This is a genomic window from Micromonospora humidisoli (genome assembly GCF_016900955.1).
GTDB lineage: Bacteria > Actinomycetota > Actinomycetes > Mycobacteriales > Micromonosporaceae > Micromonospora > Micromonospora wenchangensis.
Genome location: NZ_JAFEUO010000001.1, coordinates 922,111 through 979,092 on the forward strand (window position 1 = coordinate 922,111; position 56,982 = coordinate 979,092).

52 protein-coding genes (1 of these 52 only partly in view) are annotated in these 56,982 nt (G+C 73.7%); 34 read left to right on the forward strand and 18 right to left on the reverse strand.

The annotated features are described in order from the left end of the window. Positions 1-13 precede the first annotated feature (13 nt). The 6 genes from nrdR (at position 14) to JQN84_RS04080 (ending at position 7,378) form a co-directional block, all read left to right on the forward strand. The gene (gene nrdR, locus JQN84_RS04055) at positions 14-502 is read left to right on the forward strand and encodes a transcriptional regulator NrdR (protein WP_204957009.1); all 489 of its coding nucleotides are present in this window, start codon (positions 14-16) and stop codon (positions 500-502) included. Positions 503-582: 80 nt separating this feature from the next. Next, a complete protein-coding gene (locus tag JQN84_RS04060) occupies positions 583-3,471 on the forward strand; it encodes a vitamin B12-dependent ribonucleotide reductase (protein ID WP_204957010.1) in 2,889 nt (962 codons plus the stop codon). 195 nt (positions 3,472-3,666) lie between these two features. Further along, positions 3,667-4,602 carry a DUF2332 domain-containing protein gene (locus JQN84_RS04065; RefSeq protein WP_204957011.1) on the forward strand — a complete coding sequence of 312 codons (936 nt, stop codon included), beginning with the start codon at positions 3,667-3,669 and terminating at the stop codon, positions 4,600-4,602. Between the two features lie 141 nt (positions 4,603-4,743). Then, entirely contained in the window at positions 4,744-6,240 is a 1,497-nt protein-coding gene (locus tag JQN84_RS04070) for an alpha/beta fold hydrolase (RefSeq protein ID WP_204957012.1), read from the forward strand. A 71-nt stretch (positions 6,241-6,311) separates the two neighbouring features. Then, the gene (locus JQN84_RS04075; RefSeq protein ID WP_204957013.1) at positions 6,312-6,554 is read left to right on the forward strand and encodes a DUF5522 domain-containing protein; all 243 of its coding nucleotides are present in this window, start codon (positions 6,312-6,314) and stop codon (positions 6,552-6,554) included. Positions 6,555-6,610: 56 nt separating this feature from the next. Continuing rightward, the gene (locus JQN84_RS04080; RefSeq protein ID WP_239484651.1) at positions 6,611-7,378 is read left to right on the forward strand and encodes a hypothetical protein; all 768 of its coding nucleotides are present in this window, start codon (positions 6,611-6,613) and stop codon (positions 7,376-7,378) included. A gap of 39 nt (positions 7,379-7,417) precedes the next feature. On the opposite strand, the gene JQN84_RS04085 is transcribed toward JQN84_RS04080, so the two are convergent. Beyond that, positions 7,418-8,104 (reverse strand): iron-dependent transcriptional repressor DtxR, encoded by a 687-nt coding sequence (locus tag JQN84_RS04085; protein WP_204957014.1) that lies wholly within the window; start codon positions 8,102-8,104, stop codon positions 7,418-7,420. 97 nt (positions 8,105-8,201) lie between these two features. On the opposite strand from JQN84_RS04085, the gene JQN84_RS04090 reads away from it, so the two are divergent. Genes JQN84_RS04090 through JQN84_RS04100 form a run of 3 tightly spaced genes read left to right on the forward strand, consistent with a single transcriptional unit; the run spans position 8,202 to position 12,856 of the window. Next, a complete protein-coding gene (locus tag JQN84_RS04090; protein ID WP_204957015.1) occupies positions 8,202-9,059 on the forward strand; it encodes a sulfurtransferase in 858 nt (285 codons plus the stop codon). A gap of 48 nt (positions 9,060-9,107) precedes the next feature. Beyond that, positions 9,108-10,289: an acetoin utilization protein AcuC gene (locus JQN84_RS04095; RefSeq protein WP_204957016.1), complete on the forward strand. Its 1,182-nt coding sequence runs from the start codon at positions 9,108-9,110 to the stop codon at positions 10,287-10,289. Between the two features lie 23 nt (positions 10,290-10,312). Next, positions 10,313-12,856, forward strand: a complete 2,544-nt coding sequence (locus JQN84_RS04100) for a bifunctional acetate--CoA ligase family protein/GNAT family N-acetyltransferase (protein WP_204957017.1) — start codon at positions 10,313-10,315, stop codon at positions 12,854-12,856. 84 nt (positions 12,857-12,940) lie between these two features. Here the strand turns inward: JQN84_RS04100 and sigB are convergent, their stop codons facing one another. After that, positions 12,941-13,957, reverse strand: coding sequence for an RNA polymerase sigma factor SigB (sigB, locus tag JQN84_RS04105; RefSeq protein ID WP_372445892.1), 1,017 nt, complete (start codon positions 13,955-13,957; stop codon positions 12,941-12,943). A gap of 221 nt (positions 13,958-14,178) precedes the next feature. Here sigB and JQN84_RS04110 point away from each other — a divergent pair, with 221 nt between their 5' ends. Then, positions 14,179-14,967 carry a sporulation protein gene (locus JQN84_RS04110; RefSeq protein WP_204957330.1) on the forward strand — a complete coding sequence of 263 codons (789 nt, stop codon included), beginning with the start codon at positions 14,179-14,181 and terminating at the stop codon, positions 14,965-14,967. A gap of 181 nt (positions 14,968-15,148) precedes the next feature. Here the strand turns inward: JQN84_RS04110 and dtd are convergent, their stop codons facing one another. Beyond that, positions 15,149-15,571, reverse strand: a complete 423-nt coding sequence (gene dtd, locus JQN84_RS04115; RefSeq protein ID WP_204957018.1) for a D-aminoacyl-tRNA deacylase — start codon at positions 15,569-15,571, stop codon at positions 15,149-15,151. Continuing rightward, positions 15,571-17,055, reverse strand: a complete 1,485-nt coding sequence (locus JQN84_RS04120) for a DUF7782 domain-containing protein (RefSeq protein ID WP_204957019.1) — start codon at positions 17,053-17,055, stop codon at positions 15,571-15,573. The genes dtd and JQN84_RS04120 overlap by 1 nt, the downstream gene beginning before the upstream one ends. A 190-nt stretch (positions 17,056-17,245) precedes the next feature. Between JQN84_RS04120 and JQN84_RS04125 the strand changes: the two genes are divergently transcribed. The 3 genes from JQN84_RS04125 to JQN84_RS04135 all read left to right on the forward strand — a co-directional run bounded on the left by JQN84_RS04125 (position 17,246) and on the right by JQN84_RS04135 (position 20,445). Continuing rightward, positions 17,246-18,466 carry a S8 family peptidase gene (locus JQN84_RS04125; protein WP_204957020.1) on the forward strand — a complete coding sequence of 407 codons (1,221 nt, stop codon included), beginning with the start codon at positions 17,246-17,248 and terminating at the stop codon, positions 18,464-18,466. 147 nt (positions 18,467-18,613) lie between these two features. Further along, positions 18,614-19,189 carry an HhH-GPD-type base excision DNA repair protein gene (locus JQN84_RS04130; RefSeq protein ID WP_204957021.1) on the forward strand — a complete coding sequence of 192 codons (576 nt, stop codon included), beginning with the start codon at positions 18,614-18,616 and terminating at the stop codon, positions 19,187-19,189. Positions 19,190-19,245: 56 nt separating this feature from the next. Then, the gene (locus JQN84_RS04135; protein ID WP_204957022.1) at positions 19,246-20,445 is read left to right on the forward strand and encodes a low temperature requirement protein A; all 1,200 of its coding nucleotides are present in this window, start codon (positions 19,246-19,248) and stop codon (positions 20,443-20,445) included. Between the two features lie 10 nt (positions 20,446-20,455). Here JQN84_RS04135 and JQN84_RS04140 read toward each other — a convergent pair whose 3' ends face one another. Further along, the gene (locus JQN84_RS04140; protein ID WP_204957023.1) at positions 20,456-20,767 is read right to left on the reverse strand and encodes a YlcI/YnfO family protein; all 312 of its coding nucleotides are present in this window, start codon (positions 20,765-20,767) and stop codon (positions 20,456-20,458) included. A 14-nt stretch (positions 20,768-20,781) separates the two neighbouring features. Continuing rightward, on the reverse strand, positions 20,782-21,069 hold the full coding sequence (locus JQN84_RS04145; protein WP_281899565.1) for a hypothetical protein: 288 nt from the start codon (positions 21,067-21,069) through the stop codon (positions 20,782-20,784). Between the two features lie 103 nt (positions 21,070-21,172). Between JQN84_RS04145 and JQN84_RS04150 the strand changes: the two genes are divergently transcribed. After that, positions 21,173-21,532, forward strand: a complete 360-nt coding sequence (locus JQN84_RS04150; protein WP_204957025.1) for a DUF3099 domain-containing protein — start codon at positions 21,173-21,175, stop codon at positions 21,530-21,532. A gap of 33 nt (positions 21,533-21,565) precedes the next feature. On the opposite strand, the gene JQN84_RS04155 is transcribed toward JQN84_RS04150, so the two are convergent. Next, positions 21,566-22,474, reverse strand: coding sequence for a carbohydrate kinase family protein (locus JQN84_RS04155; protein WP_204957026.1), 909 nt, complete (start codon positions 22,472-22,474; stop codon positions 21,566-21,568). Further along, complete coding sequence (locus JQN84_RS04160) at positions 22,471-23,397, reverse strand: pseudouridine-5'-phosphate glycosidase (protein ID WP_204957027.1); 927 nt, start codon at positions 23,395-23,397, stop codon at positions 22,471-22,473. The genes JQN84_RS04155 and JQN84_RS04160 overlap by 4 nt, the downstream gene beginning before the upstream one ends. An 84-nt stretch (positions 23,398-23,481) precedes the next feature. On the opposite strand from JQN84_RS04160, the gene JQN84_RS04165 reads away from it, so the two are divergent. From JQN84_RS04165 to JQN84_RS04175, 3 genes are all read left to right on the forward strand, one after another. Continuing rightward, positions 23,482-23,706 (forward strand): DUF3039 domain-containing protein, encoded by a 225-nt coding sequence (locus JQN84_RS04165; protein ID WP_176739083.1) that lies wholly within the window; start codon positions 23,482-23,484, stop codon positions 23,704-23,706. 41 nt (positions 23,707-23,747) lie between these two features. Beyond that, entirely contained in the window at positions 23,748-24,398 is a 651-nt protein-coding gene (locus JQN84_RS04170) for a trimeric intracellular cation channel family protein (protein WP_088646451.1), read from the forward strand. 164 nt (positions 24,399-24,562) lie between these two features. Further along, entirely contained in the window at positions 24,563-26,296 is a 1,734-nt protein-coding gene (locus JQN84_RS04175; protein ID WP_204957028.1) for a DEAD/DEAH box helicase, read from the forward strand. Between the two features lie 443 nt (positions 26,297-26,739). Here the strand turns inward: JQN84_RS04175 and JQN84_RS04180 are convergent, their stop codons facing one another. After that, on the reverse strand, positions 26,740-26,973 hold the full coding sequence (locus tag JQN84_RS04180; RefSeq protein WP_088646450.1) for a DUF7455 domain-containing protein: 234 nt from the start codon (positions 26,971-26,973) through the stop codon (positions 26,740-26,742). A gap of 248 nt (positions 26,974-27,221) precedes the next feature. Then, positions 27,222-28,829 carry an RNA polymerase sigma factor gene (locus JQN84_RS04185; RefSeq protein WP_204957029.1) on the reverse strand — a complete coding sequence of 536 codons (1,608 nt, stop codon included), beginning with the start codon at positions 28,827-28,829 and terminating at the stop codon, positions 27,222-27,224. Positions 28,830-29,267: 438 nt separating this feature from the next. Here JQN84_RS04185 and JQN84_RS04190 point away from each other — a divergent pair, with 438 nt between their 5' ends. Beyond that, entirely contained in the window at positions 29,268-30,080 is an 813-nt protein-coding gene (locus tag JQN84_RS04190; RefSeq protein WP_204957030.1) for an inositol monophosphatase family protein, read from the forward strand. Between the two features lie 92 nt (positions 30,081-30,172). On the opposite strand, the gene JQN84_RS04195 is transcribed toward JQN84_RS04190, so the two are convergent. Continuing rightward, on the reverse strand, positions 30,173-30,688 hold the full coding sequence (locus tag JQN84_RS04195; protein ID WP_204957331.1) for a LytR C-terminal domain-containing protein: 516 nt from the start codon (positions 30,686-30,688) through the stop codon (positions 30,173-30,175). Positions 30,689-31,121: 433 nt separating this feature from the next. Between JQN84_RS04195 and JQN84_RS04200 the strand changes: the two genes are divergently transcribed. Both JQN84_RS04200 and JQN84_RS04205 read left to right on the forward strand, forming a co-directional pair. Further along, positions 31,122-31,418 carry a DUF4193 domain-containing protein gene (locus JQN84_RS04200; RefSeq protein ID WP_067315205.1) on the forward strand — a complete coding sequence of 99 codons (297 nt, stop codon included), beginning with the start codon at positions 31,122-31,124 and terminating at the stop codon, positions 31,416-31,418. A 135-nt stretch (positions 31,419-31,553) separates the two neighbouring features. Next, positions 31,554-32,483 (forward strand): hypothetical protein, encoded by a 930-nt coding sequence (locus tag JQN84_RS04205; RefSeq protein WP_239484654.1) that lies wholly within the window; start codon positions 31,554-31,556, stop codon positions 32,481-32,483. A 63-nt stretch (positions 32,484-32,546) separates the two neighbouring features. Here JQN84_RS04205 and JQN84_RS04210 read toward each other — a convergent pair whose 3' ends face one another. Next, positions 32,547-33,044 carry a DUF3093 domain-containing protein gene (locus JQN84_RS04210; RefSeq protein ID WP_204957031.1) on the reverse strand — a complete coding sequence of 166 codons (498 nt, stop codon included), beginning with the start codon at positions 33,042-33,044 and terminating at the stop codon, positions 32,547-32,549. A gap of 42 nt (positions 33,045-33,086) precedes the next feature. On the opposite strand from JQN84_RS04210, the gene dut reads away from it, so the two are divergent. The 4 genes from dut to JQN84_RS04230 all read left to right on the forward strand — a co-directional run bounded on the left by dut (position 33,087) and on the right by JQN84_RS04230 (position 35,738). Next, positions 33,087-33,659, forward strand: a complete 573-nt coding sequence (dut, locus tag JQN84_RS04215) for a dUTP diphosphatase (RefSeq protein ID WP_372445893.1) — start codon at positions 33,087-33,089, stop codon at positions 33,657-33,659. A 25-nt stretch (positions 33,660-33,684) separates the two neighbouring features. Beyond that, on the forward strand, positions 33,685-34,338 hold the full coding sequence (locus tag JQN84_RS04220) for a DUF3710 domain-containing protein (protein WP_204957032.1): 654 nt from the start codon (positions 33,685-33,687) through the stop codon (positions 34,336-34,338). 339 nt (positions 34,339-34,677) lie between these two features. Beyond that, the gene (locus tag JQN84_RS04225; RefSeq protein ID WP_088646422.1) at positions 34,678-35,058 is read left to right on the forward strand and encodes an OB-fold nucleic acid binding domain-containing protein; all 381 of its coding nucleotides are present in this window, start codon (positions 34,678-34,680) and stop codon (positions 35,056-35,058) included. Continuing rightward, complete coding sequence (locus tag JQN84_RS04230; RefSeq protein ID WP_204957033.1) at positions 35,055-35,738, forward strand: DUF3159 domain-containing protein; 684 nt, start codon at positions 35,055-35,057, stop codon at positions 35,736-35,738. Before JQN84_RS04225 ends, JQN84_RS04230 begins: the two co-directional genes overlap by 4 nt. 103 nt (positions 35,739-35,841) lie before the next feature. Here JQN84_RS04230 and JQN84_RS04235 read toward each other — a convergent pair whose 3' ends face one another. Next, positions 35,842-36,531, reverse strand: coding sequence for a potassium channel family protein (locus tag JQN84_RS04235; protein WP_145918516.1), 690 nt, complete (start codon positions 36,529-36,531; stop codon positions 35,842-35,844). 3 nt (positions 36,532-36,534) lie between these two features. Continuing rightward, complete coding sequence (locus JQN84_RS04240) at positions 36,535-37,200, reverse strand: potassium channel family protein (RefSeq protein ID WP_088646419.1); 666 nt, start codon at positions 37,198-37,200, stop codon at positions 36,535-36,537. Positions 37,201-37,361: 161 nt separating this feature from the next. On the opposite strand from JQN84_RS04240, the gene JQN84_RS04245 reads away from it, so the two are divergent. From JQN84_RS04245 to dxs, 4 genes are all read left to right on the forward strand, one after another. Beyond that, on the forward strand, positions 37,362-39,428 hold the full coding sequence (locus JQN84_RS04245) for an APC family permease (protein ID WP_204957034.1): 2,067 nt from the start codon (positions 37,362-37,364) through the stop codon (positions 39,426-39,428). Between the two features lie 134 nt (positions 39,429-39,562). Beyond that, on the forward strand, positions 39,563-40,846 hold the full coding sequence (locus tag JQN84_RS04250; RefSeq protein ID WP_204957333.1) for a class I SAM-dependent RNA methyltransferase: 1,284 nt from the start codon (positions 39,563-39,565) through the stop codon (positions 40,844-40,846). Positions 40,847-40,859: 13 nt separating this feature from the next. Then, positions 40,860-42,050, forward strand: a complete 1,191-nt coding sequence (locus JQN84_RS04255; protein WP_204957035.1) for an anhydro-N-acetylmuramic acid kinase — start codon at positions 40,860-40,862, stop codon at positions 42,048-42,050. Between the two features lie 70 nt (positions 42,051-42,120). Next, positions 42,121-44,076, forward strand: coding sequence for a 1-deoxy-D-xylulose-5-phosphate synthase (gene dxs / locus JQN84_RS04260; RefSeq protein ID WP_204957036.1), 1,956 nt, complete (start codon positions 42,121-42,123; stop codon positions 44,074-44,076). A gap of 220 nt (positions 44,077-44,296) precedes the next feature. Here dxs and JQN84_RS04265 read toward each other — a convergent pair whose 3' ends face one another. Then, a complete protein-coding gene (locus JQN84_RS04265; RefSeq protein WP_204957037.1) occupies positions 44,297-45,493 on the reverse strand; it encodes a hypothetical protein in 1,197 nt (398 codons plus the stop codon). Between the two features lie 341 nt (positions 45,494-45,834). Here JQN84_RS04265 and JQN84_RS04270 point away from each other — a divergent pair, with 341 nt between their 5' ends. Beyond that, positions 45,835-47,712 (forward strand): DUF6311 domain-containing protein, encoded by a 1,878-nt coding sequence (locus tag JQN84_RS04270; protein ID WP_372445911.1) that lies wholly within the window; start codon positions 45,835-45,837, stop codon positions 47,710-47,712. A gap of 84 nt (positions 47,713-47,796) precedes the next feature. Here the strand turns inward: JQN84_RS04270 and JQN84_RS04275 are convergent, their stop codons facing one another. Beyond that, complete coding sequence (locus tag JQN84_RS04275) at positions 47,797-49,698, reverse strand: DUF6311 domain-containing protein (RefSeq protein ID WP_204957038.1); 1,902 nt, start codon at positions 49,696-49,698, stop codon at positions 47,797-47,799. Between the two features lie 109 nt (positions 49,699-49,807). Between JQN84_RS04275 and JQN84_RS04280 the strand changes: the two genes are divergently transcribed. The 5 genes from JQN84_RS04280 (at position 49,808) to JQN84_RS04300 (ending at position 54,810) form a co-directional block, all read left to right on the forward strand. Further along, entirely contained in the window at positions 49,808-51,100 is a 1,293-nt protein-coding gene (locus JQN84_RS04280; protein ID WP_204957039.1) for an outer membrane protein assembly factor BamB family protein, read from the forward strand. Then, positions 51,097-52,368, forward strand: a complete 1,272-nt coding sequence (locus JQN84_RS04285; protein WP_204957040.1) for an outer membrane protein assembly factor BamB family protein — start codon at positions 51,097-51,099, stop codon at positions 52,366-52,368. Before JQN84_RS04280 ends, JQN84_RS04285 begins: the two co-directional genes overlap by 4 nt. A gap of 79 nt (positions 52,369-52,447) precedes the next feature. Continuing rightward, entirely contained in the window at positions 52,448-53,110 is a 663-nt protein-coding gene (locus JQN84_RS04290) for a response regulator transcription factor (RefSeq protein WP_204957041.1), read from the forward strand. After that, positions 53,107-54,258, forward strand: coding sequence for a sensor histidine kinase (locus tag JQN84_RS04295; RefSeq protein ID WP_281899532.1), 1,152 nt, complete (start codon positions 53,107-53,109; stop codon positions 54,256-54,258). Before JQN84_RS04290 ends, JQN84_RS04295 begins: the two co-directional genes overlap by 4 nt. Before the next feature lie 165 nt (positions 54,259-54,423). Beyond that, positions 54,424-54,810, forward strand: coding sequence for a VOC family protein (locus tag JQN84_RS04300; protein ID WP_204957042.1), 387 nt, complete (start codon positions 54,424-54,426; stop codon positions 54,808-54,810). 107 nt (positions 54,811-54,917) lie between these two features. Here the strand turns inward: JQN84_RS04300 and JQN84_RS04305 are convergent, their stop codons facing one another. Together JQN84_RS04305 and JQN84_RS04310 are read right to left on the reverse strand one after the other, a co-directional pair. Beyond that, on the reverse strand, positions 54,918-55,649 hold the full coding sequence (locus tag JQN84_RS04305) for a hypothetical protein (protein ID WP_204957043.1): 732 nt from the start codon (positions 55,647-55,649) through the stop codon (positions 54,918-54,920). 144 nt (positions 55,650-55,793) lie between these two features. After that, on the reverse strand, positions 55,794-56,982 hold the 3' portion of the coding sequence (locus JQN84_RS04310) for a hypothetical protein (protein WP_204957044.1). 95 nt of this gene lie beyond the right edge of the window; only the last 1,189 of its 1,284 coding nucleotides appear in the window; its start codon lies beyond the right edge, outside the window; the stop codon is at positions 55,794-55,796.

Genomic DNA, 56,982 nt, shown 5'->3' on the forward strand with positions numbered 1-56,982 from the left:
AGGAGGTCAGGCGATGCGGTGCCCGTACTGCCGGCACGCCGACTCCCGGGTGGTCGACTCGCGCGAGGCCGACGACGGTCAGCTGATCCGTCGCCGGCGCTCCTGCCCGGAATGCGGCAAACGGTTCACCACGGTCGAGGAGGCCGTGCTCGCGGTGGTCAAGCGCAGTGGCGTGACCGAGCCGTTCAGCCGGACCAAGATCATCGGTGGGGTGCGCAAGGCGTGCCAGGGGCGGCCGGTCGACGAGGACTCCATCGCCCTGTTGGCCCAGAAGGTCGAGGAGACCGTCCGGGCCAAGGGTGCGGCCGAACTGCCGAGCCACGACGTGGGACTGGCGATCCTGGGCCCACTGCGCGACCTGGACGAGGTGGCCTACCTGCGCTTCGCCAGCGTCTACCGCTCGTTCGACTCGCTCGCCGACTTCGAACGGGAGATCGAGACGCTGCGGGCCGCCGCACAGGCCCGCGCCGACGCGGCCGGGGCCGCCGGCCGTACCGACTGAGTCTTTTCCGACAGCAACGACGTGGATTCTGACAGAGACGACGCGTGGCGGGTGGCCGCGCAGACGAGGGGGCCGATGAGATGGCGGGGGACGGCGTGACAACAAGCCGGTCGCGGGCGGCGAAGAACGGCGCGGTGACGGGGCTCAAGGTGCAGCGGGTCTGGACGACCGAGGGCGTGCACCCGTACGACGAGATGACGTGGGAACGCCGCGACATCGTCATGACCAACTGGCGGGACGGCTCGATCAACTTCGAGCAGCGCGGGGTGGAGTTCCCCGAGTCGTGGAGCGTCAACGCGGCCAACATCGTCACCACCAAGTACTTCCGGGGCGCGGTGGGGACCCCGCAGCGCGAGTGGTCGCTCAGGCAGCTCATCGACCGGGTGGTCAGCACCTACCGGGCCGCCGGTGAACAGAACGGCTACTTCGCCACCCCCGGCGACGCCGAGATCTTCGCGCACGAGCTGACCTGGATGCTGCTGCACCAGGTGTTCAGCTTCAACTCGCCGGTCTGGTTCAACGTCGGCACCCCGTCGCCGCAGCAGGTCAGCGCCTGCTTCATCCTTTCGGTCGACGACTCGATGGACTCCATCCTGGACTGGTACAAGGAGGAGGGGCGGATCTTCCAGGGCGGCTCCGGCGCCGGGGTCAACCTCTCCCGCATCCGGTCCTCGAAGGAACTGCTCTCCTCCGGCGGCACCGCCTCCGGCCCGGTCAGCTTCATGCGCGGCGCGGACGCCTCCGCCGGCACCATCAAGTCCGGCGGTGCCACCCGGCGCGCGGCCAAGATGGTCATCCTCGACGTGGACCACCCGGACATCGAGGAGTTCGTGGCGACCAAGGCGCGCGAGGAGGACAAGATCCGCGCGCTGCGGGACGCCGGCTTCGACATGGACCTGGGCGGCGCCGACATCGTCAGCGTCCAGTACCAGAACGCCAACAACTCCGTCCGGGTCTCCGACGAGTTCATGACGGCGGTGGAGAACAACGGCGGCTTCGACCTGCGCGGCCGGCTCGACGGGCAGACCATCGAGACGATCGACGCCAAGAAGCTGTTCCGCACCATCTCCCAGGCCGCCTGGGAGTGCGCCGACCCCGGCCTGCAGTACGACGACACCATCAACGACTGGCACACCTGCCCGGAGACCGGCCGGATCACCGCGTCGAACCCGTGCTCGGAGTACCTGCACCTGGACAACTCCTCGTGCAACCTGGCCTCGCTCAACCTGATGAAGTTCCTCAAGGCCGACGGCGGCTTCGAGGTGGAGAAGTTCGTCAGGTCGGTCGAGTTCGTCATCACCGCGATGGACATCTCGATCTGCTTCGCCGACTTCCCGACCGAGAAGATCGGCGAGACCACCCGCGCCTACCGGCAGCTCGGCATCGGCTACGCCAACCTCGGCGCGCTGCTGATGGCCTCCGGCCTGCCGTACGATTCGGAGCAGGGCCGGTCGGTGGCCGCGGCGATCACCTCGCTGATGACCGGCACGGCGTACCGCCGGTCGGCCGAGCTTGCCGGCATCGTCGGCGCGTACGACGGCTACGCCCGTAACGCCGAGCCGCACAAGCGGGTGATGCGCAAGCACGCCGCCGCCAACGACGCCATCAAGCCGGCCGGCACGGTGGCCACCGCGATCCAGCGCGAGGCCACCCGGCAGTGGACCGAGGGCAACAAGGTCGGCGACCGCAACGGCTGGCGCAACTCGCAGGCCAGCGTGCTCGCCCCGACCGGCACCATCGGCCTGATGATGGACTGCGACACCACGGGGGTCGAGCCCGACCTGGCGCTGGTGAAGTTCAAGAAGCTGGTCGGCGGCGGTTCGATGCAGATCGTCAACCAGACCGTGCCGCGTGCCCTGCGTAGCCTCGGCTACCCGGAGGAGCAGGTCGAGGCGATCGTCGAGCACATCGCCGACCACGGGCACGTGGTGGACGCCCCCGGCCTCAAGCCGGAGCACTACCCGGTCTTCGACTGCGCGATGGGTGAGCGGTCGATCGCCCCGATGGGGCACGTGCGGATGATGGCGGCCGTCCAGCCGTTCATCTCCGGGGCCATCTCCAAGACGGTCAACATGCCGGAGCAGGCCACCGTCGCCGACGTCGAGAAGATCTACTTCGAGGGCTGGAAGCTCGGCCTGAAGGCGCTGGCGATCTACCGGGACAACTGCAAGGTCGGCCAGCCGCTGTCGGTGGCCAAGCCCAACAAGGGCGCGGCCGAGACCGTTGCCCCGGCCGCCGAGGTCGAGAAGGCCGTGGAGAAGGTCGTCGAGTACCGCCCGGTGCGCAAGCGGCTGCCGAAGAAGCGCCCCTCGCAGACCGTTTCCTTCTCGGTCGGCGGCGCGGAGGGTTACCTCACCGCCTCGTCCTACCCGGACGACGGCCTCGGCGAGGTCTTCCTCAAGATGTCCAAGCAGGGCTCCACCCTGGCCGGGGTGATGGACGCCTTCTCGGTGGCGATCTCCATCGGCCTGCAGTACGGCGTCCCGCTGGAGACGTACGTCAGCAAGTTCACCAACATGCGCTTCGAGCCGGCCGGCATGACCGACGACCCGGACGTGCGGATGGCCGCCTCGGTGATGGACTACATCTTCCGTCGCCTGGCGCTGGACTTCCTGCCCTACGAGCGCCGTGCCGAGCTGGGCATCTTCACCGCCAAGGAGCGGGCCGCGCAGCTGCGGGCCGAGGCCGACGCGGAGGCCGCCGGCACCGACCTGACGGCGATGGCGTCCTCCGCCCCGGTCGAGGCGGTCGAGCCGAAGACCGGTCCGGTGGCCCAGCCGGCGCAGGAGTTGGCCGGGGTGGCCACCGTCAAGCCGGCGCCCGCCGTGGGTTCCTCCACCGAGCTGCTGGAGGCCGTGATCGGCAAGGCCGCCGACGCGCCGCTCTGCTTCACCTGCGGTACGAAGATGCGCCCCGCCGGCAGTTGCTACGTCTGCGAGGGCTGCGGCTCCACCAGCGGTTGCAGCTGACGTACGCGTCAACGGAGGGCCGGCACCCGACGGGTGCCGGCCCTCCCGCGTTTCGTCCCCATCATCGACCCCGGTGGGCGAGGTGGCGGCAACGGTCCTACCCGGACACCACCACCTCGCGCCCGTTACGCGGATCACGCCCACGGCGGCGCACCGGGGACCCCGCCGGGCGGGCGCGGAGGGAATGATCGGGGCATGACCACCGCCGACCGGTACGTCGAGTTCGCCACCCGGGAGGCGCACGGGGTCTCCCCGGCCTACGAACGGCTGGCCCACGCGGTCGCCCGCGACGACGAACTGCTCGCCCTGCTGGACACCCTGCCCCCGGCCAAACGGCAGCCGCAACTGCTCCTCGGCGTGGTCCGCTGGCTCGGTGGCCCGGTCGACGACCCGGCCGCCTTCCGAGCCCACACCGTGGCGCACTGGCCCGCCGTGCGGGCCGCGATGCTCACCCGGGCGGTGCAGACCAACGAGGCCGGCCGCTGCGCGGCGCTGCTGCCGGTGCTGGCCGCGTTGCCGCAGCCGCTGGCGCTGCTGGAGGTCGGCGCGTCCGCCGGTCTCTGCCTCTTTCCCGACCGGTACGCCTACCGCTACGGCGACCACCTGCTCGGGGCGGGGGAGCCGGTCCTCGACTGCACGCTGACCGGGACCGGGCCGCCGACCACCCGCCCCGAGGTGGTGTGGCGGGCCGGCCTCGACCTGAACCCGCTCGACGTCACCGACCCGGCCGACGTGGCCTGGCTCGACGCGCTGATCTGGCCGGAGCACACCCACCGCCGGGCCCGGTTGCGGGCGGCAGCGGCGGTGGCCGCCGCTGACCCGCCGGAGCTGGTCCGCGGTGACCTGGTGGACGACCTGCCGGCGTTGGCCGCGCGGGCACCGGCCGGCGCGACACTGGTGGTCCTGCACACCTCCGTGCTCTACCAGGTGCCGCCGGCCTCTCGGGCGGCCTTCGTCGCGCTGGTCCGCGCCCTGCCCGGCCACTGGGTGTCCGCCGAGGCGGCCGACGTGCTCGCCCTCGACGGGCTGCCGTCCCCGCCCGACGGGACGTTGTACAACGTGCTCGCCCTCGACGGGACACCGCTGGCCTGGATGCGCTCGCACGGCCAGTCGGCGCACTGGTTCGGCTGAACCTGGGGTGACCGGTCAGCGGGGCGACCGGCCCGATCCGGCGGGACGTGACCCGGGCCATGACGGTTCGTGAGCGTCACGGGACAGCGGATGAGATCGATCATCACTAGGCTGGGGTGCCGACTACCCGGGCGAGGTGTCATGGCGAAGCCGTCACTGCCCCGTCCCGCCGTGCTCAGCCGTGCCACCAGGTCGGTCCGTTGGCTCGTCGCCGGCATCGCACCGTTCGGCTGGGGTCTGCTGGTCGGCTGGTGGACCCCGCGTGGTCCCGGCACCACCGCCGAGGCCCTGACGTCGATCCTGGTCAGCCTCGCGGTCGGCGGGCTCGCCGGCTGGGCGGGCCGGTCCCGGGCGGCGATGCTCGCGGCTCCGGTGTTCTTCGCCCTCGCCGTCGAGCTGGTCCGCTGGCCGCTACGGGGGCCGACCGTGGACGCCCCGCACCTGACCGGCTTCGGTATCGGTGCGCTGCTGCTGGGCCGGGGCGTACACGGGCTGCTGTCCCTGCTGCCGCTGCTGGTCGGCGCGGCCTACGGTGCGGGTCTGGCCCGGCGGGCCGCCCCGACGACGGGCCGCCGTCCGGTGTGGACCTGGTTGGGGCGGATCGGGGTGGGGTTGCTCGCCGCGCTGGTCGCGCTGGTGACGGTCGGGGTGGCGCTGCCGGCGGTCACGGCTGCCGTACCGGGTGGGATAGCCGAGCTGACCACGGTACGCGGTGGCGGCGACCGGGAGCTGGGGGTGCTGCTGCGCGGGGCCGACCGGCGCGCCCCGGTGCTGCTCTTCCTGCCCGGTGGGCCGGGCAGTTCCGAGGTGGGGGCGGTCCGTCGGCACCTCGCCGGGCTGGAGCGGCAGTTCGTGGTGGCGACGGTGGACCGACGCGGCGCGGCCCGGTCCTGGGCGGCCTTCCCGCCCTCGTCGTCGCTGACCCTCGACAGCGAGGTCGCCGATCTGCTCGCTGTCGCCGACCGGCTGCGGCAGCGCTTCGGCCGACCGGACGTCTACCTGGTGGCACACTCCGGGGGGACGCTGGTCGCCGCCGTCGCCGTGCAGCGCCGCCCGGAGCTGTTCCGGGCGTACGTCGGGGTCGGCCAGGTGGTCGACCTGCGGGCCGCCGACCGCAGCCAGTACGCCGACACCCTCGCCTGGGCGCGCCGGACCGGACGGGACGATCTGGTCCGGCAGCTGACCGACCTGGGGCCGCCACCGTATCCGGACATGTACCACTACGAGCCGCTGCTGGCCAACGAGGCAGCCGCCTTCGACTTCGACCGCACCGGCAACCACGAGGGCCGGGGCGGGACGGGGGAGAACCTCGGTGTCGCCGAGTACACCCTGCTGGAGAAGGCGCACGTGCTCGGCGGCGGTCTGGACGGCTGGGACGTGCTCTACCCGAAGGTCCAGCAGGTCGACCTGCGTACCCGGGTGCGACAGCTGGCGGTGCCGGTCTACCTGGTCGACGGCGTGCACGAGGTGCCGGGCCGGCTGGCCCTGACCACCCAGTGGTACGCCCAGCTCCAGGCCCCGCACAAGGAGCACGTGGTGCTGGACGCCGCCGGCCACCGGTCGCTCTACCAACGGCCCGGCCCCTTCGTCGACCTGCTGACCCGGGTCCGCGCCGAGACCGCCGACGCGGCGGGCTGAGCCCACCGCTCCGGTCGGGTCGCCCCACCGGTCCGGGTCGGCACTGCCCCCCGGTCAGTAGACTCGCCGCGGTGAGTGGCGAACGACGTCCGCTGGCGGGTCGGCCGCTGACCGAGCCGCACCCGTCCCGGCTGCCGCCGGAGCACCCCGACCGGGCGCTGATCCTGGCCGCGCACGCCGCCGCGCTCGCCGCCGGGGACGCCGGCTATCCCGACCCGGCCACCGGGTTGTTCGTCCTCACCGCAGGTTTCCTGGCGCGGCGCGGCACCTGCTGCGGGCGTGGCTGCCGGCACTGCCCGTACGTCGACGACTGATTCGGCGGCCCCGGCCACCCGGTCCACCTTGAGCGGAGAGGACCGACGCGGGATCGATGACCGCGCAACTGACCGGCGGCCGGGTGGTACGCCCGCCGCTGTGGCGGGACCGGAACATCGCCCTGTCCTGGGCCGGCCGGCCGGTCGGTGAGCTGGGCGCCCGGATGTCCGGGGCGGCACGCCACCCGGGGTCTTCCGTCCGGCAACCCCAACCCGTACGGTTTCCGACGGACACCGGCGGGCTTTCCGTCGACGATCACGGAGGTGTGCCCGTGCACGGGCGGATCTGGCTGGCCGGCGTGGGCGTGCTGCTGACCACGGGCTGTGGCGCGTCGGAGGTCGAGCCGGTACGGCTGCCCGCCGGGGAACCGGCCACCGTGGAGGTGGCTGCCGCCTCGTCCGGTGGGGCGTGCCGGCTGCTCGACTTCGCGGTGATCGAGGAACACGCCGGGGTCCGCTTCGACGTGGCCGCCGCCAGCGACCGCGGCGACACCCGCACCTGCGTGGTACGGGCCACCGACGCCACCTGGCCGGAGCTGACCCTGACGGTCACCGACACCTCGATCGACGTGCCGACCTTCACCGCCGACGTGCTGCCCGCCGGGGCGAAGAAGGTGTCGAAGCTGGGCCAGGCCGCCTACCGCCGGACCGGCGCGAAGACCGCGAAGCGCGGCCCGACGGCCGAGGTGGGCTGGCTCGCCACCGAGGACCGGCTGGCCACGCTCCGCTGGACCTGCCGGCCGGACGACGACCGGGCGACCGCCGACGAGGTGGCCGACCACCTCGTCGACCTGGCCAGGACGCTCGACACCCGGTCGTTGTGACGGCCGGTCGCGGTGCCGGCCGGGCCGCCGCCGGGGCGGTCAGTGGGCGGCGACGAAGACCCGGGAGGCGACCTCGCGGGGCAGCCGGACCCGTTCGCCGGAGCGGTCGATGAACACCCCGTCGCGTTCCTGGGCGACGGTGACCGTGGCGCCCGGATCCACCCCGGCGGCGTGCAGCTGCCGCAGCACGTCGGCGTCGGTCTGGACGCTCTCGCAGATCCGCCGGACCACCACCTGCCCGGTCAGCCCGGGGAAGGCGAGGTTGCGTTCACCCTCGACCGGATCGCTGGCTCCGGCCTGCGGCGGACCCAGCTCCTCAAGCCCTGGGATCGGGTTGCCGTACGGCGAGCGGGTGGGACGGTTGAGCAGGTCGTACACCCGCTTCTCCACCGCGTCGCTCATCACGTGCTCCCACCGGCAGGCCTCCTCGTGGGCCTCCTCGTAGGGCATCCCGATCACGTTGACCAGCAGCAGCTCGGCCAGCCGGTGCTTGCGCATCACCGACACGGCGCTGCCCCGGCCCAGCTCGGTGAGCGCCAGGTGCCGGTCGCCCTCGACGGTGAGCAGCCCGTCGCGTTCCATCCGGGCCACGGTCTGGCTGACGGTCGGCCCGCTCTGCCGTAACCGCTCGGCGATCCGGGCACGCAGCGGCGGCACCCCCTCCTCTTCGAGTTCGAGGATGGTGCGCAGGTACATCTCGGTCGTGTCGACCAGGTCATGCTTCACGTCAGCGGCCTCCCGGTGGTCGATGCTACCCCGGCGCGCGAAGATCGACCTGCGCCGAAACGCGAGGTCGCTGCCGCGATGGTGTTGACTGGACGTCATGTCCGGTACCGATGACCCCCTGATCGAGCCGGACCGGCTCGCCGCCGAGCTGGCCCGGCCCGACACACCGACCCTGCTGGACGTCCGCTGGCGGCTGGCCGGTCCGCCGGGCCGCGACGACTACGTCGCCGGGCACCTGCCCGGCGCGGTCTTCGTCGACCTGGACACCGACCTGTGCGGTCCGCCCGGCGCGGCGGGCCGGCACCCGCTGCCCGACCCGGCCGCCCTCCAGGCCGCGCTGCGGGCCGCCGGCGTGCGCACCGGCCACCCCGTGGTGGTGTACGACGGCGGCGACGGCCTGGCCGCCGCCCGCGCCTGGTGGACGCTGCGCTGGGCCGGGCACCGGCAGGTGCGGGTGCTGGCCGGCGGCTGGCCGGCCTGGTGCGCCGCCGGGCTGCCGTACACCGTCGAGGTGCCCACCGTCACGCCCGGTGACGTGACGGTCCGGCCTGGTGCGCTGCCGGTGCTGGACGCCGACGCGGCGGCGGCCCTCGCGGCGGCCGACGACGGGGTGCTGATCGACGTGCGGGCCGCGCCCCGCTACCGGGGCGAGACCGAGCCGATCGACCCGGTCGCCGGGCACGTGCCGGGCGCGGTGAACCTGCCCGCCCCCGGGTACGTCACCGAGGGCCGTTACCCGGCGGCCGATGTGCTGCGGGACCGGTTCGCCGCGGTCGGGGTGCGGGCCGACGCGCCGGTGGGGGCGTACTGCGGGTCGGGGGTGACCGCCGCGCAGGCGGTGCTGGCCCTGCACCTGGCGGGCCGGCCGGACGCCGCGCTCTACGTCGGATCGTGGAGCGGATGGGTCGCCGACGGGTCCCGGCCGGTGGCGACCGGCCCGACACCCGGCGGCTGACCTGCACGTGTGGTGGGCGGGCGGTGACCGTCGTGCGACGATGACCCCATGTCGGACGACACGCTGGTGGTGTGGGACGAGTCCCTGCTCGACTACGACATGGGGGAGCACCCGCTGGACCCGGTCCGGGTCGAGCTGACCGTGGCGCTGGCCCGGGAGTTGGGCGTCCTGGACCGGCCCGGGGTGCGGCTGGTCGAACCCGAGCCGGCCGACGACGCGACGCTGACCCGGGTGCACCGGCCCGACTACCTGGACGCGGTCCGGGCCGCGCCGCGCGATCCGCTCTTCGCCGGGTACGGACTGGGCACCTCGGACAATCCGGTCTTCGACGGGATGCACGAGTCCAGCGCGCTGATCGCGGGGGCGAGCGTGGCCGCCGCCGAGGCGGTCTGGCGGGGCGAGGCCCGGCGTGCGGTCAACGTGGCAGGTGGCCTGCACCACGCCATGCCCGATCGGGCCGCCGGGTTCTGCGTCTACAACGACCCGGCGGTGGCCATCGCCCGCCTGCTCGACCTCGGTGCCGAGCGGGTCGCCTACGTCGACGTGGACGTGCACCACGGCGACGGCGTGCAGGAGATCTTCTACCACGACCCCCGGGTGCTCACGGTGAGCCTGCACGAGACCCCGCTCGCGCTCTTCCCCGGCACCGGCTTCCCCGACGAGACCGGTGGGCCGGGGGCGCAGGGCAGCGCGGTCAACGTGCCGCTGCCGCCGGGCACCGACGACGCCGGGTGGCAGCGGGCCTTCCACGCGATCGTGCCGTCGGTGCTGCGCGCGTTCCGGCCGCAGATCCTGGTCACCCAGTGCGGTGCCGACGGGCACCGGATGGACCCGCTGGCCGACCTGCACCTGTCGGTGGACGGGCAGCGCGCCACCTACCTGGCGTTGCGGGCGCTCGCCGACGAGTTGTGCGACGGCCGCTGGGTGGCCACCGGCGGCGGCGGGTACGCCCTGGTGGAGGTGGTCCCCCGGGCCTGGACGCACCTGCTGGCGGTGGCCACCGGCGACCCGCTCGACCCGGCCACCCTCACCCCGCCCGGCTGGCGCACCCTGGCCGCCCACCGGCGACCCGGCCACGACGTGCCGCTGCGGATGACCGACGACGTCGACCCGGAACACCGGCCCTGGCAGCCGACCGGGGAACCGAACTCGGTGGACCGGGCCGTGGCGGCCACCCGCAAGGCGGTGTTCCCGCTGCTCGGGCTGGACCCGTACGACCCGCGCGACTGAGCCGGGGACCTGGGGAGGGACCGGTGACCACTGTCGACCAACCGGTGGACGTGCTGCTCAGCGACGGCAGCACCGTCGCACTGCGACCGATCCGGCCGCAGGACGCCCCGGAGATCGTCGCCATGCACGGGCGGTTCTCCGAACGCACCCGCTACCTGCGGTACTTCTCGCCGTACCCGCGCATTCCGGAACGGGACCTGCACCGGTTCGTCACCGTCGACCACCGCGACCGGGAGGCGTTCGTGGTGCTGGCCGGTGACCGGATCGTCGCCGTCGGCCGGTACGAGCGGCTGGGGCCGGCGGCCCCCGAGGCCGAGGTGGCGTTCGTGGTGGAGGACGCCTACCAAGGCCGGGGGATCGGCTCGGTGCTGCTGGAACACCTGGCCGACGCCGCCCGCCGGGCCGGCATCGGGCACTTCGTCGCCGAGGTGCTGCCCACCAACGGGGCGATGCTGCGGGTCTTCGCCGACTTCGGCTACCAGGTGCAACGCCAGTTCGCCGACGGGGTGGTGCACCTGACCTTCCCGATCGCGCCGACCGAGGCGACCCTGGCGGTGCAGCGCGGCCGGGAACACCGCACCGAGGCCCGGTCCATCGCCCGGCTGCTCGCCCCGCGCGGGGTGGCCGTCTACGGGGCCAGCGCCACCGGTCAGGGCGTCGGCGCGGCGCTGCTCGGGCACCTGCGTGACGGCGGTTATCCGGGGACGATCGTGCCGGTGCACCCGGTGGCGCGCACGGTGGCGGGGTTGCCCGCGTACCCGTCGGCGGCCGACGCGGGGGTGGCGGTCGACCTGGCGGTCGTCGCGGTGCCCCCCGACGCGGCGGCCGGGGTGGTGGCCGACGCCGCCGCGGCCGGCGTGCACGGCCTGGTCGTCATCTCCGCCGGCTTCGCCGAGGCCGGCCCGGACGGCGCGGCGGCCCAGCGGTCCCTGGTCCGGGCGGCGCACGCCGCCGGCATGCGGGTCGTCGGCCCGAACTGCCTGGGGGTGGCGAACACCGACGAGCGGGTACGCCTCAACGCCACCCTGGCCCCGGTGCTGCCGGCCCCCGGCCGGGTGGGTTTCTTCAGCCAGTCCGGCGCGTTCGGGGTGGCGCTGCTGGCGCAGGCGCAGCGTCGGGGGCTGGGCCTGTCGAGTTTCGTGTCGGCCGGCAACCGGGCCGACGTGTCCGGCAACGACCTGCTCCAGTACTGGCAGGACGACCCGGGCACCGACGTGATCCTGCTCTACCTGGAGACCTTCGGCAATCCGCGCAAGTTCGCCCGGCTGGCCCGCCGGATCGGCCGGGCCAAGCCGGTGGTGGCGTTGGCGTCGCTGGCCCGCCCGGCCGGCCCGGCGCTGGACGAGGCCGCCGTCAGCGCGCTGTTCGCCCAGTCCGGGGTGATCCGGGTGGACACCGTCGCCGAACTGCTCGACGTCGGGGTGCTGCTGGCCCACCAACCGTTGCCCGCCGGGGACCGGGTCGCGGTGGTGGGCAACTCGTCGGCGCTGACCGGGCTGGCCGCCGCCGCCTGCGTCGGGCAGGGCCTCACCGTCGCCGACGGCTACCCGCTCGACGTCGGCCCGCACGCCGGGGTCGCCGAGTTCACCGCCGCGCTAGCCGGGGCCGCCGCCGACGACCGGGTGGACGCGCTGGTGGCGGTCTTCGCCCCGCCGCTGCCGGGGCAGCTCACCGTCGAGGAGGCGGACGTCACCGCCGCCCTGCCGGCGACCCTGGCCGCCGGCAAGCCGACCGTGGTGACGTTCCTCGCCGGGCGGGTGCCGGCGGGGCTGCCCGCGTACCCGAGCGTGGAGGAGGCGGTGCGGGCGCTGGGCCGGGTCGGCCGGTACGCCGGGTGGCTGCGGCGGGACCCGGGCACGGTGCCGGAGCTGTCAGGGGTGGACCGGGAGGCCGGGCGGGCGGCGCTGCGCGGTGACGCCGCCGACGCGGTGGCGCTGCTCGCCGCGTACGGCGTCGAGGTGGTCGGGTCGGTGCCCGCCGGCAGCGTCGACGAGGCGCTCGCCGCCGCCGACCGCTGCGGGTGGCCGGTGGCGTTGAAGGCCGCCGCGCCAGGCCTGCGGCACCGCCTCGACCTGGGCGCCGTCCGCCTCGACCTGGCCGACCCGGTCGCCCTGCGCCGGGCGTACGCGGACCTGGCGGCCGGTTTCGGCGCGCAGGTGCTGGTCCAGCCGATGGTGCCACCCGGGGTGGCCTGTGTGGTGGAGCTGCGGGAGGACCCGGCGTTCGGGCCGGTGGTCGGTTTCGGGCTGGGGGGCGTCGCCACCGAACTGCTCGGCGACCGGGCCTGGCGGGCCGTGCCGTTGACCGACCGGGACGCCGCCGAGCTGGTCGACGAACCCCGGGCGTCGCCGCTGCTGCGCGGGCACCGGGGTGCCGTCCCGGTGGACCGGGCGGCCCTGGCCGACCTGCTGCTGCGGGTGGGACGGCTCGCCGACGAGCAGCCCCGGGTGCGGTCGCTCACCCTCAACCCGGTGCTGGCCCGCCCGGACGGCATCGCGGTGCTGCACGCGGCGGTGGGGGTCGGCACCGCCGGGGCCCGCCCCGACACCGGCCCGCGCCGGCTCTGACCGGGTGCCACCCGGCGGACGGTCACCGCAGAAGCAGGCAGGCCCCCGGCGAACCGCCGGGGGCCTGACCGCGAACCGTCCCGCTCAGCAGGCGTACGCCTCCAGCCGCTGCGCCCGCTCCGGGTCACGCAGCTTGAGCAGGGTGACCTTCTCGATCTGCCGGATGCGCTCCCGGGACAGGCCGAACTCCTTGCCCACCTCGTCGAGGGTGCGCTGCCGGCCGTCGTCGAGGCCGAACCGGAGCCGGATCACCGCCTGCTCCCGCTGGGAGAGGGTGGCGAGCACGATGCGTACCTCGTTGCGCAGTTCGCCGTTGGCGGCGGCGTCACCCGGCTCGGTGCGCGGGTCCACCGAGGCGACGAAGTCACCGAGGGCGCTCTCGCCGTCCTCGCCGACGGCCTGGTCGAGGCTGACCGGCTCCCGGTCGTACGAGATCAGCTCGATGACCTGGAACTCGGGGATCTCCATCGCCCGCGCCACCTCGGACACGATCGGCTCGCGGCCCAGCGCGACCGACAGCTCCCGGCGGACCCGGACCATCCGGTTGACCTGCTCGACCATGTGCACCGGGATGCGGATGGTGCGGGCCTGGTCGGCCATCGCCCTGGTGATCGCCTGCCGGATCCACCAGGTGGCGTACGTGGAGAACTTGTAACCCTTCGCGTAGTCGAACTTCTCGACCGCGCGGATCAGGCCGAGGTTGCCCTCCTGGATCAGGTCGAGGAAGGCCATCCCCCGCCCGGTGTAGCGCTTGGCGATGCTGACCACCAGCCGCAGGTTCGCCTCCAGCAGGTGGTCCTTGGCAGCGCGACCCTCCCGGGCGATCAGCGCGAGGTCGGCGTGCAGGTCGCCGGAGACGGGGGTGCACGTCGACAGCTTCTCCTCGGCGAACAGCCCGGCCTCGATCCGCTTGGCCAGCTCCACCTCCTGGGCTGCGGTGAGCAGCTTGGTCCGGCCGATACCGTTGAGGTAGGCCCGGACCAGGTCGGTGGAGACCCCGCGCTCGTCGGTGGCGTCGAGGTCGGTGAGGGCTTCGGTGCCGTGCTCGGCGTCGATGGTGGTGGCCGGGCGCGTCTTGTTATCGATCATCTGCAGGGCCATCTCTGTGTCTCCCCGTGTCCGCTTTCGTGTCGCCTACCGGTGCCATCGGCCCCGGTGACGAACAGCTTTCCAACCGGGACGTGAAACGGGGGTGAGGCGATCGGGGAACCGACACCAATCCGGTCGGATGCGGGGTGTGCCGCAGGTGGTCTTGCCGGGTCCGGCTACCGTGCCAGCGGTCGACCATCCGGGTCGGCCCTGAACAGGCAATGGAGGACGTGGTGGTCTTCAAGCGGCTCATGCAGTCGATGGGGGTGGGCGGTCCGTCGGTGGAAACCGTGCTCGCCAATCCGAACTGCCGTCCCGGCGGGGTGCTGGAGGGGCGGGTCCACGTGGCCGGCGGCGACCACGCCACCGACATCGAGTACGTGGCGCTCGGGCTGGTCACCCGGGTCGAGGTGGAGGGCGCCGACTCCGAGTACGAGACCACCCAGGAGTTCGCCAGGCAGCAGGTCACCGGCCCGTTCCGGCTGGAGGCGGGCCAGCGGTACGACATCCCGTTCCGGTTCGCCGTACCGTGGGAGACCCCGCTGACCGACCTGTACGGCCACCGGCTGCACGGAATGACGATGGGGCTGCGTACCGAGCTGGAGGTGGCCCGCGCGGTCGACAAGGGTGACCTGGACGCGGTGTCGGTGCATCCGCTGCCGGCCCAGGAGCGGCTGCTGGAGGCGCTGCTGCGGCTGGGCTTCCGGTTCGCCCGCGCCGACGTCGAGCGCGGCCACATCTACGGCGTACGGCAGAGCCTGCCGTTCTACCAGGAGATCGAGTTCTACCCGGCCCCGCAGTACGCCGGGGCGATCAACCAGCTCGAGGTCACCTTCGTCACCGACCCGCACCAGATGCAGGTGGTGCTGGAGCTGGACAAGCGCGGCGGCCTGTTCACCGAGGGTCGGGACACCTTCGGCCGGTTCACCGTCGACCACGCCAACGCCGACCACACCGACTGGGCCGCCCAGCTCGACGGCTGGCTCCGCCAGTCCCTCCAACGCCGAGGCCTCTTCTCCTGACCCACCCCCGCTCTGCCCGCCCCGCCCCCGCCCAGCCCCACCCCAACCCCGCCCACCCCGCCCCGGTGATCAAGAGGTTTGCGTCAACTGATCAAGAGGTTTGCGTCAACTTCGATCTTCAGAATGACGTAAACCTCTTGATCACCGGGGCGGGCGCGGGGGTGGGGGTGGGAGGGTCGGGTCAGAGGTCCAGGAGGAGGGTGCGGGGGCCGGTGTTGATGCTCTCGACGAGCATGTGGGCGCGGAAACGGCCGGTCTCGACCGTCGCGCCCCGGGCGCGCAGCGCCTCGACCACGGCGGTGACCAGGGGTTCGGCCACCTCGGCGGGGGCGGCGGCGGTCCAGCTCGGCCGGCGGCCCCGGCGGGTGTCGCCGTAGAGGGTGAACTGGCTGACCAGCAGGATCGGGGCGTCGGTGTCGGCGGCGCTGCGCTCGTCGTCGAGGATGCGCAGCTCGTGCACCTTGCGGGCCATCGTCGCGGCCATCTCGAGGGTGTCGGTGTGGGTGATCCCGAGCAGCACCAGCAGGCCGTCGGTGATCGCGCCGACCACCTCGCCGTCGACGGTGACGCTGGCCCGGCCGACGGTCTGCACCACCGCCCGCATCAGTCGGTCACCGGCTCGACGATGCCCCGCTCGACCAGGTGCGCCACGATCGGTCCGGCCGCCTCGGCCAACTCGTCGGTGGTGACGTCGTGCGCGGCGGCGAGCAGGGCGAGCTGGTCGCGCAGCGGCAGCCGCCCGTCGCAGCCGCCGACCAGGGCCAGCACCAGCGGGTCGATCTCCTCGCTCCAGCGCAGCCCGTGCGGCATCGTCAGGACCTGCCGGTCCACCGCCCAGCCCTCGTCGCCGATGGTCGCCTCCTGCCGCAGTTGCAGCCCCGGGGCGGCCCGGTAGCGGGCGTCGAGCACGCCGTCGCCGCCCCGGGCGCGCAGGAAGTCCTGCCTGTCGAACCAGGCGGCGACCTGGTCGCCCAGCGGGGCCTCGACCCGCTGCCGCAGATCCTCCACCCGGACGACGGGGTCGGTGTGCCCGCCCCGGCGCAGCGAGACGATGCCGAACCCGACCGCCTCGATCTTGTGGGCGTCGAACCAGTCCAGCCAGGCCGCCGCCCGGTGCGGGTCGGCCGCCTCGCCGACGTCGGTCAGCCACAGGTTGACGTACGCCATCGGGTCGGCGACCTCGCGTTGGATCACCCAGGCGTCCAGGCCGGTGCCGGCGAACCAGCCGGTCACCCGCTCGGCCCAGTCCTCCCCGGCGACATGCACCCAGTTGGCCAGGTACTGCATGGTGCCGCCCTCGGTGAGCAGGCCCGGGGCGGCGGCGGCCAGTTCCGCGCCGATCGCGTCGCCGACCCGGCCGGAGTCCCGGTAGACGTGGGTGGTGGTGCCCGGCCCGACCACGAACGGCGGGTTGCTGACCACCAGGTCGAACCGGCGTCCGGCGACCGGGGCGACCAGGTCGCCGCGCAGCAGTTCCCAGTCCTGCCCGTTGAGGGCGGCGGTGGTGGCGGCGAAGCGCAGCGCCCGCTCGGACACGTCGGTGGCGGTGACCTGCCGGGCCCGGGTGGCCAGGTGCAGGGCCTGCACACCGGAGCCGGTGCCGAGGTCCAGCGCGGTGTCCACCGGGCGGCGGACGGTCGCCCCGATCAGGGTCTGGGTCGCCCCGCCGATGCCGAGCACGTGTTCGGCGGGCAACGGTCGACCCGGGCGGGCGCTGGCCGGCACGTCGGCGAGCACCCACCAGGCGTCCCCGTACGGCTCCAGGTCGATCCCGGCGCGCAGGCCGTCACCGGAGGGCTCGACCAGGCCGGCGGCGACGGCCTCGGCGAGGTCGAGGGGGGCGAGCGCGGCGGCGACCGCCGATTCGGGCTCGGTCTGGTCGCAGACGAACACCCGGATCAGGGTGGCCAGCGGGTCGCGCTCCTCGGTGGCGCGCAGCGCGGCCCGGAAGTCGTTGCGGGCCACCGCGCCGGTGGCCTGTGGCCCGAGCCGGCCGGCGATGCCGTTGGCGGTGAAGTCGGCGTCGGTGAGCGCGGTGCGCAGCGCGTCGACGCCGGCGGGGGAGAGCAGCATGTCGTAACGGTCCACCTCGTCATCCTGCCTGGCCGGGGGCCGGCGGCGGCGGGCACCCGTTGACTTCCATAACACCAGCTCAATCCCCCGGCCGTTATCTCTGTTACGTACGTCGATGTCTCGTTAACATTCCCTCCAACATCCGTCGATGGGACGTTCGGACGGCCCCCGCCTGTCCGGAGGTACCCGGTAGGGAGTTCAGACGATGTCCGACGTGTCCGTCCCCCGGCGTCGCGCGATCCGCGCGGTCGCCGTCGCGGCCGCCGCCGCCCTCTCCGTCGCCGCGGGCGCCCCCGCCCTCGCCGCCCCCACCGGCCAGATCCGCTACGCCTCCGCCCCGGACGCGATCAGCGGTAGCTACCTGGTCGTGCTGAAGGGTGAGGCCGTCGGCGCCGCCAACAGCCGCGCCGCCCGGACCGCCGTGCCGGACCGGGCCGCCAGCCTCACCAAGCGGTACGGCGGCAACGTCGCCGACGTCTACAGCGCCGCGCTCACCGGGTTCAGCGCGAAGATGAGCGCCGGCCAGGCCCGCCGGCTCGCGGCCGACCCGTCGGTGGCCTACGTCGAGCAGGACCGGGTGATGACCGTCCAGGCGACCCAGACCAACCCGCCCTCCTGGGGCCTGGACCGCATCGACCAGCGCAACCTGCCGCTGAACTCCAGCTACACCTACCCGACCACGGCCACCAACGTGCGGGCGTACATCATCGACACCGGCATCCGGACCACCCACGCCGACTTCGGCGGCCGGGCCACCTGGGGCACCAACACGGTCGACTCCAACAACACCGACTGCAACGGCCACGGCACGCACGTCGCCGGCACCGTCGGCGGCACGTCGTACGGCGTGGCCAAGGGCGTACGGCTGATCGCGGTGAAGGTGCTCAACTGCCGGGGCAGCGGCAGCACCACCGGCGTGGTCAACGGCGTCAACTGGGTGACCGCCAACGCGGTCAAGCCGGCGGTGGCCAACATGAGCCTCGGCGGCGGGGCCAGCACCACCCTCGACAACGCGGTCGCCAACTCGATCAGCTCCGGCGTCACGTACGCGCTGGCGGCCGGCAACTCCAGCGCCAACGCCTGCAACTCCTCGCCGGCGCGGGTCGCCTCGGCGATCACCGTCGGCGCCACCACCAGCACCGACGCGCGGGCCTCCTACTCCAACTACGGCACCTGCGTCGATCTGTTCGCCCCGGGTTCGCGCATCACCTCGGCCTGGAACACCAACGACAGCGCCACCAACACGATCGACGGCACCTCGATGGCGTCCCCGCACGTCGCCGGTGCCGCCGCCCTGGTCCTGTCGGCCAACCCCTCGTACACTCCGGCGCAGGTCGCCAGCTCCCTGACCAGCAGCGCCACCCCCAACGTGGTGACCAGCCCCGGCTCGGGCTCGCCGAACCGGCTGCTCTACGTCGTGAACTGACGCCCCTCGGCACCGACGGCCCGGTGGACCCCGTGTCCACCGGGCCGCGCCGTGTCAACCTAGCCGCGCCGCGTCCTGGCGGTACCGGCGCGGCGGACCGGACCGGTTGTCGGCCGGGCGGGCGGCCGGGACGGGCAGGATGGGGGCATGACGCTCTCGTTGCCCATCGACGGCGAGGCCAACCGGCTGCTGGAGCGCAGCCCACTGGCCCTGCTGACCGGGATGCTGCTCGACCAACAGGTGCCGATGGAGAAGGCGTTCTCGTCACCGTACGTGCTCGCCCAGCGGCTGGGGCACGACCCGGAGGCCCGGGAGTTGGCCGACCACGACCCGGCGGAACTGGTCGAGGTCTTCGCCCGGCCACCCGCGCTGCACCGGTTCCCGAAGGCGATGGCCGGCCGGGTGCAGGAGCTGTGCCGGGTGCTGGTCGACCGCTACGACGGCGACGCCGGCCGGCTCTGGGCGGACGTCGCCGACGGGCCGGAACTGCTGCGCCGCATCGCCGACCTGCCCGGCTTCGGCACCCAGAAGGCGCAGATCTTCGTCGCCCTGCTCGGCAAGCGGTACGACGTGCGTCCCGAGGGCTGGCGGGAGGCCGCCGGCGGGTACGGCGACCCGGACACCTACCGGTCGGTCGCCGACGTCTCCGACGCGGACTCACTGCGCCGGGTACGCGAGTACAAGCAGCAGGCCAAGGCGGCAGCCAGGGCCGAGCGGGGCTGACGCAACCGGAGCCGGGTCGGCTCGTTGAGATCCGCGACAGCGGCGACGGGTGGACGATGGCGGACGAACGGGGGGCGGCGCTGCTGCGCGGCGGGGTCAGCTCGCCCCGGGCCACCTTCCTGGAACTCTTCTTCGACCTGGTCTTCGTCTTCGCCCTGACCCGGGTCTCCCAGCGGGTGATCGACGATCTGAACACCCCCCAGCGGGATCTGCCCGTCGAGATCGCCCAGACCCTGGTGATCTTCCTGGCCTTCTGGGCGGTCTGGACCTTCACCGCCTGGGTCACCAGCCGGTACGAGCCGGAACGGCCGGAGATCCAGCTCGTGGTGGTCTACGCGATGCTGGGCTGCATGGTGATGGCGGTGGCCACGCCACGCGCCTTCGACACCCGCGCGGTGGCCTTCGCCCTCGCGTTCGTCGCGGTGCAGGTGGGCCGGCCGCTCTTCCTCACCCTGGCGCTGCACGGCCACCCCCGCCGGCTGGTCACGGTGCGGGTCGCGTCCTGGGCGGTGGTCAGCGCCGTGCCCTGGGTGCTCGGGGCGGTGCTGCCCGGGGCGTGGCGGCTGGCCTGCTGGTCGGCGGCCGTCGTCATCGACTACGCCGGGCTGATGTTCGGCTGGCCGGTGCCCCGCCTCGGGGCGACCCGCACGTCCACCTGGGCGGTGCTGGGGGAGCACCTGGCCGAGCGGCACCAGCAGTTCTTCCTGATCGCCCTCGGTGAGAACATCCTCGTCATCGGGTTGACGTTCAGCGGGCACAGCTTCTCGGGCGCCAGCTCCGGGGCGTTCCTGCTCTCCTTCGTGACCACCGTGCTGCTCTGGCGGATCTACTTCCACCGGGCGGGTCACCTGCTCACCGAGGCGATCCGGGTGGCCCGTGCCCCCGGCCGGCTGGGGGAGTCGATGAGCTGGACCCACCTGGTGATCGTCGCCGGGGTGCTGACCACGGCGGTCGGCTACGAACTGGCGATCGTGCACCCGTACGAGCGGACCAAGCTGTCCTGGGCGGTCTTCCTGATGGGTGGTCCGGCGGTCTTCCTGCTCGCCCGCGCCCGGTTCGAGCACGAGGTATTCGGGCGGGTGTCCCGGGCCCGGATCGTCGGGATGCTCGCCCTGGCCGTACTGACGCCGCTGGCGACCCTGACGGTCAGCGTGGTGGCGCTCGCCGCAGCCGCCGCCGTGCTGGCGGCGATCACGGTCGCGGACTACCGCCGGGCGTACGGGCAACCACCGGAGCGGCCCCACCCGGCCCTGTGAGCCGGACCGGTCAGGCGGCGGTGGGGCGCGACAGCGAGGCGAGCGCCCGGCGTACGTCGGCCAGCGAGACGGTGGCCGAGTCGTCCAGATCGGCCAGGCCGGCCTCGATCCACTGCCGCATCAGGGTGGTGACGCCGATGCCCCGTGCCTCGGCCGCGGCCCGGACCCGTTCGTAGGTGTCCATCGGCAGGCGTACCGAACGGCTGACCATCGGCACGTCGGTGTCGGGGGTGGGCAACTCCACCGGCTGACTGTCGTCGATCAGCTCGGCGAACGTGTCGTCACCGCCGTGGAATCGCTTGATGGCCTCGTCACGGTTCATCGCCGTCGCCTCCTCTATCGGCGCGTTCTCCGTACGGTCTCGTCGTAGCGCTTGGCCTCGACGTCGCTCAGGTCGCGGGCGGAGAGGACGTCCCAGTCGTGGTCGGTGCCGTCGGCCTCGGCGAGCAGGACGGCCAACCGCCGGCCGCGACCGCTCGCCGCGTAGACGACGGTCAGGTCCTCGCCGAGGTGCCGGATCACCCGGCGGGTGCTGTGCAGCGCCTCCCAGACTTCCCCGGGGGTGACGTCGTAGACCCGCAGGTTGGCCAACGCCTCCTCGGTGAAGCTGAACCGGCTGCCCACCGCGGCAGCGTACCACGTACGTAACACGCATCCGGTATGCGTCGATTTTCGCTGATCAAGGTGGTGCGGTGGGAGGATGGGTGGCAATCCCCTCAGGAGGTCCATGGTGAAGCGTCAGGCGTACCAGCCGATTCTGATCACCGACGCCTCGCGCAGCCAGGACGACCAGCTCACCAGCCGACAGAAGCGGTACGTGCTGATGATGGGCATCCGGGTGGCCTGCGTGATCGCCGGAGCGGTCCTGGTCGGCACGAAGGCCCCGCTGCTCTGGCTCTGGCTGCCCCTGGTGGCGCTGGGCATGATCCTCATCCCCTGGCTGGCGGTGCTGCTCGCCAACGACCGCCCGCCCAAGGAGGAACACCGTCTCGCCGCCAGGTTCCAGCCCCGGCACCGCGACGAGACCCCGCCGATGAGCCTCACCGCCGAGGAACGCCCGCACCGGATCATCGACGCCGAACCCTGACCGGGCCGACCGGTGCGGACGTAGCCGGCACCGCTACCCGCCTGTCGCCTCCGGCCGGGCACCCACCATCGAGACCGCCAGGGCGCCCAGGTCGGCGGCCCGGGTCAGCGCGGCCTTCGGGGTCGCGCCGGTGGTCCACGCCGTGAGCAGGCCGGCCGCGAAGGCGTCCCCGGCCCCGGTGACGTCCACCACGGCGACCCGCAACGACGGTGTCACCCCGACGGTGGCCCGCCGGTCCACCCAGATCGCGCCCGCCCCGCCGCGCTTGACCACCACCCGTCGGGCCGCCGCCGACAACGCCCGCGCCTGGGCCGCCGGGTCCAGCCCGCCGGCCAGCACCCCCGCCTCGTCCGCGTTGACCAGCAGCAGGTCGACGTCGCGTACCCAGGACAGGAAGGCCGCCGCGCCGATGCGCCGCAACGGCGCGGCGGAGGCGGCGTCGACGCTGGTGGTCAGCCCACGCTCGCGGGCGGCGGCCAACGCGCGCAGCCCGGCCGGTCGCGACCCGGCGTCCAACAGGCAGTACGCAGACAGGTGCAGGTGGGTGGCGTCGGGCACCGCCGCCAAGGCCCGGTCCACGTGCTCGGCGGTCAGCCGCAGGTTCGCCCCGCGCTCGGTGACCATGGTCCGCTCGTCGGCGGTGGCCAGCACGATCACCGTCCCCGTGGTGGCCTGCGGGTGCACCTCGACCGCGCAGTCGACCCCCGCCCGTTCCAGCTCGGCCACCCGGTCCCGGCCGGCGCTGTCGTCGCCGACCGCCCCGACCAGCGTCACCGGCGCGCGCTGGGCGGCGATCCAGGCGGCGGTGTTGGCCGCCTGCCCGCCGCCGGTGACCTTGATGGTCGCCGGGGTGTCCGAGCCGGTGGCCAGCGCTCCGGCCAGCACGGCGACCACGTCGGTGATCAGGTCGCCGACCACCACGATCCGACCGGGAGTGGTCATGCGGCGGTGCGTCCGGCCGCCGCGACCGCGATCCGGGCGGCCAGGTCGGCGTTGCGCAGGATGATCCGGACGTTGACCGCCAGGCTGGCGCCCTCGGTGGCCGAGTGGAAGTGGGCCAGCAGGAACGGGGTGACCGCCTTGCCGGTGACGCCGTCGCGGCCCAGCCGGGCCAGCCCCTCGGTGAGGGTGCGGTCGTGCAGCGCCGGGTCGAGCTGCTCGTCGACCGGCAGCGGGTTGGCCACGATCAGGCCGCCGCCGTGCACCCCGTGCTGCTCCCGGGCGGCGAGCACGGCGGCGACCTGCTCCGGGGAGTCCACCGACCAGTCCAGGTCGAACCCGGAGTCGGTCAGGTAGAAGCCGGGGAACCGCCGGGTGCGGTAGCCGACCACCCCGACGCCGAGGGTCTCCAGCCGCTCCAGGGTCGCCCCGACGTCGAGGATCGACTTGACCCCGGCGCAGACCACCGTGATCGGGGTGCGGGCCAGGGTGACCAGGTCGGCCGACTCGTCGAAGGTCTGCGCCGCCTCCCGGTGCACCCCGCCCAGGCCGCCGGTGGCGAAGACGCCGATCCCCACGGCGGCGGCCACCGCGCTGGTGGCGGCCACGGTGGTGGCCCCGTCCGCCCCGGTGGCCGCCGCCACGGCGAGGTCACGGACGGAGAGCTTGGCCACACCGTCGACGGTGGCGAGCCGGGTCAGCTGGGCGTCGTCGAGGCCGACGACGAGTTCGCCGCCGACCATGCCGATGGTGGCGGGGACGGCTCCGGCGTCGCGTACGGTCTGCTCGATCTGCCGGGCGACCCGCAGGTTGTCCGGTCGGGGCAGACCGTGCGAGACGATCGTGCTCTCCAGGGCGACGACGGGACGGCCGTCACGCAGGGCTTCGGCGACCTCGGTACCGGGCCGGATGTGAAAGGTGGTCACGTCAGCTACCGTAACTGGCCGCCGTCGAGGTGGGCTGCGGTGGACCGGACCCGGCCGACCTGCCAAACTTGTGCAGTTGGAGGTGTGACTGTGAGTACCGAGGTTCTTGAGCGTCCGGAGTTGAAGGACGCCGACACGGGTCCCGAGATGTTCCATTACGTGCGTAAAGAGAAGATCGCCGAGAGTGCCGTGATGGGCACCTACGTGGTGGCGCTCTGCGGCGAGACGTTCCCGGTGACCAAGGCCGCCAAGCCCGGCTCGCCGGTCTGCCCGAAGTGCAAGGAGATCTACGACTCGTACCGCGAGTGATCCGGGCGGTCCGCCGGACCGCCCCCGTAACCTTCGGCGGTGTGACCACCTCCACCGCCCTGCTCCTGGCCGACCTGACCGGGGTGGCCGTCTTCGCCGCCTCCGGCGCCTCGGCGGCGGTGGCGAAGCGGCTCGACCTGTTCGGCGTCGTCTTCGTCGGGTTCGTCGCCGCGCTGGGCGGTGGGATCTTCCGGGACCTGGTCATCGACGAGGTCCCGCCGCTCGCCTTCGCCGACTGGCGCTACGCCGCCACCGCCGCGGTCACCGCCACCGCCGTGTTCTGGCTGCACCCGCAGCTCGCCCGGCTGCGCACCACCGTGCTGGTGCTCGACGCCGCCGGGCTCGGCCTGTTCACCGTCACCGGCACGCTCAAGGCGCTCGACGCCCGGGTGCCGGCGGTCGGCGCGGTGGTGATCGGCATGCTCACCGCGATCGGCGGCGGGCTGGGCCGGGACCTGCTCACCGCCGAGATCCCGGTGGTGCTGCGCCGCGAGATCTACGCCGTCGCCGCGCTCGCCGGATCGATCATGGTGGTGCTGCTGTCGGCACTCGGGTACGCCGGGGCGGGCGGGCTGACCGCGGCGGCGCTGCTGGTCTTCGTGCTGCGCCTGGTGGCGCTGCGGCGACGCTGGTCGGCACCCGTGGCGACGATGCGTCCGCCGGAGACCGGCCTCGGCCGTCCACCCGGCTGACCGGCGGCGGAACCGGTCGGCGTGGTGTCGGCTGGGGTTGCCGGGCCCGGCTGGTTATGCTGGGCCGGCCTTCGCGGCATGCTCTGCGCGGAGGCGTTTTCATGGGCGGCGGTACCGTGGCCCTCGGCCCGGATCCGCCTCGTGCGGTCGGAGAGGAGCCTCGGGTGGCACCCCGGTTGCCGGCGTTGGAGACGTTCCCGCCCCTGCGCGCCTGGCAGCGCAAGGCGATGGTGGAGTACCTGCGCCGTCGTACCGACGACTTCACCGCGGTCGCCACCCCCGGCGCCGGTAAGACCACCTTCGCCCTGCGGATCGCCGCCGAACTGCTGGTCGACGGCACCGTCGAGGCGGTCACCGTGGTCGCCCCGACCGAGCACCTGAAGACCCAGTGGGCGCAGGCCGCCGCCCGGGTCGGCATCCAGCTCGACTCCGCGTTCCGCAACGCCGACCTGCACTCCGCCGCCGACTTCCACGGCGCGGTCGTCACCTACGCGCAGGTCGGGATGGCCCCGCAGGTGCACCGGCGGCGCACCATGACCCGCCGCACCCTGGTCATCCTCGACGAGATCCACCACGCCGGGGACTCCCGCTCCTGGGGCGACGGGGTCAAGAACGCCTTCGAACCCGCGGTACGCCGGCTGATGCTCACCGGTACGCCGTTCCGCTCCGACGACAACCCGATCCCGTTCGTCACCTACGAGCGCGGCGGCGACGGGCTGCTGCGCTCCCGCGCCGACTCGGTCTACGGCTACTCCGACGCGTTGCGCGACGGCGTCGTACGCCCGGTGCTGTTCCTGGCGTACTCGGGGGAGACCCGCTGGCGCACCAACGCCGGGGACGAACTGGCGGCGCGGCTCGGTGAGCCGATGACCCAGGACCTGATCGCCCAGGCCTGGCGGACCGCGCTGGACCCGGCCGGGGACTGGATGCCGCAGGTGCTGCGGGCCGCCGACGCCCGGCTGACCGTGCTGCGCAACGCCGGGATGGCCGACGCCGGTGGGCTGATCATCGCCAGCGACCAGCAGAACGCCCGCTCGTACGCCAGGCTGATCGAGCAGGTGACCGGGGAGAAGGCCACCGTGGTCCTCTCCGACGACCAGGGCGCGTCCGCGCGGATCGCGACGTTCGCGGCGTCCGAGCAGCGGTGGCTGGTGGCGGTCCGGATGGTCTCCGAGGGCGTCGACATCCCCCGGCTGGCGGTCGGGGTGTACGCCACCAGCGCCAGCACCCCGCTGTACTTCGCCCAGGCCATCGGCCGGTTCGTCCGGGCCCGCCGTCCCGGCGAGACGGCCTCGGTGTTCGTGCCGAGCGTGCCGCACCTGCTCGGCCTGGCCAGCGAGATGGAGGCCGAGCGGGACCACGTGCTCGGCAAGCCCAAGGACCGTGAGGGTTTCGACGACGACCTGTTGGAGCGCGCCCAACGCGACGAGCAGGCCAGCGGCGAGCTGGAGAAGCGGTTCACCGCGCTGTCCGCGACCGCCGAACTGGACCAGGTGATCTTCGACGGGGCCTCCTTCGGCACCGCCGCCCAGGCCGGCACGCCGGAGGAGGAGGAGTACCTCGGGCTGCCCGGTCTGCTCACCGCCGACCAGGTGTCGCTGCTGTTGACCAAGCGGCAGGCCGACCAGCTCGCCGCGCAGCGGCGTCGGACGGCCGTCCAGGCCGTTGAGCCGGCCGCTGCGGCCCCGGCGGCACCCGCCGTACCTCTGAGTGCCGCCCAGCGTCGGGTGGCGCTCCGGCGTCAACTGAACGCTCTGGTGGCCGCCCGGCACCACCGCACCGGACTGCCCCACGGCAAGATCCACGCCGAGCTGCGCCGGCTCTGCGGCGGCCCGCCCAGCGCCCAGGCCACCATCGAACAGCTCGAAGAACGCATAGCCACCGTCCAGACCCTCTGATCGGGCCCACTGCCGGCCTCCCCGGCCCACTCCACCCCTTCCCGCCCTCCCCGGCCTCTGCCCCTCCCGCCCCTCTCCGGTCTCTGCCTCTCCCGCCCCCTCTCCGGTCTCTGGCCCTCGCGCCCCTCTTCGGTCTCTGCCCCTCTTCGGTCTCTGCCCCTCTTCGGTGATCAAGAGATTTGGGTCAGGAATCGGCGTGTCGGTGACCTGAACCTCTTGATCACCGCCCAAACCTCTTGATCACCGGACGAGGCGGGGCGTGGGCGAGGCGGGGCGCGCCAAATCACCGGACGAAGCGGGGCGTGGCCGGGGTGTGGGGACGGGGCCGGGCTGCCGGGCGGGGTGTGGGGACGGGGCGGGTGCCGTGGGGGGAGTGCACATAGCCGGGCGGAGGCACCCTGTGGGTGCCTCCGCCCGGCTATGTCGTCGTAGGGGTTTCGGGGTCAGTTCGCCATCAGATCGGCGCCTCGCCAGCTGAACTCCGGGTCCGTCGCGAACTTCACCGTGATCTTCACGAGATCCTCGGCGTACTTGTTCGCGTGGTGCCCACAGAACACCAACTCGCTCCCACCCGCCAGAGTGATACGGAGCTTGCCGGCAGCATTGCAGCGGTCGCACCGTTCATCGGCGGCTGGGGGAGCCACCGTTTCGGGCGGCGGCGTGAGGGTCGGGGTCATCGCCTTCCTCCTCTGGTCGTCACCGATGAACACTCTCTTCGGTCGTTGCTCACTCATCGTGCAACACCCTTACCGGGCCCCGCCTTCCCAGTGTGCCCGCGGGGGACCGAGGTCACACCTGGCGGGAAGGACAGTGTGCCGTGCACCCAGGGTGCCACGTCAACGATCACAAACACGTATTGGATCAGTCACCATCGCATGTTCTACGCCTGGTGATCAAACCGACACGACGGGTTGACGTGACCGGCTCAGTCCAGGTAGTCCCGGAGCACCTGGGAGCGTGACGGGTGCCGGAGCTTGGACATCGTCTTGGACTCGATCTGCCGGATCCGCTCCCGGGTCACCCCGTAGACCTGGCCGATCTCGTCGAGGGTGCGCGGCTGGCCGTCGGTCAGGCCGAAGCGCAGCCGGACCACCCCCGCCTCCCGCTCGGAGAGCGTCTGCAGGACCTGCTGGAGCTGGTCCTGCAACAGGGAGAACGAGACGGCGTCGACCGCGACCACGGCCTCCGAGTCCTCGATGAAGTCACCGAGCTGGCTGTCGCCCTCGTCACCGATGGTCTGGTCGAGCGAGATGGGCTCCCGAGCGTACTGCTGGATCTCCAGCACCTTCTCGGGTGTGATGTCCATCTCCTTGGCCAGTTCCTCCGGGGTGGGCTCACGGCCCAGGTCCTGGAGCAGCTCGCGTTGGATGCGACCGAGCTTGTTGATCACCTCGACCATGTGCACCGGGATGCGGATGGTGCGGGCCTGGTCGGCCATCGCCCTGGTGATCGCCTGCCGGATCCACCAGGTGGCGTACGTGGAGAACTTGTAGCCCTTGGTGTAGTCGAACTTCTCGACCGCGCGGATCAGGCCGAGGTTGCCCTCCTGGATCAGGTCGAGGAAGGCCATTCCGCGCCCGGTGTACCGCTTGGCCAGCGACACGACCAGTCGGAGGTTCGCCTCCAGCAGGTGGTTCTTGGCGCGCTCGCCGTCCCGGGAGATCCACAGCAGGTCGCGCTGCATGTCGCGGGTCAGCTTCTCCTCGCCCTCGTCGGCGGCGCGCAGCCGCTCGGCGGCGTAGAGGCCGGCCTCGATCCGCTTGGCCAGCTCGACCTCCTGCTCGGCGTTGAGCAGCGGAACCTTGCCGATCTGCTTGAGGTACGCCCGGACGGAGTCGGCGGAGGCGGTGAGCTCGGCGTCCCGCCGGGCCTGCTTGAGTGCCTCGGACTCCTCGTCGTCCCACTCGAAGTCGTTGTCGGTGGCGGAGGCGGCGGCGTCGGTCTCGGCGGCCCGGGTCAGCTCGGCCGGCTCCTCCACCACCACGTCCTCGATCTCCGCGGCCAACTGCTCGGGATCGATCTCGCCCTCGGCGCCCTCGCCCTTGGCCTTGGTGGCGGCCTTGCCGGCCCCGGCGGCGGCCACGGTCGCCTTGGTGGCACGGGTGGACTTCGTCGCCTTGGCGGCCGGTGCGGCGGCCTTCGCGGCCACCCCGGCGGTGGTGGCCGCCTTGCGCGGGGCCGCCTTGCGTGGAGCGGGCGCGGTGGCCTCCTCGGCGGCGGGGGCCTGCTTCGGGGCCGGCGCGGCGGCCTTCTTGGTGGTCTTGGCGGTGGTGGCCCGCGAGGCCGGTGTGGCCGACCGGGCGGCGGCCACCCGGCGGGGGCGGGTGCTGGCGGAGCCGTCGACCACCACGGTGACGCCCGCCTCGGAGAGCGCCCGCAGGATCTTCTTGGCCTGGGCCGGGGTCACCTCGGCGGACTCGACGGTGCGCGCGAGCTGGGCCGACGTCAACTGACCACCGGCGCTCTGGGCGTGGGCGATCAGGGTGTCGGTGAGCGAGCGAACGTCGGCGCCGGGCTGGCGGGGTTCTGTCACGAATGACCTTCCGGAGGCGAAGAGCGAGCACGGCCGGAGTCGTCCGGCGCAGCGTGGCGTGCCGTGCCGTCGACGTCGTTGAGTGGCCCCCGTGTCCCGGGCCGGCTGTGCGGCGGTGGTCCGTGGCGCGTGGGCAGGGTGAATTGTAACCCTGCTTGGCGCGATCATCCTGCGGCGCACGGCAACCGGCCGTCTGTACCACCGGTTCGACACGGATGTCGACTTTATGGCCATCCTGTCGAGGGATCCCGGTGGCCGGCCGGTCGACGCCGGAAACCGCCCGTCGAACCGGGTGCGTCCGGCCGCGACGGCGTCTGCATATGCTGTCCGGACGAGATCGACGACGCGCGGCGGGGCACGCGGCGCGCCGGACGGCGGGGTGGCTCCCGGCCGGTACGCCCGGTGCGCGCGGGGCGGCCGCGAAGGGGGCAGGGTTCGATGACCGGTTCGACGCCTACCGCACGGGAACTGCTCGGGATCGCCGTCGAGGTGGCCCGGGACGCGGCCGACACGGCGGCCCGGATGCGGGCCGAGGGGGTCTCGGTCGCGGCCACCAAGAGCACCGCCACCGACGTGGTCACCGCCGCCGACCGGGCGGTGGAGCGGCAGGTCCTGGCCGCCCTGCGCGCGGTCCGGCCGACCGACGTGGTGCTCGGCGAGGAGTACGGCGGCGTCGCGGCCGGCGCGGACGGCGTGCGCTGGATCGTCGATCCGATCGACGGCACGGTGAACTACCTGTACGGGCTGCCGTACTGCGCGGTGTCGCTCGCCGCCGAGGTGGACGGCCGGGTGGTCGCCGGCGTGGTGCGTAACGTCTCGACCGGTGAGGAGTGGACCGCCACCGCCGGTGGCGGCGCCTGGCGTGACGGCCGGCGGCTGCGCTGCTCGACCGAGACCGAGCTGGGGCAGGCCCTGGTCGCCACCGGGTTCGGCTACGACGCCGGCCGCCGCCGGCACCAGGCCCGGGTGGTCGCCGAGTTGATCGGGGACGTGCGGGACATCCGGCGGATGGGGGCGGCGGCGCTGGACCTCTGCCTGGCCGCCGAGGGGCGGTTGGACGCGTACTACGAGAAGGGGCTGGCCGCCTGGGACCTGGCCGCGGGCGGGCTGATCGCCGCGGAGGCCGGGCTGCTGGTGGCCGGGCTGGACGGTCGTCCGGCCGGCCCGGACCTGGTCATCGCGGCCCCACCGGCGCTCTTCACGCCGTTGCACACCCGGCTGGCCGCGTTGGACGCCTCCGGCGGCCCCTGACCACCCCCCTGAGCGCCGGCTGCCGGATCACGGGCCGGCGGCCGGGCCGGGGTCTGCGGGAGCCGGTCGACGCCGTCGACAGGCCGGGTCGCTTACTTGTCCTGCACCGGCATCGGGCAGGAGCCCTCCGGGGCGACCGGCGCGCCCAGGTCGCCGAGGGACTGGTTGACCTCGGTGGTGGTGGCCAACTGCTGGAAGCCGTCGCCCAGCACCACGTCGACCGTGTCGTCCTGGCGCTTGGGGTCGTAGTCGCGTTCGGCGTTGTTGAGGAAGAACGCGCGCAGCAGGTGCGCCGAGCCGACCCCCTTGGGACCGAACCGCAGCAGCGCGACGCCGTCGAAGTGCGCGGCGTTGCCTTCCTTCTTGACCTGGAACTTCCGGTTGCGGAAGTCGTCGCCCACGCTGCTGGCCAGGCCCGGCTCGCCGGTGCCGTTCAGGATGTTGATCTTGACATCCTTGTACGTGCGCAGGGACAGGTCGGCCAGCGGCCAGCCCTCGGGGCAGCCCTTGGCGTTGGCACCGCTGCCCTGGGTGTCGCGGACCACGGCGACGATGACGATGACCAGGGCGACGACCGCCAGCAGGCCGACGACAACGAGTGCTCGCACTCGCGCAAAGCTCATCTGGGTGCTCCCCGGACAGTGGGTGGTGGCGGCGAACGTCGGCGTCGGCCGGCGCCGTCGGCCGTCGAGTACGCCGCTGAGGTTAACGGTTGTCCGGCGGACGCGTGGAAACAGTCCGACATGCCGGCGCGCCAACCGGGAACGGGGTACTACTACCCCTATCTTCGTGTCGCCTGAGTCACATTGGGAACATCTTGGGCCGCTGGGGCGTACATGTCTGCCGCGAGGGCGGTATACATGCCTCGCCCGGTAGGGGGTAAGGTACCGCGCTCGTCGGGTCCTGCCCCCGGCGACCTTGATCCAGAGGCCGTCGGGTCGGGCGACCGACAAACATTGGTGGCCGGCCAGTGGGAACCGAAACAGCGTCGCCCGGCGTTACAACCGGAAGCGACAACATCGATATGGGAGAGTGAAACCGATGGCCACCGACTACGACGCCCCGCGTCGCGACGAGGTCGACCTCGGCGAGGACAGCCTGGAAGAGCTCAAGGCCCGGCGGGTCGACTCACAGTCGGGCGCCGTGGACGTCGACGAGGCCGAGGTGGCCGAGAGCTTCGAGCTTCCCGGCGCCGACCTGGCCGACGAGGAGCTGACCGTGAAGGTCCTCCCGATGCAGCAGGACGAGTTCCGGTGCGGACGCTGCTTCCTGGTGCACCACCGCAGCCAGTTGGCGGTCGAGCGCAACGGCGACCTGATCTGCCGCGAGTGCGTCTGAGCACCCACCACACCAGCGGCGGCCTCCTCGCGGGGCCGCCGCTGCCCGAGCCGCCGTGCGGGTACGGCGGGTTGCTGCTTGACTCGTGGTAGGCGCGTCCACCGGACCGGTGGACACCACGGGAGGGGCAGAGGGATGAACGAGCACGGCGGGTCCGATCCGGACGGTCCGAAGTCCGAAGCCGGCCCGCCCGTCGTCGTGCCCGGGAACCGGGCCGACGGCAACGGTCCGGCCGTCCCGCCCGGCAGCGATCCGGCAGGCACCGACCCGACGGTGCCGCCCGGCAGCGGTCCGGCCGGCGACGAGCTGGGTGCCACGGTGGCGGCGCTGACCGCCGACGACATCGCGCCCGCCCGCCGTCGGCAGCTGCTCGCCCGGCTGGTCGGGCAGGCCCGCAGCCGGGGGCTCGCCGACCTGTTCAAGCCACGGGCGGCGCTGCGCTGGATGACCGACACGGTCGCCGACGTCGCGCCGCACATCCCGGTCCGGGACCTGGCGACGCTGCGTCGGCACTTTCCCGGCCTGGACGACGAGGCGCTCGCCGACCGGCTGGTCCGCAACGCCACCCGGGCCACCGCCGGGGTGGGTGCGGCAGGTGGCGGCGTCGCCGCGGTGGAGTGGACCGTCGCCCCGACCCTGCTGTCCGCGCCGGTGCTGCTCGCCGCCGAGACGGTGGCCGTGGTGTCGATCGAACTCAAGCTGATCGGCGAGCTGCACGAGATCTACGGCGCACCGCTGCCCGCCGGCGGCACTCCTCGAACCCTCGCCCTGGTCCAGTCGTGGGCCAGCCAGCGGGGGATCAACCCGATGATGCCGGGCGTCGGGGTGAGCGCGGTGCTCGGCACCGCCGCCCGCAAGGAGCTGCGGGACACCCTGCTCAAGCGCTTCGGCCGCAACCTGACCACGTTGGGCCCGTTCCTCACCGGCGCGGCCGTGGCCAGCTACCTCAACCGCCGGGCCACCCGCTCGCTGGCCGAGCAGCTCCGCCGGGACCTGCGCAAACAGCGCCGGGAGCTGCCCGGCGGCGACGGACCACCCGCCCTGCCGGCCCCCGGCCAGCCCTGACCCCGAACCGACCCCGGCCGACCGGCCCGGGAGGCGCGTCGGGCCGTACCCCGCCCGCCCCGCTCAGGCCGCGTCGCGGGCGGCCAGCAGGGCGGCGGCCAGCTCGGTCGGCCGGCGGGAACTCACCACCCAGAACGGGGTGGGGTCGTCCGGATCGTCGAGCACCACCTGCACCGCACCGCCGATCCAGGGCCGCTGCACCACGAAGGCCAGCGGATCCGCGCCGACCCCGAGCACCTCGCGCCGGCCGGCGGCGTCGAGCGGGACGGCGTCGGCGACGTACCGGACGGGCAGGTGGGCGTCGTCGACCCACAGCTCACCGTCGGCGACCGCGACCCGGACCCGGCCCAGCCACCACAACCCGGCCAGGGTGGCCGGCAGCAGCAGCACGAAGGGCAGCCAGGCGCGTACCCCGCCGGCACCCATCCACAGCTCGACGGCGGCCAGCCCGGCCAGGGCCACCCCGGCCACCCAGCACCACCAGGGCAGGCCCAGCCGCTCGGAGTACGCCGGGACGGCCGCGACGCGCGGCGTCGACGACGGGGAAGGCGACAGGCTCACACCCCGAGGGTACGGAACACGACGGGCCGCCGACCCGGCAGGATGGCAGGGCACCCCGTGAACGCCGACGGAAGAGGCAGACCCGTGACCCACGTCGTACCCGTGCCCGTCCGGCAGCTCGATCCGGAGCTGCCGCTGCCCGCGTACGCCCACCCGGGCGACGCCGGTGCCGACCTGGTGGCCGCCGCGGACGTCGAGCTGCCCCCGGGCGGCCGGGCCCTGGTCCCCACGGGCGTGGCGCTGGCCCTGCCGGAGGGCTACGTCGGCCTGGTCCACCCGCGCTCCGGGTTGGCCGCCAGGCTCGGCGTGACGGTGCTCAACGCGCCCGGTACGGTCGACGCCGGCTACCGGGGTGAGATCCTGGTCAACCTGATCAACCACGATCGGGACGCACCGGCGAAGATCTCCCGTGGCGATCGCATCGCGCAACTCGTTGTCCAGCGGGTGGAGCGGGCCGATTTCCAGCCGGTGGCGGTGCTGCCCGGGTCCCGACGGGGGACCGGGGGCCACGGGTCGACGGGTGGCCACGCCGGGCTCGTGCCCCCACCCGGCGGCCCGACCCGGGCGGCGGACACCGACCGGGTCGGCGTACGGACGGAAGAGGTGGCAGGGTGAGTGCGAACAGCGGAGGGTGGGCGCAGTGATCTTCTCCCGAAAGCGGGCCGGCAACGGGCGGCACGCCCGTGACGAGCGGGCCGACGGCCCCGACGCTTACGAGACGGCGGGCCCGGCCCGTGGCCCGTACGACGTCGCCGAGGCGCCTGACGACGTGCAGCGGCTCGACCTGGGCAGCCTGCACATCCCGGCGGTGCCCGGGGTCGAGGTACGGGTGCAGGCCGACCCGCAGGGCGTCGTCCAGCAGGTGGTGCTCGTCCACGGGGACAACGCCCTCCAGCTCGGTGTCTTCGCCGCGCCCCGTTCCGAGGGCATCTGGGACGAGGTGCGCGACGAGATCCGGCAGTCGCTGATCGCCGACGGCGCCACCGTCGAGGAGGCCCGGGGCGAGTACGGCGTCGAGCTGCACGCCCGGGTGCGCACCCCGGACGGCCCGACCGACCTGCGCTTCGTCGGCGTCGACGGCCCGCGCTGGATGGTCCGGGGCGTCTACCAGGGTGCCGCCGCCACCGACCCGACCGCGGCCGGACCGCTCGCCACCTGCCTGGACGGCCTGGTGGTCGACCGGGGCCAGGAGGCGAAGCCGGTGCGTGAGCCGCTGCCGTTGCGGCTGCCCCGGGAGATGGCCGACCAGGCCGAGGGCGGCGACGGCGCGACGCCCGCCCCGAACCAGGCCTGACCGACCCGTCCGGGCCGGACCCGCCGCCTGAGGTGGCCGGGTCCGGCCCGGACTGCTGTCCGCCCCGGCGGCCCGCCCGAGGTCGGCGGCGCGTCCCGGCCACGGGCCGGCAGTGGCTTTCCCGCCGACCGGCTGCGGTGGCGTCCCGGCCACGAGCGGGCGGTAACGGCCCGGCCGAGGCCGGCGGCGGTGGCGTCCCGGTGGGGGCACCGACCGGGGGCGGGCGCACCGGACCGACGCCGTGGGGCCGGATCGGCGTACGCTGGCGGCACGGTCCCGCCCGGGACCGGGGTGACGCCGGTGCCGACCGGTCAGCGTGGAGAGGGTGACGCGGAGGTCATGTCGACCGACGAGAGCCGGATGTCGCTACGGGGCATCCTGCGCCGGTTCACCGCCAGCGAGGCCGAGATCGAGGCGCAGGAGCTGCGCCGGGAGAGCGCCGAGTCCGGTGGCGTGCTGGCCCGGCAGTGCATGCGGGGGCAGGTGGTCTCGGTCGCCGGGCGGCTGCGCACCGTGGTCTACACGCCCCGGACCAACCTGCCCACCCTGGAGGCGGACCTCTACGACGGCAGTGACGTGGTCACCCTGGTCTGGCTGGGCCGCCGGCACATCGCCGGCATCGAGCCGGGCCGGCACCTCACCGCCCGGGGCCGGGTCGCCGTCCGGGACGACCGCAAGGTGATCTACAACCCGTACTACGAGCTGGAGTCGCCGAAGTGACGACGGGACAGCCCCCGGCCACCGAGCCGCAGACCACCCCGCCTGACGACGAGCGGCTGCCCAGCCTCGCCGAGCAGATGGCCGACCAGCTCGGCGGTTGGCGCGGGCTGGTCGAGTCCAGCATCCCCGTGGTGGTGTTCGTGCTGGCCAACGTGGTCGGCGAGCTGCGGCCGGCGGTGATCGCCTCGGTCGGGGTGGCGGTGCTGATCGCGATCGTCCGGCTGGTCCAGCGCCGCCCGGTCCGGCACGCCGTCAACGGGCTGTTCGGCATCGCGATCGGCGCGGCCATCGCCTGGCGTACCGGGGACGAGCGGGACTTCTATCTCCCGGGCATCCTCTACGGCATCGGCTACGGCATCGCCCTGCTGCTCTCCGCGGTGATCCGGCAGCCCCTGGTCGGGTGGATCTGGTCGGTGCTGGTGGCCAAGGGGCGCTCCGAGTGGCGCGACGACCCCCGGCTGGTGCGTACCTTCACCCAGCTCACCGTGCTCTGGGGGGTGGTCTGGCTGGCGAAGGTCGGGGTGCAGGCCGGGCTCTACCTGGCCCACCAGGACACCGCGCTGGGGGTGGCCCGGCTCGCCCTCGGCTACCCGCCCTACGCGCTGCTGCTGCTGATCACGGTCTGGGTGGTGCGCCGGGTGACCCGGGAGTCCGCACCGCAGCCGCTGCCCGGCGGCTGACCTCCAGGGCCGGCACCCGGGGCCGCCGGGGCCGGTCTCCAGTCTCCAGGGTCTCCTGGGCGGCCGGCGCACCCAACCGTCCGGCACCCGCCGGGCGGGACGGTCAGCCCGTGCCGCGGGTCCGTTCCACGCTGTCCGGGCCGAGGATCACCCCGCGCACCTCGTCCTCCACCTGGGCGGTGCACACGAAGATCAGCTCGTCGCCGGCCTCGATCGGGTCGTCGGGGCTGGGCACCAGCACCCGCTTGCCGCGCAGGATCGCCACCAGCGCGGCGTCCCGGGGGATCGGCACGGCGTGGATCGGCTGGCCGACGTAGGGCGCGGTCGGCGGCAGGGTGATCTCCACCAGGTTCGCCTCGCCCTGCCGGAACGTCATCAACCGGACCAGGTCGCCGACGGTGACCGCCTCCTCGACCAGGGCGGCCATCACCCGGGGCTTGCTGACCGCCACGTCGACGCCCCACTGCTCGGTGAACAGCCACTCGTTCTCGGCCCGGTTGACCCGGGCCACCACCCGGGGCACCGCGAACTCGGTCTTGGCCAGCAGGGACACCACCAGGTTGACCTTGTCGTCGCCGGTGGCGGCGACCACCACGTCGCAGCCCGCGACGTTCGCCTCCTCCAGGCTCGCCAGCTCGCAGGCGTCGGCCAGCACCCAGTCGGCGGTCGGCACCCGGTCCGGGCGCAGCATCCGGGGCTGCCGTTCGATCAGCATCACCTGGTGGCCGTTGTCGATCAGCTCCTGGGCGATCGACCGGCCCACGTTGCCGGCGCCCGCGATGGCGATCCGCATGGCTCAGTGCCCTCCTTCGGGCGGCGTGGCGGCCACCGCGGTGACCTGGGCGGCGATGTCGTCGGTGACCAGCAGGTAGAGCTGGTCACCCTCCTGCACGACGCTGGACGCGGTGGGCAGCATGCCGATGCCGAAGCGGGTCAGGTACGCCACCCGGGTCCCGGCCGCCTCCTCCAACTGGCGCAGCGGCCGGCCGATCCAGTCCTTGTGCACCGGCACCTCGATGATCGACACGGTGCTGGTCGGGTCCCGGAAGATCTCCACGTTGCCCTCGGGGACCAGGTGGCGCAGCATCCGGTCGGCCGTCCAGCGGACGGTGGCGACGGTGGGGATGCCGAGCCGCTCGTAGACCTGCGCCCGGCGCTGGTCGTAGATCCGGGCGGCGACCCGGGAGACGCCGAACGTCTCGCGGGCCAACCGGGCCGAGATGATGTTGGAGTTGTCGCCGCTGGAGACGGCGGCGAAGGCGTCCGCCCGTTCGATGCCGGCCTGGCGCAGCACCTCGCCGTCGAAGCCGGCGCCGGTGACGGTGATCCCGGCGAAGTCGGGGCCGAGGCGGCGGAACGCGTCGGCGTCCTGGTCGATCACCGCCACCGAGTGCCCCCGGGACTCCAGGCTCTGGGCCAGCGTCGAGCCGACCCGCCCACAGCCCATGATCACGACGTGCACGGTGTCCCTCCCAAGGTGTGCCCGCCTCCCGGCGACTGTCGTCTGCGAGCCTGCCACGTCCACCCCGACCACGGGGGACCGAACGGTACCGCGCCGGGACCCGGGAGGGGGATCAGGCACCCCCCGGCGACCACGATCCGGTGGTCGTACCCTTAGCGCTTGTGGCCAGTCCCACCTCGCTGCTGAAGCGACTCCTCGTCGGTCGACCGTTCCGGTCGGACCGGCTCCAGCACACCCTCCTGCCCAAGCGCATCGCCCTGCCGGTCTTCGCCTCCGACGCGCTGTCCAGCGTCGCGTACGCCCCGGACGAGATCCTGCTGACCCTCTCCATCGCCGGGGCGTCGGCGTTCCTGTTCTCCCCCTGGATCGCCCTCGCGGTGGTCGTGGTCATGCTGACCGTGGTGGCCAGCTACCGGCAGAACGTGCACGCCTACCCCTCCGGCGGCGGCGACTACGAGGTGGCCACGGTCAACCTGGGTCCCCGGGCCGGGCTGGCGGTGGGCAGCGCGCTGCTGGTCGACTACGTGCTGACCGTCGCCGTGTCGGTCTCCTCCGGGGTGGCCAACCTCGGGTCGGTGGTGCCCTTCGTGGCCAGCCACAAGGTGCTGATCGCGGTGAGCGCGGTGGTGCTGCTGACCGCGATGAACCTGCGCGGGCTGCGCGAGTCCGGCACCGCGTTCGCCATCCCCACGTACGGCTTCGTGATCGTCATCGGCGGGATGATCCTCACCGGGCTGGTCCGGTACTTCGTCCTCGGCGACGACCTGCGCGCCCCCAGCGCGGGACTGGAGATCCAGGCCGAGCACAGCGTGACCGGCTTCGCGCTGATCTTCCTGCTGCTGCGGACCTTCTCCTCCGGCTGCGCCGCGCTGACCGGGGTCGAGGCGATCTCCAACGGGGTGCCGGCGTTCAAGGCCCCGAAGAGCCGCAACGCCGCCACCACCCTGCTGCTGCTCGGCAGCATCTCGGTGGCCATGCTGGTCGGCATCATCTGGCTGGCCCGGCTCACCGGCCTCCAGTTCGTCGAGGACCCCACCACGCAGATCCTCTCCGGCCCCGACGGGTACGTGCAGAAGACCGTGACCACCCAGCTCGGCGAGACCGTCTTCGGCGGCGGGTCGGTGCTGCTCTACGTGGTCGCCGGAATGACCGCGCTGATCCTGTTCCTGGCCGCGAACACCGCGTTCAACGGCTTCCCGGTGCTCGGCTCGATCCTCGCCCAGGACCGCTACCTGCCCCGGCAACTGCACACCCGGGGCGACCGGCTGGCGTTCTCCAACGGCATCGTCTTCCTCGCCGTCTTCGCGATCGTGCTGATCGTCGGTTTCCAGGCCGAGGTGACCAAGCTGATCCAGCTCTACATCGTCGGCGTCTTCGTCTCGTTCACGCTCTCCCAGGCCGGCATGATCCGGCACTGGAACCGGCACCTGCGCACCGAGCGGGACCCGCAGGCCCGCCGGCGGATGTTCCGCTCCCGGGCGATCAACGCGTTCGGCATGGCGATGACCGGCACCGTCCTGGTCATCGTGCTGATCACCAAGTTCCTGCTCGGCGCGTGGATCGCCATCGCCGCGATGGGGGTGATCTACCTGCTGATGCTGGCCATCCGCCGGCACTACGACCGGATCGCCGCCGAGCTGGAACCGACCGAGGTACGCGGCGTGCTGCCCGCCCGTAACCATGCCATCGTGCTGGTCAGCAAGCTGCACCAGCCGACCCTGCGGGCCATCGCCTACGCCCGCGCCACCCGGCCGGACACGCTGACCGCGGTCACCGTCAACGTGGACGAGAAGGACACCCGGCAACTCCAGCAGGAGTGGGAGCGGCGGGAACTGCCGGTGCCGCTGACCGTGGTCGACTCGCCGTACCGGGAGATCACCAGGCCGATCCTGAACTTCGTGGCGAACACCCGCCGGGAGTCGCCCCGCGACGTGGTCACCGTCTTCATCCCCGAGTACGTCGTGGGCCACTGGTGGGAGAACCTGCTGCACAACCAGAGCGCGCTGCGGCTCAAGGGCCGGCTGCTCTTCGAGCCGGGCGTGATGGTGACCAGTGTGCCCTGGCAGTTGGCCTCCACCGCGACCAAGAACCTCGACCGGCTGGACGAGACGCTGAGTCGTACCCCCGCCCGGGGGCCCCGGGTCACGCCGCACAGCGCCCCGCCGCCCGTCCCGCCGGTGGCTGCCGCGTCCGGCGAGCCCGGCCCGTCGACCGGAGACCGCCCGTGACCGCTTACCCCGGCCCCGCCCGTTCCGCGACCCCCGCCCGTTCCGGCCCGGCCGGCAGCGACGACGCCGGTGCGGACCAGCGTCCCGGGCCGGACCGACGGGCCGGGCAGGATCTTCGGGCCGGGCAGGATCAGCTGCGCGGGCAGGAGCTTCGGCCCGGGTTGGAGGAGGCCGAACGGGTCGAGCTGACAGTCGACGCGGTCGCCCCCGGCGGGCACTGCGTGGCCCGGGTCGACGGCCAGGTGGTCTTCGTCCGGCACGCGCTGCCCGGGGAACGGGTGGTCGCCGAGGTGACCGAGCTGCACCGGGGGTTCGCCCGCGCCGACGCCGTCGAGATCGTCGAGGCGTCGCCGGACCGGGTCGCCCCGCCCTGCCCGTACGCCAGGCCGGGCGGCTGCGGCGGCTGCGACCTGCAACACGTCGCCCCGGCCGCCCAGCTCGACTGGAAGACGACCGTGGTCCGCGAGCAGCTCAGCCGGCTCGGCGGGCTCACCGACGCCGAGATCGACGTGCTGCGGGTCAGCGTCGCGCCGCTGCCCGGCGGCCCGCTGGGCTGGCGCTCCCGGGTCCGCTACGCGGTCGACGCCACCGGCCGGGCCGGGCTGCTCAAGCACCGCTCGCACGAGGTGGTGCCGATCGACCGGTGCCTGATCGCCCACCCGGCGATCCAGGCGCTGCCGGTGCTCGGGCAGAACTGGCCGGCGGCCGACGCGGTGGCGACGGTCGCCTCCACCGGCGGCGAGGTGGTGGTCACCGCCCTCGCCGACGGGACGCCCACCCCGGTCGACCTCCCCGCCGGTCCGGCGGCGACCGACCCCGCCGGCCCGTCCCCGGCCGGCCCGGCGACGGTACGCGAGGTCGCCGCCGGTCGGGACTGGACGGTGCCGTCCGGCGGGTTCTGGCAGGTGCACCCGGCCGCTGCCGACACCCTGGCCGACACGGTCCTCGACCTGCTCGACCCGCAGCCCGGCGAGTCCGTCTGGGACCTGTACGGCGGGGCCGGCCTGTTCGCCGCCGCGCTCGCCGCCCGGGTCGGCCCGGACGCGCGGATCACCGTGGTCGAGTCAGCCGCCGAGGGAGTAGCCGCCGCCCGACGTAACCTCGCCGACCTGTCCCGGGTCGAGGTGGTCGCCGCCCGGGTGGAGACCGCCCTGGCCCGCCGCCGGATCACCGGCCCGGTCGACCTGGTGGTGCTCGACCCGCCCCGTACCGGTGCGGGCGCGGCGGTGGTGCGGGACATGATCGCCGCCACCCCCCGCGCGGTCGCGTACGTGGCCTGCGACCCGGCCGCCTTCGCCCGGGACGTACGCACCTTCGGCCGGGCCGGCTGGCGGCTGGCCGCCCTGCGCGGCTACGACCTGTTCCCGATGACCCAGCACGTCGAACTGGTCGGCCTGTTCCTGCCCCCGGCCCGCTGACTAGCCTGGCCCGATGAAGATCGTCGGGCTGATGTCGGGCACCTCGTACGACGGGGTGGACGTGGTCGCCGCCGAGTTCACCACCGCCGGGGACACCCTGCGGATGCGCCCGCTCGGGCACCGGGAGTGCGGCTACGACGCGGAGCTGCGGGAGCGGATCGGGGCGGTGCTGCCGCCGGGGCCCACCACGGTCGAGGCGGTCTGCCGGCTCGACAACGCCCTCGGCGCGGTGTTCGCCGACGCCGCCGCGCTCGGCGTCGAGCTGGCCGGCGGGCGGGCCGACCTGGTCGTCTCACCTGGGCAGACCGTCTTCCACTGGGTCGACGGCGGCACCGTGCGGGGCACCCTCCAGCTCGGCGCGCCGGCCCGGGTCGCCGCCCGGGTGGGCGTACCCGTGCTGTCGGACCTGCGGTCGGCGGACGTCGCCGCCGGCGGGCAGGGCGCGCCGCTGGTCCCCGCCTTCGACGCCCTGTTGCTCGCCCCGGCCGCCGACGCCGAGCCGGGCGGGCGGCCCGGCGGCGGGGTGCGGGCGGCGCTCAACCTGGGCGGTATCGCCAACCTCACCGTGGTCGCGCCGGACGCCCCCGTGCTCGGCTACGACGTGGGCCCGGCCAACGCCCTGCTCGACGCGGCGGCCCGGCGGTTGCTCGACCGGCCCTGCGACGTCGACGGGGCACGAGCGGCGGCCGGCCGGGTGCACCCCGGGCTGCTGGCGTTGCTGCTCGCCGAGCCCTACTACGCGGCGGAACCGCCCAAGTCGACAGGCAAGGAACTGTTCCACGCCGGCTACCTCGACGACCGGCTGGCGGCGCTCGGGGAACCGGTCGGCCGCGACGACGTGTTCGCCACGCTGACCGAGCTGACCGCCCGGACGGTCGCCGACGCCTGCCGGCGGCACCGGGTGACCGAGCTGGTTGCTGCCGGCGGCGGGGTCCGCAACCCGACCCTGTGGGGCCGGCTGTCCGCCCTCGGCGGCGGCCGGTGGACGCTGCGCACCACCGACGACCTGGGGGTGCCCGCCCAGGCCCGGGAGGCGTACGCGTTCGCCCTGCTCGGGTGGCTGTCCTGGCACGGGCTGCCGGGCGCGCTGCCCTCGGTGACCGGCGCGCGGCGGGCCGCCGTGCTGGGTTCGTGGACGCCGTCCGGGCCGCCGTACGGGGTGGTCGCGCCGCCCCCGCCCCGCCGGCTGGTCGTGCTCCGCTGATCCAGGGGTCCACCTGCGGTGATCCACGGCAAGGCTGCGGAGTGTGCGGCGGCCGATAGACTCTCTCGTCATGAGTGTTGACGAGGACACGGCCAACCACGGTCGGCTACTGGGCACCGTCCGTGGTCCGCAGGACGTGAAGCGGATGACCGGCGAACAGCTGGACATCCTCGCCGCCGAGATCCGTGACTTCCTGATCGCCAAGGTGTCCCGGACCGGCGGGCACGTCGGCCCCAACCTGGGCGTGGTGGAGCTGACCCTGGCCATGCACCGGGTCTTCGACTCGCCGCGTGACCGGCTCCTGTTCGACACCGGCCACCAGTCGTACGTGCACAAGATCCTCACCGGCCGGCAGGACGGCTTCGACAAGCTCCGCCAGCGCGGTGGCCTCTCCGGCTACCCCAGCCAGGGCGAGAGCGAGCACGACCTGATCGAGAATTCGCACGCCTCCACCGCCCTGTCCTACGCCGACGGCCTGGCCAAGGCGTACGCCCTGCGGGGCGAGCAGCGCAGCGTGGTCGCCGTGGTCGGCGACGGGGCGCTCACCGGCGGCATGTGCTGGGAGGCGCTGAACAACATCGCCACCGCCGGCAACCGGCTGGTGATCGTGGTCAACGACAACGGCCGCTCCTACTCGCCCACCATCGGCGGCCTGGCCGACCACCTGTCGTCGCTGCGGCTCAACCCCGGCTACGAGAAGGTCCTCGACACGGTCAAGGACGCCCTCGGCAACACCCCGTTCGTCGGCAGGCCGATGTACGAGGTGCTGCACGCGGTCAAGAAGGGCATCAAGGACGCGGTCGCCCCGCAGGCGATGTTCGAGGACCTCGGCATCAAGTACGTCGGCCCGGTCGACGGGCACGACGTCGCCGCCGTCGAGTCGGCGCTGCGCGCGGCCAAGAACTTCGGCGGCCCGGTGATCGTGCACGCGGTGACCCGCAAGGGCTACGGCTACCGCCCGGCCGAGGAGGACGAGGCGGACTGCCTGCACGGTCCGGGCGCGTTCGACGTCGAGACCGGCAAGCTGCTCGCCGCCCCGTCGGTGAAGTGGACGCAGGTCTTCGCCGACGAACTGGTCGCCATCGCCGACGAGCGGCCCGACGTGGTGGGGATCACCGCCGCGATGGCCGAGCCGACCGGCATCGCCACCCTGGCCCGCAAGCACCCCCACCGGGTGTACGACGTGGGCATCGCCGAGCAGCACGCGGCAACCTCCGCGGCCGGCCTGGCGATGGGTGGCCTGCACCCGGTGGTGGCGGTCTACGCGACCTTCCTCAACCGCGCCTTCGACCAGGTTCTGCTGGACGTGGCGATGCACCGGTTGCCGGTGACCTTCGTGCTGGACCGGGCCGGCATCACCGGGCCGGACGGGCCGAGCCACTACGGCATCTGGGACATGTCGGTCTTCGGGGTGGTGCCGGGGCTGCGGATCGCCGCCCCCCGCGACTCCGCCAGCCTCCGCGAGGAGCTGCGCGAGGCGATCGCCGTCGACGACGGTCCCACCATCGTCAGGTTCCCCACCGGCACCGTCGCCGCCGACCTGCCGGCGATCCGCCGGGTGGGCCCGGTCGACGTGCTGGCCGAGTCGGCGCGTACCGACGTGCTGCTGGTGGCGGTGGGCGCCTTCGGCCTGCTCGGGATGGAGGTGGCGACCCGGCTGGCCGAGCAGGGCTACGGCGTGACCGTGGTCGACCCGCGTTGGGTGCGTCCGGTGCCGGCCGAACTGGTCGAGCTGGCCGCCGGGCACCGCCTGGTCGTCACCGTCGAGGACGGCGTACGGATCGGCGGTGTCGGTGACGCGCTGGGTCAGGCGATGCGCGACGCCGACGTCCGGGTGCCGTTGCGCGACCTGGGCGTACCGGCCGACTGGCACCCGCACGGGACCCGGGCGCAGATCCTCGCCGACCTGCGGCTGACCGCGCAGGACGTGGCCCGCGACGTCACCGGCTGGATCTCCGGCCTGGACGGCGACGCCCCCTCGGTGGAGACGGTCCGCCTCCCGGCCCCCGACACCACCCCCAACTGATCCACCCCGACCCCAGGGGCGGTCCCGGCCCTGCCGCGACCGCCCCTGCGCCCGTCTCCCGGCCCGCGCCCTCCTCCACCACTCGCCTCGCGCGTATCGCCGCCCCCTCCGCCCCCGGTGATCAAGAGGTTTGCGTCAACCCAGAGATCAACTTTGACGCAAACCTCTTGATCACCGGGGCGAGCCGGGGGGTGGGGGGCGAGGTGGGTGGGGTGGGGGGTCAGCGGCCGCCGGCGGAGCGGTAGTAGGTCTTTTCGGCGGTGGCCAGGCTGAAGGTCTGCCGGGAGGCGGGCATCGGGACGACCACCAGGCCGGGACGTTCCACCAGGCGGGGGGTGCCGGGCGGCACCGACAGGGAGGCGTCCCGGTTGCCCCGCCAGGTGAGCACCACCAGCGGCTGCCCGGGCACCGGCAGCACGTAGGTCTGCAACGGGTTGGACCGGTCGGCGGGGGAGACCACAGGCGTGCCGTCGCCGGCCGGCCGGTAGACCACCGCGGTCATCGTTCCCGCGTCGGTCTCCCAGGTGAGCTGCTCCAGGTCGCCGGGGTCGTTACCGCCGCCCAGCGTCATCTCGCCGATGGCCCGCACGGCCACCTTCTCCATCGGCCACGACTCGGGCACCGACCGGGGGGCGTCCCGGTCGCCGATGCGGCGCGGGATGCTCCCGAACGGCCCCTGCTCGTCGGCCAGCACGCAGGTGTCCAACCCGTCGAGGGCCCGCCGGCCGGAACCGGTGTCGTCGCGGACCAGGGGATACCTCGGGTCGACGGTGGCCGCGCCCAGGTCGAGCAGACGGTCGGCGGCCCGCCCCCGGGGCAGCGACTCGGTGGCCCGCAGGGTGGCCGTCACCGGCACCGCCCGGCAGTCGGGCACCTTCACCGCACCGGTCAGCCCGTCGGTCAGCATCAGCGCCCGACCGTCCGGGCCGAGCAGCCGCTCCACCCGGCCCGAGGTCAGGTAGCGCCGGCCGTCCGGCAGGTGCAGCGGGAGGACGTCGGCATAGACCAGGTAACCCGGGTCGGTGTACTCGCTGGCGCGGGTCACCTCGTAGCGGCCGTCGCGCCCGGTGAGCTGGAGCAGCCAGGAGGCGCTCTCCCCGGGCACGTCGGCGGCGACCAGGGCCAGCGGCACGCCGTCGACCGCACCCGACCAGAGAATCCCCGACGACGGCAGGTGGACCCGGTCGTCGACAGGCGAACGCCAGGCGCGGACCGCCTCGGTCACCGCCGCCGTCGCCGTGGCGTCCCCGGCGAGCGCGCCGCGCGGCGGCCACACCGCGCGGGTGCCGTCCAGGCTGTCGTAGCCGACCCGCAGCTCGTGCACCTGACGCGAGGCGACCGGGCCGCACGCCGGGGCGGCCAGCAGCAGGGCGAGCAGCGCGGCGACCGTCGTGCCGCGACGGCGAACCGATGCCATCCCTACGCCCCCGATCGCGTCGCCGTCGTTGTCGGAAGACCACATGGTACGCAACGCCCGGTGACGCCCCGCAGCCGTGTCCCGATGACCACAAGGGACACCAGAGTGAATTTCGGGCTTTTTCCCGGCTCCGGTAGACTCCGCCGACTGTGACGTCTGCCGAGCCCCGTGGCGCCTCCGCACCGGCCCCCGACGACTCCGAGGGCTCTGCCCGAGGCACGACGGCCACCGCGACAGCGCCCGCACCCGTGACCCGTTGCACCCCTGCCGACCTGCGTCTCGCCGACGTGCCGGCCCCCGTGGACCGGACGGTCGAGGCGACGCCTGTCGACGCGCCGCCGGTGGGGACGACACCCGACGGGCCGGCCACGGCAGCTGACGTCGACGGTGCCGACGCGGCGACGGTGGCCGTACCGGAGCGGGGGGTTGCGGACACGGACGGTGACGGCGCGACGCCGGCCGCATGGTGGCGGCGCTGGCGCTGGACCGCCCGCCGCAAGGACCTGGTGGTGTACGGCATCTTCCTGCTCGTCGCGCTCTGGGTGACCAGCCGGATCTGGGCCGACCCGGCCGGCCGGGTGGCCTCGCTCTATAGCAGCGACCCGGCGCAGGTGCAGTTCTTCCTCGCCCACTCGGTGCGGGTGGTGCTGCACGGGGAGTTCCCGTTCTACACCGACCAGTTCAACTACCCCGACGGCGTCAACCTGATGGCCAACACGGCGGTGCTGGCGCTGGGCATCCCGATGGTGCCGGTCACCCTGCTGTTCGGGCCGGCGGTCTCCTTCGTGGTGCTGGTCACCCTGGGCCTGGCCGGCACCGCCGCCGCCTGGTACCACGTGCTGTCCCGGCACCTGGTGCGGCGGCGGCTCGCCGCGGCGGTCGGCGGCTGGTTCTGCGGGTTCTCCCCGGCGATGCTCTCGCACGCCAACTGGCACCCCAACATCATCAGCCAGTTCCTGCTGCCGTTCATCGTGTGGCGGGTGATGGTGCTGACCCGCTCCACCCGGCCGGTGCGCGACGGGCTGCTGCTCGCCGTGCTGGTCACCGGGCAGGCGTTCATCAACGAGGAGATCCTGCTCTTCACCGCCCTGGCCTGCGGCATCTTCCTGATCGCCATGGTGGCCCAGCGGCCGGCGCTCTGGTCGGCGGCGTGGCGGCCCCTGGCCACCGGGCTGGCCGCGTGCGCGGTGCTGGCCGGGGCGCTGCTGGCGTACCCGCTCTACATCCAGTTCGCCGGGCCGATGGCGTACCACGGGCTCAGCGACGCGGTGCAGGACTACGGCAACGACATCGCCGCCTTCTTCGCCCCCGGCTCGCCCACCTTCGGCGGCAACGAACGGGCCAACGTCAACCTGGCCCCGAACTACTCCGAGGAGAACGCCTTCTTCGGTTGGAGCCTGTCACTGATCGCCGTCGGCATCGTGCTCTGGCTGCGCCGCGAACGCCTCGTCCGGGCGCTCGCCGTGACCGGCGCGTTCTTCGCGCTGCTCTCCCTCGGCGAGCGGATCTCCTGGTGGGGGCGGGACCTGGTCACCGGGCCGTGGGAACTGCTGGTGCGGCTGCCGCTGCTGGACGCGGTGGTGCCCACCCGGTTCGCCCTGATCACCTCCGTGGTGATCGGCATGCTGCTGGCGCTGGCCGTGCAGCGGGCCTGGACGCTGCGCGGCGCGCAGTGGCAGCACGCCAAGACCGTCACGGTGGCCGCCCTGGTGCTGGCGCTGCTGCCGATCGTGCCGATGCCGTTGAAGGTGACCTCCCGCCCGCCGGTGCCGGACTTCATCACCGCCGACCGCTGGCGCGAGTACGTCGGCCCCGGGCAGACCCTGGTGCCGGTGCCCGTGCCCAGCATGGGCAACACCCACGGGATGCGCTGGGCGGCGGCCACCAACCTGGACTTCAAGATCCCGGGTGGCTACTTCCTCGCCCCGCGCAACGGCAACACCGGTGACCCGGGCCGGTTCGGCGGGCGGCCCAGCGGCATCGGGCAGCTGCTCGACGAGGTGGCCACCACCGGGCGGACCACCAAGCTGGACGACCGGCAGCGCCGCCGCAGCCTGGACGAGCTGCGGCACTGGAACGCCGCGGTGCTGGTGCTGCCGCTGCGCCAGCACAACGCGGAGCCGCTGCGTCGCACCGTCGAGCAGTTGGTCGGCCCCGCCCGCCGGGAACTCGACGTGTGGGTGTGGGACGTCCGACCGCTGTCCGCCCGCACCGCCTGACCGTTCCGGTGGGACCCGGCCGGACCGACGGGCCGGCCGGGTCCCACCGTGCGCCGGTCGGGCCACCGCGCCAGGGCGGGCGGGTCAGTCGACCAGGGGGCGGACGTCCCAGAGCCAGACATCGTCGACCCGCTGTGCCGGGCCGAGCAGGCCGGTCATCAGGTCCCGCAGCACCGCCTCGCGCGGATGGGCCCCCAGCACCACCACCGACGCCCGCCAGAACCGCAGGTCCTCCAGCGCCTGCCGGCGGTTCTCCCCGGTCAGCGCGGGCACCGTGCCGGCGTCGATGGTGGCGTAGATCAGGGTGCTGGTAGGCCGGTTCGGCGCGCCGAAGACGCCCTCGCCCAGCTCGTTGGGGCCGATGAAGTAGCCCCCCGGCACCGGGAACTCGTGCCCGGTCAGCGCGCTCCAACGCAGCGTGGACAGGCCGTGCACGTTGCTCGGGATCGGCACCGGGACCAGGGTGCGCCCGGCCGGCACGTACGGCCGCCAGCCGCCGGCGGTGATGAAGTGCGGCGGCAGGTCGATGTGCTGCGCGGGCAGCGGACGGGGGAACAGCGGCAGCACCGCCAGCGCGATCGCCGCGTACCCGACCGGCCGGACCCACCGGCGACGGGTCGGCGTGGCCTTCCCGGCGCTGTCGACGGGGGTGTCGTCGGCGGCGGCGCGCGGCATCGGCACCCGGGGCCGGCCGTGGCCGCCCACCGCGTCCCAGGCCAACGCGTCCCAGGCCAACGCGAGCAGGACGCCGACCGCACCGGTCACCACCAGGGTCAGCCGGGTCGGCATCATCATCTCGACCAGCGGCAGGTCGTCCGGGATGTACGCCCACGGGCCGTCCACGGTGGTCTCCACCCCGTTGAACCGCACCTTGGGGCCGATCGCGGCGACGGTGAAGACCACCACCAGCACCCCGGCGACCCGGGCGGCCAACGACCGCCGCCAGAGCAGCACCAGCGCGGCCAGCGTGACCAGCACCAACGGCCAGCCGAACCAGGTGTTCTGCTCGGTCAGGCCGATGGTCTTCTCGACCGCCTCGTCCCCGGCGACCGTGTCCCGGGCGAAGGTGACGAAGGCCATCAGGTCCTCGCCCCAGTTGTGGAACACCCCGCCCTGCAACCCCCGGTAGGACTGCGGCCCGTTGAACTGGTACCAGATCGGGTACGCGGTGAGCAGCAGCGCCAGCCCGCCGCCGACCCCGAGCGCGGCCAGGAAACCGCCGGCCCGAGCCCGGGCCTCGCGGGGCCGCTGCACCACGTACGCCAGCACCGCCACCAGGCAGGCCAGCGCGGTCAGCAGCAGCATCTCCTCGTTGATGAAGACCTGGTACGCGACCAACAGGCCCAGCACCAGCCCGTCGCGCCGCCACCGGCCGGGCCGGCCCAGCAGCACCCGGGCCACGATCACCGGCAGCAGGAAGTTGGAGACGAAGTTGGGCTGCCCGTTGGCGTGGTGCACGATGCCCGGGGCGAAACCGAGGAACGCGCCGCCGACGAACGCGCCGGCCCGCGAGCGCACCAGGTGCCGGGAGAGCATCCAGTACGAGGTGGCCGCCGTCGCGGCCAGCGCCCCGCCCAGGTAGAGCGCGTACGTCACCTGCGGGCCGAACAGCAGCGTGACCGGGGCCAGCGGGATGGTCATGCCCAGCAGCGAGGTGTTCGCCATCATGTTCACCCCGTCCGGGGCGTTCTGCCTGGCGCTGAACAGCGGGTTCTCCAGGTGCCGCACGGAGTACGCGCCGTGGGTGAACAGCCACTCGAACCAGCTGTGGTCGGTCGGCAGGTGGGACGACACCCGGTGCTGCACGTCCACCCAGTAGTTCAGGCACACGAGAACGCCGATCAGCGCATAGGCTCCGATGGCGAGCACGTCGGCCCGGCCCGGCCGTCGCTGCGGGTCTGTCGCGTCGGGATCGACCGCATCGGGTTCGACCGCGTCGCGCGCGGACGTCGGGTTCAACGAGGGATCTACCACCGGCACGGCCACGACGGGCCATCGTACAGGCGACGACCGGCCGTCCCGGTGACCCGGTGTGTGGCGTTCCGCGTTGACCGGCGGGCGGTCGGCGGGGTGTGGCGGTCGAAAGAGGGTGCGCGTGACGGTCATCGATCTGGGTGAGCTGCGCGACGACCCGCTGCCGCAGCCACCCGGCCCCGCGCCCCGGGCCGTCGGCCGGCCGCTGCGGCTGGTGGTGGTGCTGGCGCTCACCCTGCTGGCGTTGACCGCCGCCGCGCCGGTGGCGAAGCGGGCGGCGTTCGTGGTGCCGGCCCCGCTCGGCTCGATGGTGCTGCTCCACGACGGGGAGGTCTTCCTGCTCGAACCGGGCGGTGCCCCGACCGCTCCCGGCCGGCTCAGCGCCTGGACGATCCCCACCTCCCCGCAGGCGCGACCGGTGCGACGCTGGCAGGTGCCGGTACCGGTGTCGGTGACCGCCGGCTTCACGCAGCTGCGCCGGTACGCCGACGTGCTGCTGCTCACCGGCACGGTGAGCTGGCCGGACGGGGAGTACCTGACGTTCGCCCACGACCGGGACACCGGTCGGGTGCGGTGGCAGCGCGCCGGGACGGGCCTGTCCGCCGGCCCCGACCTGCTCTTCGAGGACGGCACGGACGGCCCACAGACCTACCACTCGGTCGACCCGAGCACGGGGCGGGACCGTTGGTCGGCGGCGGTGCCGGCGCTGTTCACCATGTTCCGTCACCGGGCCGACGGCGTGGACCGGATCGTGACGGTGGACGCCGGCGGCACGGCCGAGGTCTGGGACGCCCGACGCGGCGTACGCCTGCACAGTGGGCAGCTCGACCACGAGGGAACACCGTCGAACACCGCGTTCGAAGTCGTCGGTGACCTGCTGCTCGCCGTTCAGGGGAACTCCGGCCGACTCACCGGGTACGGCCTCGACGGGTTGGACCGCCGATGGGAGGTGCCGTTGACGACGCCGTCGTTCTTCGTCGCGTGCGGACCGTTGCTCTGCGCGCAGGGCGAGGCCGGCGGGGTGCGGGCGCTGGACCCGGCGACCGGCCGGACGGTGTGGCGCGACAACCGGTGGGAGCTGTCCGGGACCGAACGCGGCGGCCGGATGCTGGCGACCGGCCTGGGCCGGGGCGTCTGGCACCCGCTGGCGGTGCTCGACGTCGCCTCCGGGCGGGTCGCCGCCGAACTCGACGTCTGGAACGTCGCCGCGTCGAACAGCCCCGACGGGCCGGTGATCGGGTTACGCCCGGCCGGCGAGGGCCGGATGCTGGTCGCGGAGCTGGACGTGGCCGCCGCGCGGGTCCGGGTGCGCGACGTGCTGCCGGCCGTCTCCGGCGACTGTCAGAGCGACGGGCGGTTGCTGCTGTGCCGGCTGATGGACGGCAGGTTCGGGGTCTGGCAGGTGCCCCGGTGACGGTGATCGACCTGGGTGAGGTCGGGCACCACGACGAGCCGCCCCCGCCGGCACGCCGGCCCCGGGGCCCGCGGTCGGCCGGCCACCCGGCGGCCGTCGCCCTGACCGCCCTGCTCCTGCTGCTCACCCTGGCCGGCGCGGCACCCGGGCCGACCCGGTTGGCCCCGGTGCCCGTGCCGGACGTGCCGGAGCCTAGCCACCTGATCGTCGGGGGCCTGCTGGTGCTCGCCTACCCGTCGGCGCTCTCACCGGCGGGTAGCCGGCAGCTCACCGCGATCGACCTGGCCGACGGGCGGGTCCGCTGGGAGACGTCGCTGTCGCCCCGGCACCAACTGGTGGTGCTGGAGGGGGCCGGCGACGACGTGGTGGTCACCACCGACCCCGGTGGTGAACCGGTCTCCATGGTGCTCGACCACGTCGACGGGCGGGCCCGGTGGCGGCAGCCCGGGGTGGCGGTGCCGACCGCCGACGGCGGGCTGCTGCTGGAGGACCTGCACGTCGACCGGGTGGCGGTACGCGGGGTCGAGCCGGCGACCGGCGCGGTCCGCTGGACGGTCACCGCCGGGGCGGCCACCGTCGGCTACCGGCCGGGGGAGCGCGGCGTCGCGGAACTCGTCGTGGTGACCAGCGCCGGCCGGGCCGAGGCGTACGACGTCGACACCGGCGTACGCCGGCTCGCGTTCCCGGTGCCGCCCGCCCGCGGCGACCATCACCACGTGGCCCGACCGACCGGTGACCTGCTGCTGGTCGACGGGGAACCGGGCCGGCTGGCCGCCTACGACCTGGCGTCCGGCCGGCGACGGTGGGACACGCCGGTGCCGACGCCGGACGGCTGGTCCGTCCGGTCCTGCGGCGACGCCGTCTGCCTGGGAGAGGCGTTCGGGACCCGGGTGCTCGATCCGGTGACCGGCCGGGTGCGCTGGACCTCCGACTGGTGGGCCCCGGTCGCGTCGGTCGCCGGCCGGATGGTCGGGGTCAGCGCCGACGGGCAGCAGGGGCTGGCCCTGCTCGACGCGGCGACCGGTCGGTCCGTGGCCGAGCTGGGCAGGTGGGAGCTGGTCGACCAGTGGCCGCCCACCGACGCGCTGCTGGTCGTGCGGCCGGTCGGCGGCGGCCGGCAGTTGGTGGCCGAGCTGGACCCGACCGACGGCACGCTGCGGGTCCGGGACGTGTTGCCCGGCCGGTGGGAGGCCTGCTCGCGGAGCCAGGGGGTGCTGGTCTGCTGGCGGCAACGCGACAGCATCGGGGTGTGGCGGATGCCCGACTGACGGTGTCGCACGGCCCACCTGGCACCGGGCGTTTGGCCGGCGGCGCTAGGTTGTCGGACAGGTCGGCGAGGAGGTCGGGATGCGGGTGCTGGTGGTCGAGGACGAACGGAACCTCGCCGACGCGATCGTGCGGGGGCTGCGCAAGCGGGGCATGGCGGTCGACGTGGCGTACGACGGGGACGCCGGCCACGAAGCCGCCTTCGTCACCAGGTACGACGTGGTGGTCCTCGACCGTGACCTGCCCGGCATGCACGGCGACCAGATCTGCGCCGAGCTGGCCGCCTCCGGCACCCTCACCCGGGTGCTGATGTTGACCGCCAGCGACAGCGTCGCCGACCGGGTGGAGGGGTTGGGTCTCGGCGCGGACGACTACCTGCCCAAGCCGTTCGCCTTCGACGAGTTGGTGGCCCGGGTGCAGGCGCTGGGCCGGCGGGCCACCCCGGCCGCCCCGCCGGTGCTCCAGGTGGGTGACGTGGTGCTCGACCCGGCCCGCCGGGTGGTCACCCGGGCGGGTGCCCCGGTCGACCTGACCAACAAGGAGTTCGGGGTGCTCAGCGAGCTGGTCAAGGCGCGCGGCGCGGTGGTCTCCAGCGAGGAGTTGCTGGAACGGGTCTGGGACGCCAACACCGACCCGTTCACCACCATCGTCCGGGTGACGGTGCGGACCCTGCGCAAGAAGCTCGGCGACCCACCGTTGATCGAGACGGTGGTCGGCGCGGGCTACCGGACGGTCGACTCGTGACCCGGCGGCTGCGGCCCACCCTGCGGTTACGGTTGACCCTGCTCAACGGGGTGCTGCTGGTCGGGGCCGGGGCGATCCTGGTGACGCTGGCCTGGCTGCTGGTGCGCGACGCGCTGCGGCCCACCGACGAGCTGCGGCCGGGCACCACCGTGCTGCTGGCCGACGGGCGGTCGCTGGACGCGGCGGTGTGGCAGCGGCAACTGGTCGACGCCGCCTCCGACGAACTGCTGGTCAAGGGCCTGCTGGCGCTACTGGCGATCAGCGTGGTCGGGGTGGCCGGGGCGTACTGGGTGGCCGGCCGGACGTTGCGCCCGCTGCACCAGGTCACCGCGACCGCGCGCCGGCTCGGCGAGACCACGCTCGACCAGCGGATCGGCTGGTCCGGGCCGGACGACGAGGTGGCCGAGCTGGCCCGGACCTTCGACGCGATGCTGGACCGGATCACCGCCGCCTTCGAGGCGCAGAAACGGTTCGTGGCCAACGCCTCGCACGAACTGCGGACCCCGCTGGCGGTGATGCGTACCGAGATCGACGTGACGCTCAGCGACGACGAGGCGGATGCTGCCGAGTACCATCGGATGGCCACCGTCGTCCGGGACGCCTCGGAGCGCGCCAACGGACTGGTGGACGCGCTGCTGGTGCTGGCCCGCAGCGAGGCCCAGACGGGTCGACGGCTGGCCCGGCGTACGGAGTGTGACCTGGCGACAGGCACCGCCAACGCGTTGTCCGCGATGTCCCGCGAGGTGGAGCGGATCGGGTTGCGGGTGCAGTCCTCGCTGCGACCGGCCCCGGTGACCGGTGACCCGGGCCTGCTGGACCGGCTGGCCGGGAACCTGATCGAGAATGCGGTGCGCTACAACCACCTGCACGGCCGGCTCTGGGTGCGTACCGGCACCGACGGGCGGTCGTCCTGGCTGGTGGTGCGCAACACCGGGTTCGAGGTGGACCAGGCCGACGTGCCGGGGCTGTTCGAGCCGTTCCGCCGGGGCGGGCGGGAACGCACCGGGGCCCGGGGGTCCGGGCTGGGCCTGTCGATCGTCCGGGCGGTCTGTGACGCGCACGGCGGGACGGTCCAGGTCACCGCGCAGAAGGGCGGGGGCCTTGAGGTGACCGTCACGCTGCCCTCTGCCGAACAGACCCCGGGCTGAATCTGCTTGCCGGCCGGCCGGACGCCTGCAATGATCGCTGCGTCGGCCCGGTCCGAGGAGAGGGGGTGCGGTAGATGTCCATCATGACCTGTCCCGCGCCCCGCCCTGCCCACCGCTGACACCACACGTCACGGGGCGCGTTCCACCGCTGCGAAAGGCAGACCCGTGAGCGCACGGATCCACAACATCGGTATCGACTGTCACGACACCTACGCCCTGGCCGGTTTCTGGGCGCAGGTCTTCGACTGCCCCCGCCAGCCCGACGACCAGCCCGGTGACCCGGAGGCGATGCTGCTGCCGCCGGGCGGGCCGGAGGTGCTCTTCCTGGCCGTGCCGGAGGGCAAGTCGGTGAAGAACCGCCTGCACCTCGACCTGGAGCCGGTCGACCGGACCCGGGACGAGGAGGTCGCCCGGCTGCTGGCCGTCGGTGCCGTCCAGGTCGACGACCAGCGTCGGCCCGACGGCACCGGTTGGGTGGTGCTGGCCGACCCGGAGGGCAACGAGTTCTGCGTGCTGCGCAGCGCCGCCGAGCGGGCCGCCACGACCGGCTGACCGGCCGACCGGGCTGACCGGCGGCGATGCCGACGGGCCGGCCTGGACGCCGACGGGCCCCGCCCACCGTGGGGTGGACGGGGCCCGCCGGGGCGACCCGGGTGGGGTCAGCCCTTCTTCTCGATCTGCCCGCGCATGGTGACGAACTCGGACTTCAGCTCGGCGGCCGACTTGTAGTACTGGACGATGAGGCCCACACTGCCCCGGTCGGCCCAGATGCAGACGCCCAGCGGGACGCCCTCGCTCTTGCCGTCACCGCACTTGGCGTCGCCGCCGAGCGGGCCGGCGTCGACGGCCGCCATGTTGGTGACGTTGAGCTGGCTGGAGATGCCGGTGACGGCGTCGTCGAGTTCCTTCTTGGGGTCGACCATCACACCCGACGCGGCGGCGATCATCAGCAGGTCCTGCTTGGCCGGGTCGCCGTAGAAGGCACCTGCGGTGCTCGTCTCGTTCTGCACGGACTTCTTCATCTCGGTGACCAGGCTGTCGGCGACCGCCTTGAGGCCCGGCTCGGTGACCTGCGGGCGGCCGGCGAGGGTGGCGGGGGCGGAGACGGTCGTGTTGGCGGCGTCCACCGCCTCCTTGACGTCGTCCTTGAGGGCGAACGCGGCGATCGCCGCGCCGCCGAGGCAGAGCACCAGCAGCACGGCCAGCACGATCAGCACGATCTTGCCGACGGACCGCTTCTTCGCCGGCGCGGGCGGGGCGGCGTACGGGGTCGCTCCGACGCCGTCCGGCTGCTGCGGGAAGCCGCCCTGCGGGGCCGGCGGCGGGTAGCTGCCCTGCGGCGCGTCGCCATCCGGCTGGTGGGCGGGAGGGGTGGTCGGGGGCTGGGACATCAGGTCGGCTCCAGAGATCGTTTGTTGAGGCCGGGTGATCTTAGCCAGCCCGACCGACACCCTCGCCGCCGACCGTTCCGCCCCTGGTCAGCGTGCGGGGCGGCCACGGGGTCCGGTGGACCCGGTGACCGCCCCCGGAGCGGATCAGTCGCGCTTCTCGATCTGACCCCGGATGGCGACGAACTCGGACTTCGCCTTGGCCGCCGAGGAGAAGTACATGACGATCATGCCCACGCTGCCGTGGTCGGCCCAGACGCAGACGCCGAGCGCGATGCCCGACGCCTTGCCGTCGCCGCACTTCGCGACCCCGCCCAGCGGGCCCGGGTCGATGGTGGACATCTTGGTGACCGCAAGCGAGCTGCCCAGTCCCTTGACCGCGTCGTCCAGCTCCTGCTCGGGGAGGATGACCGGACCCGAGGCACCGGCCATCATCACCATGTTCCTGCTGGCCGCGCTGCCGTAGAACGCGCTCACCGCGCCCGTCTCGTTGCGGACCTCGGATTTCATGTCGCGGACCATCTGGTCGGCGATCCGGCGCAGCTCCGGGTCGGTGCTCTTGGACCGGCCACCGAGGGTCGACGGGGTGACCAGCCGGATCGGGCCCGGGTCGTCGACGTCCTCGGACGGGGTCGGGTCAGGGGTCGGGCTGTCGGTCTCGACGGGGGTGGGGCTCGGGGTGGGCGACGTGACCGCGGTGGGCGTCGGCGACGGGGTCGGCGTCTTCGGGTCGTCCTCGTCACTCAGGGCGACCCAGGTGAGGCCGCCGCCACCGAGGCAGAGCACCAGGAGGCCGACGAGGCCCAACGACAGCAGCAGCGGCAGCTTCGACCGCTGGGGCGCGGGGGCGTGCGGCGGGCCCGGCGGGGAGCTGAACGGAGCGCCGCCGAAGCCGGCGTACTGCTGCGCGGCGGGATCGGGGTAGCCGCCCGAGCCGGCGGCACCCGGATAGCCCGGCTGCGGGCCGGGGTAACCGGGCTGCGGGATGCCGGGATAGCCGGGCTGGGCCGCACCCGGGTAACCGGGCTGCGGTGCCGCCGGGTAACCGGGCTGCGGGCCGCCCGGGTAGCCGGACTGAGGACTACCGGGCGGCCCGGAGTGCGGGGCGGCCGGATAGCCCGACGGCGGGGTGGCGGGCGGCCCGGACTGCGGTGCGCCGGGGTAGCCGCCCTGCGCCGGGTTGGGCTGCGGCCAGCCGCCGTACTGCGGGCCGGGGTACTGGTCGGCCGGCGGACCCGACTGCGGATCGGCCGGCCATCCGCCGGGCTGCGATCCCACCGGGTACGGCGTGGTGGGCCAGCCGCCACCCTGCGGCGGGGTGTGCGGACCCTCGGGC

Coding starts and splice junctions, on each gene's coding strand:
- nrdR (WP_204957009.1), top strand. CDS start 14: ATGCGGTGCCCGTACTGCCGGCACGCCGACTCCCGGGTGGTCGACTCG.
- JQN84_RS04060 (WP_204957010.1), top strand. CDS start 583: ATGGCGGGGGACGGCGTGACAACAAGCCGGTCGCGGGCGGCGAAGAAC.
- JQN84_RS04065 (WP_204957011.1), top strand. CDS start 3,667: ATGACCACCGCCGACCGGTACGTCGAGTTCGCCACCCGGGAGGCGCAC.
- JQN84_RS04070 (WP_204957012.1), top strand. CDS start 4,744: ATGGCGAAGCCGTCACTGCCCCGTCCCGCCGTGCTCAGCCGTGCCACC.
- JQN84_RS04080 (WP_239484651.1), top strand. CDS start 6,611: ATGACCGCGCAACTGACCGGCGGCCGGGTGGTACGCCCGCCGCTGTGG.
- JQN84_RS04090 (WP_204957015.1), top strand. CDS start 8,202: ATGTCCGGTACCGATGACCCCCTGATCGAGCCGGACCGGCTCGCCGCC.
- JQN84_RS04095 (WP_204957016.1), top strand. CDS start 9,108: ATGTCGGACGACACGCTGGTGGTGTGGGACGAGTCCCTGCTCGACTAC.
- sigB (WP_372445892.1), bottom strand. CDS start 13,957: ATGGCCCTGCAGATGATCGATAACAAGACGCGCCCGGCCACCACCATC.
- dtd (WP_204957018.1), bottom strand. CDS start 15,571: ATGCGGGCGGTGGTGCAGACCGTCGGCCGGGCCAGCGTCACCGTCGAC.
- JQN84_RS04125 (WP_204957020.1), top strand. CDS start 17,246: ATGTCCGACGTGTCCGTCCCCCGGCGTCGCGCGATCCGCGCGGTCGCC.
- JQN84_RS04130 (WP_204957021.1), top strand. CDS start 18,614: ATGACGCTCTCGTTGCCCATCGACGGCGAGGCCAACCGGCTGCTGGAG.
- JQN84_RS04135 (WP_204957022.1), top strand. CDS start 19,246: ATGGCGGACGAACGGGGGGCGGCGCTGCTGCGCGGCGGGGTCAGCTCG.
- JQN84_RS04140 (WP_204957023.1), bottom strand. CDS start 20,767: ATGAACCGTGACGAGGCCATCAAGCGATTCCACGGCGGTGACGACACG.
- JQN84_RS04150 (WP_204957025.1), top strand. CDS start 21,173: ATGGTGAAGCGTCAGGCGTACCAGCCGATTCTGATCACCGACGCCTCG.
- JQN84_RS04155 (WP_204957026.1), bottom strand. CDS start 22,474: ATGACCACTCCCGGTCGGATCGTGGTGGTCGGCGACCTGATCACCGAC.
- JQN84_RS04180 (WP_088646450.1), bottom strand. CDS start 26,973: ATGACCCCGACCCTCACGCCGCCGCCCGAAACGGTGGCTCCCCCAGCC.
- JQN84_RS04190 (WP_204957030.1), top strand. CDS start 29,268: ATGACCGGTTCGACGCCTACCGCACGGGAACTGCTCGGGATCGCCGTC.
- JQN84_RS04200 (WP_067315205.1), top strand. CDS start 31,122: ATGGCCACCGACTACGACGCCCCGCGTCGCGACGAGGTCGACCTCGGC.
- JQN84_RS04205 (WP_239484654.1), top strand. CDS start 31,554: ATGAACGAGCACGGCGGGTCCGATCCGGACGGTCCGAAGTCCGAAGCC.
- dut (WP_372445893.1), top strand. CDS start 33,087: ATGGCAGGGCACCCCGTGAACGCCGACGGAAGAGGCAGACCCGTGACC.
- JQN84_RS04225 (WP_088646422.1), top strand. CDS start 34,678: ATGTCGACCGACGAGAGCCGGATGTCGCTACGGGGCATCCTGCGCCGG.
- JQN84_RS04235 (WP_145918516.1), bottom strand. CDS start 36,531: ATGCGGATCGCCATCGCGGGCGCCGGCAACGTGGGCCGGTCGATCGCC.
- JQN84_RS04255 (WP_204957035.1), top strand. CDS start 40,860: ATGAAGATCGTCGGGCTGATGTCGGGCACCTCGTACGACGGGGTGGAC.
- dxs (WP_204957036.1), top strand. CDS start 42,121: ATGAGTGTTGACGAGGACACGGCCAACCACGGTCGGCTACTGGGCACC.
- JQN84_RS04265 (WP_204957037.1), bottom strand. CDS start 45,493: ATGGCATCGGTTCGCCGTCGCGGCACGACGGTCGCCGCGCTGCTCGCC.
- JQN84_RS04290 (WP_204957041.1), top strand. CDS start 52,448: ATGCGGGTGCTGGTGGTCGAGGACGAACGGAACCTCGCCGACGCGATC.
- JQN84_RS04305 (WP_204957043.1), bottom strand. CDS start 55,649: ATGTCCCAGCCCCCGACCACCCCTCCCGCCCACCAGCCGGATGGCGAC.